The 56,896-nt window shown below is 40.9% G+C and carries 62 protein-coding genes and 1 other annotated feature (1 of these 63 running past the window's edge); of the genes, 50 read left to right on the top strand and 12 right to left on the bottom strand.

Going from position 1 to position 56,896, the window contains the following annotated elements:
- A protein-coding gene (gene recD2 / locus NRIC_RS09445) for an SF1B family DNA helicase RecD2 (protein ID WP_146622455.1) crosses the window boundary here: on the top strand, positions 1–2,215 show its 3' portion. Its footprint begins 185 nt before the window's first position; the window shows 2,215 of its 2,400 coding nt (coding positions 186–2,400); the start codon falls outside the window, past its left edge; it ends in the stop codon at positions 2,213–2,215.
- 75 nt (positions 2,216–2,290) lie between these two features.
- Here the strand turns inward: recD2 and NRIC_RS09440 are convergent, their stop codons facing one another.
- On the bottom strand, positions 2,291–3,259 hold the full coding sequence (locus NRIC_RS09440; protein WP_146622454.1) for a diacylglycerol/lipid kinase family protein: 969 nt from the start codon (positions 3,257–3,259) through the stop codon (positions 2,291–2,293).
- Positions 3,260–3,448: 189 nt separating this feature from the next.
- On the opposite strand from NRIC_RS09440, the gene NRIC_RS09435 reads away from it, so the two are divergent.
- Positions 3,449–3,949 (top strand): QueT transporter family protein, encoded by a 501-nt coding sequence (locus tag NRIC_RS09435; protein ID WP_146622453.1) that lies wholly within the window; start codon positions 3,449–3,451, stop codon positions 3,947–3,949.
- 43 nt (positions 3,950–3,992) lie between these two features.
- Here NRIC_RS09435 and NRIC_RS09430 read toward each other — a convergent pair whose 3' ends face one another.
- Together NRIC_RS09430 and cbpA are read right to left on the bottom strand one after the other, a co-directional pair.
- Positions 3,993–4,493, bottom strand: coding sequence for a GNAT family N-acetyltransferase (locus NRIC_RS09430; protein WP_146622452.1), 501 nt, complete (start codon positions 4,491–4,493; stop codon positions 3,993–3,995).
- A gap of 39 nt (positions 4,494–4,532) precedes the next feature.
- The gene (gene cbpA / locus NRIC_RS09425; RefSeq protein ID WP_146622451.1) at positions 4,533–5,171 is read right to left on the bottom strand and encodes a cyclic di-AMP binding protein CbpA; all 639 of its coding nucleotides are present in this window, start codon (positions 5,169–5,171) and stop codon (positions 4,533–4,535) included.
- A gap of 142 nt (positions 5,172–5,313) precedes the next feature.
- Between cbpA and rpmG the strand changes: the two genes are divergently transcribed.
- The 6 genes from rpmG (at position 5,314) to NRIC_RS09395 (ending at position 8,942) form a co-directional block, all read left to right on the top strand.
- On the top strand, positions 5,314–5,466 hold the full coding sequence (gene rpmG / locus NRIC_RS09420) for a 50S ribosomal protein L33 (protein ID WP_146622450.1): 153 nt from the start codon (positions 5,314–5,316) through the stop codon (positions 5,464–5,466).
- An 11-nt stretch (positions 5,467–5,477) separates the two neighbouring features.
- Positions 5,478–5,648, top strand: a complete 171-nt coding sequence (gene secE / locus NRIC_RS09415) for a preprotein translocase subunit SecE (protein WP_146622449.1) — start codon at positions 5,478–5,480, stop codon at positions 5,646–5,648.
- Positions 5,649–5,739: 91 nt separating this feature from the next.
- On the top strand, positions 5,740–6,282 hold the full coding sequence (nusG, locus tag NRIC_RS09410; RefSeq protein WP_146622448.1) for a transcription termination/antitermination protein NusG: 543 nt from the start codon (positions 5,740–5,742) through the stop codon (positions 6,280–6,282).
- A 48-nt stretch (positions 6,283–6,330) separates the two neighbouring features.
- Positions 6,331–7,185, top strand: a complete 855-nt coding sequence (locus tag NRIC_RS09405) for an alpha/beta fold hydrolase (protein ID WP_444979472.1) — start codon at positions 6,331–6,333, stop codon at positions 7,183–7,185.
- Positions 7,186–7,189: 4 nt separating this feature from the next.
- Complete coding sequence (locus NRIC_RS09400; RefSeq protein WP_146622446.1) at positions 7,190–7,774, top strand: ATP-binding protein; 585 nt, start codon at positions 7,190–7,192, stop codon at positions 7,772–7,774.
- A gap of 70 nt (positions 7,775–7,844) precedes the next feature.
- Positions 7,845–8,942, top strand: a complete 1,098-nt coding sequence (locus NRIC_RS09395; RefSeq protein ID WP_146622445.1) for a lactate oxidase — start codon at positions 7,845–7,847, stop codon at positions 8,940–8,942.
- Between the two features lie 160 nt (positions 8,943–9,102).
- On the opposite strand, the gene sdaAA is transcribed toward NRIC_RS09395, so the two are convergent.
- The gene (gene sdaAA, locus NRIC_RS09390; protein ID WP_146622444.1) at positions 9,103–9,990 is read right to left on the bottom strand and encodes an L-serine ammonia-lyase, iron-sulfur-dependent, subunit alpha; all 888 of its coding nucleotides are present in this window, start codon (positions 9,988–9,990) and stop codon (positions 9,103–9,105) included.
- 12 nt (positions 9,991–10,002) lie between these two features.
- On the bottom strand, positions 10,003–10,674 hold the full coding sequence (gene sdaAB / locus NRIC_RS09385; protein WP_146622443.1) for an L-serine ammonia-lyase, iron-sulfur-dependent subunit beta: 672 nt from the start codon (positions 10,672–10,674) through the stop codon (positions 10,003–10,005).
- Between the two features lie 286 nt (positions 10,675–10,960).
- Here sdaAB and rplK point away from each other — a divergent pair, with 286 nt between their 5' ends.
- The 4 genes from rplK to rplL all read left to right on the top strand — a co-directional run bounded on the left by rplK (position 10,961) and on the right by rplL (position 13,313).
- Positions 10,961–11,383: a 50S ribosomal protein L11 gene (gene rplK / locus NRIC_RS09380; RefSeq protein ID WP_146622442.1), complete on the top strand. Its 423-nt coding sequence runs from the start codon at positions 10,961–10,963 to the stop codon at positions 11,381–11,383.
- Between the two features lie 94 nt (positions 11,384–11,477).
- On the top strand, positions 11,478–12,167 hold the full coding sequence (gene rplA / locus NRIC_RS09375) for a 50S ribosomal protein L1 (protein ID WP_146622441.1): 690 nt from the start codon (positions 11,478–11,480) through the stop codon (positions 12,165–12,167).
- Between the two features lie 56 nt (positions 12,168–12,223).
- Positions 12,224–12,350, top strand: a sequence feature (ribosomal protein L10 leader region).
- 42 nt (positions 12,351–12,392) lie between these two features.
- Entirely contained in the window at positions 12,393–12,893 is a 501-nt protein-coding gene (rplJ, locus tag NRIC_RS09370; RefSeq protein ID WP_146622440.1) for a 50S ribosomal protein L10, read from the top strand.
- Positions 12,894–12,944: 51 nt separating this feature from the next.
- Positions 12,945–13,313 carry a 50S ribosomal protein L7/L12 gene (rplL, locus tag NRIC_RS09365; protein WP_146622439.1) on the top strand — a complete coding sequence of 123 codons (369 nt, stop codon included), beginning with the start codon at positions 12,945–12,947 and terminating at the stop codon, positions 13,311–13,313.
- A 236-nt stretch (positions 13,314–13,549) separates the two neighbouring features.
- On the opposite strand, the gene NRIC_RS09360 is transcribed toward rplL, so the two are convergent.
- Both NRIC_RS09360 and NRIC_RS09355 read right to left on the bottom strand, forming a co-directional pair.
- A complete protein-coding gene (locus NRIC_RS09360) occupies positions 13,550–14,809 on the bottom strand; it encodes a sensor histidine kinase (RefSeq protein ID WP_146622438.1) in 1,260 nt (419 codons plus the stop codon).
- Positions 14,810–14,817: 8 nt separating this feature from the next.
- Positions 14,818–15,546, bottom strand: coding sequence for a LytR/AlgR family response regulator transcription factor (locus NRIC_RS09355; RefSeq protein ID WP_227873779.1), 729 nt, complete (start codon positions 15,544–15,546; stop codon positions 14,818–14,820).
- Between the two features lie 116 nt (positions 15,547–15,662).
- On the opposite strand from NRIC_RS09355, the gene NRIC_RS09350 reads away from it, so the two are divergent.
- Both NRIC_RS09350 and NRIC_RS09345 read left to right on the top strand, forming a co-directional pair.
- On the top strand, positions 15,663–16,424 hold the full coding sequence (locus NRIC_RS09350) for an ABC transporter ATP-binding protein (protein ID WP_146622437.1): 762 nt from the start codon (positions 15,663–15,665) through the stop codon (positions 16,422–16,424).
- Positions 16,405–18,504, top strand: a complete 2,100-nt coding sequence (locus NRIC_RS09345) for an FtsX-like permease family protein (protein ID WP_146622436.1) — start codon at positions 16,405–16,407, stop codon at positions 18,502–18,504. The genes NRIC_RS09350 and NRIC_RS09345 overlap by 20 nt, the downstream gene beginning before the upstream one ends.
- Before the next feature lie 44 nt (positions 18,505–18,548).
- Here the strand turns inward: NRIC_RS09345 and NRIC_RS09340 are convergent, their stop codons facing one another.
- A complete protein-coding gene (locus NRIC_RS09340) occupies positions 18,549–19,727 on the bottom strand; it encodes an iron-containing alcohol dehydrogenase (protein ID WP_146622435.1) in 1,179 nt (392 codons plus the stop codon).
- Between the two features lie 162 nt (positions 19,728–19,889).
- Between NRIC_RS09340 and NRIC_RS09335 the strand changes: the two genes are divergently transcribed.
- Positions 19,890–20,291 (top strand): organic hydroperoxide resistance protein, encoded by a 402-nt coding sequence (locus tag NRIC_RS09335; RefSeq protein ID WP_146622434.1) that lies wholly within the window; start codon positions 19,890–19,892, stop codon positions 20,289–20,291.
- A gap of 680 nt (positions 20,292–20,971) precedes the next feature.
- Here NRIC_RS09335 and NRIC_RS09330 read toward each other — a convergent pair.
- Positions 20,972–22,306 carry an amino acid permease gene (locus tag NRIC_RS09330; RefSeq protein ID WP_146622433.1) on the bottom strand — a complete coding sequence of 445 codons (1,335 nt, stop codon included), beginning with the start codon at positions 22,304–22,306 and terminating at the stop codon, positions 20,972–20,974.
- Positions 22,307–22,570: 264 nt separating this feature from the next.
- Here NRIC_RS09330 and NRIC_RS09325 point away from each other — a divergent pair, with 264 nt between their 5' ends.
- The 18 genes from NRIC_RS09325 to recN all read left to right on the top strand — a co-directional run bounded on the left by NRIC_RS09325 (position 22,571) and on the right by recN (position 36,251).
- Complete coding sequence (locus tag NRIC_RS09325) at positions 22,571–22,819, top strand: GlsB/YeaQ/YmgE family stress response membrane protein (RefSeq protein ID WP_146622432.1); 249 nt, start codon at positions 22,571–22,573, stop codon at positions 22,817–22,819.
- 83 nt (positions 22,820–22,902) lie between these two features.
- Complete coding sequence (locus NRIC_RS09320; RefSeq protein ID WP_146622431.1) at positions 22,903–23,115, top strand: hypothetical protein; 213 nt, start codon at positions 22,903–22,905, stop codon at positions 23,113–23,115.
- A 113-nt stretch (positions 23,116–23,228) separates the two neighbouring features.
- Complete coding sequence (locus NRIC_RS09315; RefSeq protein WP_146622430.1) at positions 23,229–23,927, top strand: LCP family glycopolymer transferase; 699 nt, start codon at positions 23,229–23,231, stop codon at positions 23,925–23,927.
- Positions 23,928–24,145: 218 nt separating this feature from the next.
- A complete protein-coding gene (locus tag NRIC_RS09310) occupies positions 24,146–25,420 on the top strand; it encodes a M20/M25/M40 family metallo-hydrolase (protein WP_146622429.1) in 1,275 nt (424 codons plus the stop codon).
- The gene (locus NRIC_RS09305) at positions 25,417–26,223 is read left to right on the top strand and encodes a DUF3100 domain-containing protein (RefSeq protein WP_146622428.1); all 807 of its coding nucleotides are present in this window, start codon (positions 25,417–25,419) and stop codon (positions 26,221–26,223) included. Before NRIC_RS09310 ends, NRIC_RS09305 begins: the two co-directional genes overlap by 4 nt.
- Positions 26,204–26,692 (top strand): hypothetical protein, encoded by a 489-nt coding sequence (locus NRIC_RS09300; protein WP_146622427.1) that lies wholly within the window; start codon positions 26,204–26,206, stop codon positions 26,690–26,692. The genes NRIC_RS09305 and NRIC_RS09300 overlap by 20 nt, the downstream gene beginning before the upstream one ends.
- A gap of 127 nt (positions 26,693–26,819) precedes the next feature.
- Positions 26,820–27,059 (top strand): GlsB/YeaQ/YmgE family stress response membrane protein, encoded by a 240-nt coding sequence (locus NRIC_RS09295; protein ID WP_146622426.1) that lies wholly within the window; start codon positions 26,820–26,822, stop codon positions 27,057–27,059.
- A gap of 89 nt (positions 27,060–27,148) precedes the next feature.
- Positions 27,149–28,213 (top strand): M24 family metallopeptidase, encoded by a 1,065-nt coding sequence (locus tag NRIC_RS09290; RefSeq protein ID WP_146622425.1) that lies wholly within the window; start codon positions 27,149–27,151, stop codon positions 28,211–28,213.
- Between the two features lie 79 nt (positions 28,214–28,292).
- Positions 28,293–28,850: an elongation factor P gene (gene efp, locus NRIC_RS09285; RefSeq protein WP_146622424.1), complete on the top strand. Its 558-nt coding sequence runs from the start codon at positions 28,293–28,295 to the stop codon at positions 28,848–28,850.
- Positions 28,851–29,006: 156 nt separating this feature from the next.
- Positions 29,007–29,432 carry an Asp23/Gls24 family envelope stress response protein gene (locus tag NRIC_RS09280; protein ID WP_146622423.1) on the top strand — a complete coding sequence of 142 codons (426 nt, stop codon included), beginning with the start codon at positions 29,007–29,009 and terminating at the stop codon, positions 29,430–29,432.
- On the top strand, positions 29,425–29,883 hold the full coding sequence (nusB, locus tag NRIC_RS09275; protein WP_146622422.1) for a transcription antitermination factor NusB: 459 nt from the start codon (positions 29,425–29,427) through the stop codon (positions 29,881–29,883). The genes NRIC_RS09280 and nusB overlap by 8 nt, the downstream gene beginning before the upstream one ends.
- 55 nt (positions 29,884–29,938) lie before the next feature.
- Positions 29,939–30,793 (top strand): bifunctional methylenetetrahydrofolate dehydrogenase/methenyltetrahydrofolate cyclohydrolase, encoded by an 855-nt coding sequence (locus NRIC_RS09270; RefSeq protein ID WP_146622421.1) that lies wholly within the window; start codon positions 29,939–29,941, stop codon positions 30,791–30,793.
- 1 nt (position 30,794) lies between these two features.
- The gene (xseA, locus tag NRIC_RS09265) at positions 30,795–32,147 is read left to right on the top strand and encodes an exodeoxyribonuclease VII large subunit (RefSeq protein WP_146622420.1); all 1,353 of its coding nucleotides are present in this window, start codon (positions 30,795–30,797) and stop codon (positions 32,145–32,147) included.
- Positions 32,148–32,167: 20 nt separating this feature from the next.
- Positions 32,168–32,392 (top strand): exodeoxyribonuclease VII small subunit, encoded by a 225-nt coding sequence (locus NRIC_RS09260; protein WP_146622419.1) that lies wholly within the window; start codon positions 32,168–32,170, stop codon positions 32,390–32,392.
- Position 32,393: 1 nt separating this feature from the next.
- Positions 32,394–33,272, top strand: coding sequence for a polyprenyl synthetase family protein (locus tag NRIC_RS09255; RefSeq protein WP_146622418.1), 879 nt, complete (start codon positions 32,394–32,396; stop codon positions 33,270–33,272).
- Positions 33,273–33,283: 11 nt separating this feature from the next.
- Positions 33,284–34,099 carry a TlyA family RNA methyltransferase gene (locus tag NRIC_RS09250; protein WP_146622417.1) on the top strand — a complete coding sequence of 272 codons (816 nt, stop codon included), beginning with the start codon at positions 33,284–33,286 and terminating at the stop codon, positions 34,097–34,099.
- A gap of 10 nt (positions 34,100–34,109) precedes the next feature.
- On the top strand, positions 34,110–34,568 hold the full coding sequence (locus NRIC_RS09245; protein ID WP_146622416.1) for an arginine repressor: 459 nt from the start codon (positions 34,110–34,112) through the stop codon (positions 34,566–34,568).
- A gap of 12 nt (positions 34,569–34,580) precedes the next feature.
- Complete coding sequence (recN, locus tag NRIC_RS09240; RefSeq protein ID WP_146622415.1) at positions 34,581–36,251, top strand: DNA repair protein RecN; 1,671 nt, start codon at positions 34,581–34,583, stop codon at positions 36,249–36,251.
- Between the two features lie 28 nt (positions 36,252–36,279).
- Here recN and NRIC_RS09235 read toward each other — a convergent pair whose 3' ends face one another.
- Positions 36,280–36,396, bottom strand: a complete 117-nt coding sequence (locus tag NRIC_RS09235; protein ID WP_146622414.1) for a DUF4044 domain-containing protein — start codon at positions 36,394–36,396, stop codon at positions 36,280–36,282.
- Between the two features lie 228 nt (positions 36,397–36,624).
- Here NRIC_RS09235 and NRIC_RS09230 point away from each other — a divergent pair, with 228 nt between their 5' ends.
- The 17 genes from NRIC_RS09230 (at position 36,625) to ileS (ending at position 54,617) form a co-directional block, all read left to right on the top strand.
- The gene (locus NRIC_RS09230; RefSeq protein ID WP_146622413.1) at positions 36,625–37,002 is read left to right on the top strand and encodes a DUF3397 domain-containing protein; all 378 of its coding nucleotides are present in this window, start codon (positions 36,625–36,627) and stop codon (positions 37,000–37,002) included.
- Positions 37,003–37,164: 162 nt separating this feature from the next.
- Positions 37,165–37,596: a division/cell wall cluster transcriptional repressor MraZ gene (mraZ, locus tag NRIC_RS09225; RefSeq protein WP_146622412.1), complete on the top strand. Its 432-nt coding sequence runs from the start codon at positions 37,165–37,167 to the stop codon at positions 37,594–37,596.
- A gap of 11 nt (positions 37,597–37,607) precedes the next feature.
- On the top strand, positions 37,608–38,567 hold the full coding sequence (gene rsmH, locus NRIC_RS09220; RefSeq protein ID WP_146622411.1) for a 16S rRNA (cytosine(1402)-N(4))-methyltransferase RsmH: 960 nt from the start codon (positions 37,608–37,610) through the stop codon (positions 38,565–38,567).
- A gap of 5 nt (positions 38,568–38,572) precedes the next feature.
- The gene (gene ftsL / locus NRIC_RS09215; RefSeq protein ID WP_146622410.1) at positions 38,573–38,953 is read left to right on the top strand and encodes a cell division protein FtsL; all 381 of its coding nucleotides are present in this window, start codon (positions 38,573–38,575) and stop codon (positions 38,951–38,953) included.
- A complete protein-coding gene (locus NRIC_RS09210; protein WP_146622409.1) occupies positions 38,954–41,140 on the top strand; it encodes a penicillin-binding protein in 2,187 nt (728 codons plus the stop codon).
- A 16-nt stretch (positions 41,141–41,156) separates the two neighbouring features.
- Positions 41,157–42,119 (top strand): phospho-N-acetylmuramoyl-pentapeptide-transferase, encoded by a 963-nt coding sequence (gene mraY / locus NRIC_RS09205; RefSeq protein ID WP_146622408.1) that lies wholly within the window; start codon positions 41,157–41,159, stop codon positions 42,117–42,119.
- Between the two features lie 12 nt (positions 42,120–42,131).
- Positions 42,132–43,496 (top strand): UDP-N-acetylmuramoyl-L-alanine--D-glutamate ligase, encoded by a 1,365-nt coding sequence (gene murD / locus NRIC_RS09200; RefSeq protein WP_146622407.1) that lies wholly within the window; start codon positions 42,132–42,134, stop codon positions 43,494–43,496.
- 42 nt (positions 43,497–43,538) lie between these two features.
- Positions 43,539–44,627, top strand: a complete 1,089-nt coding sequence (gene murG, locus NRIC_RS09195) for an undecaprenyldiphospho-muramoylpentapeptide beta-N-acetylglucosaminyltransferase (RefSeq protein ID WP_146622406.1) — start codon at positions 43,539–43,541, stop codon at positions 44,625–44,627.
- Between the two features lie 16 nt (positions 44,628–44,643).
- Complete coding sequence (locus NRIC_RS09190) at positions 44,644–45,732, top strand: cell division protein FtsQ/DivIB (protein WP_227873778.1); 1,089 nt, start codon at positions 44,644–44,646, stop codon at positions 45,730–45,732.
- 162 nt (positions 45,733–45,894) lie between these two features.
- Positions 45,895–47,214, top strand: coding sequence for a cell division protein FtsA (ftsA, locus tag NRIC_RS09185; protein ID WP_146622405.1), 1,320 nt, complete (start codon positions 45,895–45,897; stop codon positions 47,212–47,214).
- Positions 47,215–47,241: 27 nt separating this feature from the next.
- Positions 47,242–48,480, top strand: coding sequence for a cell division protein FtsZ (ftsZ, locus tag NRIC_RS09180; RefSeq protein ID WP_146622404.1), 1,239 nt, complete (start codon positions 47,242–47,244; stop codon positions 48,478–48,480).
- 14 nt (positions 48,481–48,494) lie between these two features.
- Positions 48,495–49,178: a YggS family pyridoxal phosphate-dependent enzyme gene (locus NRIC_RS09175; RefSeq protein WP_146622403.1), complete on the top strand. Its 684-nt coding sequence runs from the start codon at positions 48,495–48,497 to the stop codon at positions 49,176–49,178.
- A 4-nt stretch (positions 49,179–49,182) separates the two neighbouring features.
- Positions 49,183–49,767 carry a cell division protein SepF gene (locus tag NRIC_RS09170; RefSeq protein ID WP_146622402.1) on the top strand — a complete coding sequence of 195 codons (585 nt, stop codon included), beginning with the start codon at positions 49,183–49,185 and terminating at the stop codon, positions 49,765–49,767.
- Between the two features lie 13 nt (positions 49,768–49,780).
- Positions 49,781–50,053, top strand: a complete 273-nt coding sequence (locus NRIC_RS09165; RefSeq protein ID WP_175580049.1) for a YggT family protein — start codon at positions 49,781–49,783, stop codon at positions 50,051–50,053.
- Between the two features lie 18 nt (positions 50,054–50,071).
- Entirely contained in the window at positions 50,072–50,854 is a 783-nt protein-coding gene (locus NRIC_RS09160) for a YlmH family RNA-binding protein (RefSeq protein WP_146622401.1), read from the top strand.
- A gap of 18 nt (positions 50,855–50,872) precedes the next feature.
- Positions 50,873–51,586: a DivIVA domain-containing protein gene (locus NRIC_RS09155; protein WP_146622400.1), complete on the top strand. Its 714-nt coding sequence runs from the start codon at positions 50,873–50,875 to the stop codon at positions 51,584–51,586.
- A gap of 241 nt (positions 51,587–51,827) precedes the next feature.
- A complete protein-coding gene (ileS, locus tag NRIC_RS09150) occupies positions 51,828–54,617 on the top strand; it encodes an isoleucine--tRNA ligase (RefSeq protein WP_146622399.1) in 2,790 nt (929 codons plus the stop codon).
- Between the two features lie 43 nt (positions 54,618–54,660).
- Here the strand turns inward: ileS and zwf are convergent, their stop codons facing one another.
- Complete coding sequence (gene zwf, locus NRIC_RS09145; RefSeq protein ID WP_146622398.1) at positions 54,661–56,175, bottom strand: glucose-6-phosphate dehydrogenase; 1,515 nt, start codon at positions 56,173–56,175, stop codon at positions 54,661–54,663.
- A 15-nt stretch (positions 56,176–56,190) separates the two neighbouring features.
- Positions 56,191–56,838, bottom strand: a complete 648-nt coding sequence (gene efaR, locus NRIC_RS09140) for a transcriptional regulator EfaR (protein ID WP_146622397.1) — start codon at positions 56,836–56,838, stop codon at positions 56,191–56,193.
- Between the last annotated feature and the right edge of the window lie 58 nt (positions 56,839–56,896).

Here is a 56,896-nt window from a genome sequence, read left to right as displayed (position 1 = left end):
GCATTTTGTTGACCATCCACGATACGGGAAACAATTTTTGGTAGAGAGCTATGAGCAGGCTCAGCCGACTTCACTCAATGGCATGATCAGTTATCTGTCTAGTGATAAGTTTCCTGGTATTGGAAAAAAAACAGCAGAACGAATCATTGACCTTTTAGGGGAAGAGGCCATCGACCAGATTATCGACTCACCAGATGTATTAAATCGTGTGCCTGGCTTGAACCAAAAGAAAAAAGAAACGATCGTAGAGACGGTTCGTCAGAATCACGGCATGGAAAAGATAATCATTGGGTTAAGCAAATACGGGTTTGGCAGCCAGCTATCGTTTGCGATTTTTCAAACCTATCGAAATCAAGCTCTGGAGATCATTCAGGAGAATCCTTACCAGTTGGTTGAGGAAATTGAGGGAATCGGCTTTAAAAAGGCCGATAGCTTGGCTGAACAATTAGGGATCGCAGCGGATAGTGACCAACGGATTCGAGCAGCCGTACTGCACCAAATCAATGAAGATGCCAATCAGAGTGGGGATACCTTTGTTGAAGCCCAGAAGCTTTTGGAGGAAACGTTGGAGCTGCTTGAAGGTGCTAGAGCAGTAGAAATCTCACCGGATCAAATAGCAAACGTGATCATCCAGTTGGTTGAAGAAGATAAAATTCAGCAGGAAGAGATTCGCTTGTACGAAAATACACTGTTCTACAGCGAGTGGGGGATCGCCAAAGGAATCGCCCGCCTGCTGCAACGAAAAAAGGAAATCAAGTATCCAAAGAAAAAAATCGAATCAGCGCTCCGAGTGATCGAGAAACGATCAAACATCGTGTATGGGTCTTCGCAGGATCAAGCGATCAAGCAGGCCATTCGCTCACCAATGTTTATTTTAACCGGTGGACCTGGAACGGGAAAGACCACAGTTATTAATGGGATTGTACAATTGTTCGCCGAGTTGAATGAGCTTTCCTTAGATCCTTCCGATTATACTCAGGAGATTTTTCCGATTTTATTAGCTGCGCCAACTGGACGTGCAGCGAAACGAATGAATGAGACAACCGGACTCCCAGCAAGCACGATCCATCGTTTGCTGGGGTTAAATGGCCATGAGAACACACCAGATACTGAAGCAAGAGAATTAGAAGGCGGGTTGCTGATCGTAGATGAGATGTCCATGGTGGATACTTGGTTAGCCAATACGTTGTTAAAGTCTATTCCGACAAATATGCAGGTCATTTTAGTTGGGGATAAAGATCAACTGCCCTCTGTCGGTCCTGGACAGGTGTTTCATGATCTCCTGCAGGTAGAGGCGATTCCCAAAATCGAGTTGACTGAAATCTACCGTCAAGGAGATGGTTCATCGATCATTTCATTGGCTCATGAAATCAAACAAGGCCGGCTACCGAAAGATTTTACGAGAAACCAAAAAGATCGTTCATTTATCGCCTGCAATGCTTTTCAAATGGAACAGGTTGTGGAACAAATCGTTGGGAAAGCAAAACAAAAAGGGTATACAGCTCAAGATGTCCAAGTATTAGCGCCTATGTATCGAGGTCCCGCAGGAATCGATGCGTTGAATAAAATGATGCAGGAGATATTTAATCCAAACGATGGCACCAAAAAAGAAGTTCAGTGGAACGAAACAGTTTATCGTATTGGTGACAAGGTTTTGCAGCTTGTCAATGCGCCTGAATTGAATGTATTTAACGGCGATATGGGGATTATTGTAGGAATTATCCCGGCAAAAGATTCGGAAGATAAGGTAGATGAGCTGGTTATCCGCTTTGACAGCAATGAAGTCTCTTACAAGCGAAATGAATGGAATAAAATCAAATTGTCATATTGCTGTTCCATCCATAAAGCCCAGGGAAGTGAGTTCCAAATGGTCCTGTTGCCGATGGTAAAGCAGTATTCACGAATGCTTCAACGAAATCTACTTTATACAGCGATTACTCGCAGTAAAGAGTTGCTGATCCTCTTAGGGGAAGAAGGTGCCTTTCAGGAAAGTGTGCGAAAGGAGTCAGCAGTTCGAAAAACAACGCTGATTGAGCGCATTCAATCGGCAGCGAACTTGGAAGAAATTCCTAAACCAAAAATGGAAGATCCTTTCGTAGATCAAAAAGCGCAGTCGCCGATCGGACCAGCAATTTTGACTGTTGAGGCAATTGATCGGCAACGTGTTGATCCAATGATCGGCATGGAAGGCATTACTCCAGCTCTGTTTATGTAAAAATTCGATATAGATCAAACCAGAAGAGGTTTCAAGCCCAAGAAATGAGCTTGAAACCTCTTTTTTACATAGGATCTATTCCTTATACCAAATGTATTGTGAGCTCGTTGACAGAAACAAGTCATAGGAACGCTCTCCCATCGTTTCTCCATCGGCCTGACCATGCTGTGGGATAATGGAAACAATGCGAATTTTTGAGCTGGCAAAATGCTGATAATGTTTGTTTTTGGTGTGTTTCTTTTGTGCTAATTGAACCAGCAAATGCAAAATTGCCAGTAAATTTGGTTTTTCGATCATCACAAGATCCAGCATTTCTTTTTTTGGATCCGCCATTGGAGCGATCGGAACACCTCCACCGAAGTACGGAATGTTTGTAGTCACGCACAAAAAGCTGTGTTTAAATTCCAGTGTTTGCCCGTTTACTTCAACTAAGACAGGAAATGTTTTTTGGCTGAATAATGCCTTTAGCAAATAGAACATATAAGATATAGAGCCCAGCTTATATTTGTTTAGCCATTTTTTTGAAGCAGAGGCATTAGTCGTAGCAACGATTAGAGCATCTAAGCCGATGCCCAAATTATTGATAACCAATCCTTGCTCTGCTTTGATTTTTTCTTCGTAGAGCAGGACATTGATTTTTTGTGGTTTGTCGGCTTGAGTGATTTGACGAAACGCCTGCTCAGGATCTCTAGACAATCCGATTCCCCGAGCAAAATCATTCCCTGAACCGGCAGGAATGTAGCTGACCGGCAGATTCAAATCAAGAGTAAAAAATTGATTTACCACTTCGTGAAGCGTGCCGTCTCCGCCGATAACCACCAATAAATGAAAAGGTTCTTCCGTTTCATGATAGTCTATTGACCAAGAGGATAAGAGTTGTGCTAGACGAGTCACGATTTCTTTTTCATCTCCGGCTTGTTCCGTATAATAAGGAGTGTAGGTATAATCGTTTTGGTCTAACATCTGGATCATTTTTTCTGCTGTTTTGCTGGCGTTTCCACTTCCAGCGGCAGGATTGATCAATAAGTGATAATGAACGTTCATAGGTTTCTTTCCTTTCAGAAGCTAATTATAGCAGAGGACTTCCTCAAGCAGAATCATTATGCGCTGATTTTTTTATTTTTTTCGGAATCATTTGACTTATCTAGCAAAAGAAAGTATGATTTACCAGTAATTTTACCGCGGTTCATCAACCATCCCGCGTGAACAAAACTTGGAGAAAGAGGGAAGAATATGTATGTAACACAAAAGAAACGAATGAGTGTCGTTGTGACAAATGGAATCATTATGGCCTTATATTTGGCGTTAACGATCTTAGTTTCACCTGTCGCTTCTGGTGCTATCCAATTTCGAATTTCAGAAAGCTTGAATCACCTGGTCGTATTTAACCGCAAATTTATTTGGGGGATCTTTGGCGGTGTGGTGGTTTACAATGCCTTGTTTGGAATGGGAATGATGGATGTCATATTTGGCGGAGGACAAACCTTGCTGGCGTTAAGCTTGACTGCACTGCTTCAAAATAGGATTCAGAACGTGAAGCTTCGAATCGCTCTAAACGTGGTTTTCTTTAGCCTAAGCATGGTCTTAATCGCAATCATGCTGTATTTAGTAGCAGGTGCCCCTTTTTGGGCAACGTATGCATGGCTTGCTTTGAGTGAAGCCATCGTTATGACGATATCAGCACCTGTAATGTATTTGATAAACAAAAGCATGCACTTTGAACAAAGATTATAAAAACAATGAGGCTGTGACATCACTGTCACAGCCTCTAATTATGCTATTCTTTGATTTTAGCGTACATCTTCATATCGATCACTTGCCCATCTTTGATGGCATTGCTGTGCAAAATGCCTTCTAATTGAAAACCAGCCTTTTCTAAAACACGACAAGAGCCAGTATTGTGACTAAATGGTTCTGCAAAAATTCTCAGGAGATCCGTTGTAGCAAAGAGGTGATCGCAGGTTTGTTGAACCGCTTTTGTTCCGATCCCTTTTCCCCAGAAGTCCTCTGCAATGAAATAACCTAACTCTGCTGTTCTTCGATGAATGTCTGCTTGACGAACAGCACCGATACTGCCGGCAAGTTGTCCATCCGCTAAGATAGCAAAGGATAACTCTTTATTGTTCAATAACACGGTCAGGATAAATTCTTCGGCATCTCTCAATCGATACGGTGAAGGAAAACCATCACGAAGATTATTTTTGATTTTAGGATTATTGGCAATTTTTGCTAATGCAGGTGCATCGGAAAGCTGCCAAGATCTGATTGTACAATTCATAGTGCCACTCCTTTCGAGTCAGTCATGAAGACGTATGTTTTAAGAAAGGCGCAATGACTCGATTTCTTTGACGTTAAAGTGTTTTCGTTCTAAATGATCGATAATCGTGTGAAGTTTTTTCTCGTCCACTCCGGCCGGTAAGGTGATCAGGGTTCTTCGCTCCTCGCCGTCTTTTTCAATATCCAAGGTAATACAGCTTGCAATGCTGGTGTACTTAGATATAATTTTTGTCATTGCGGCAAGATCTCCTCGTTTATCAGGTGAGAGAATCGTCAGAACATAACTGCCAGCCTTTACGCTCCATGATTGAGAAAGCATACTGAGCAAGGTGCTGTGTGTTAGAATGCCGTAAAAATGATTGTTTTCATCTAAAACCGTAATATACGGCAGCTCCTTGATTGAAAAAAAGATCTTAAAAAAAGAAGTATTGATGGAAATAAATTTTGTCGCATTTTTTAACAGGTGAGTGACAGGCAAATCAAGATCACCGCCATTCGCTTTATGACGGTAGATGTGCATTTTATAAATATTTCCGCGGAAAATCTGTTTACTCTCGTCTAGGATAGGTACACAACGAAATCCAGTTTCTTCTAAAATATCTAAAGCCTCTTGCAAGGTGGCAGATTCTGTAATCGTTGTTAACTCCTCTTTAAGATAAACTAGACTTTTCAATAACATGGTGATGCCCCCCAGTAGTAGTGTTTCATTCTTTCATAATATATCATATTATATGCGTTAAAGATAATTAATTTTCGGCAGATTGACAGGACGAAAAAATGATGATAATGTTAGTCTGTTAGTTTTTGTAAGGAGGTACCTGATGGCTACCAAAAAAGCAGCATTGGCATGCACGGTCTGTGGTTCAAGGAATTACAGCAAAGCAGTCAGTGAAAATAAACATGGGTCTCGTTTAGAGATTAATAAATTTTGCAAATATTGCAATAAATATACGTTACATAAAGAAACGAAGTAGGAGGGAATTCCGTGGGGTTTTTACGAAGTGTAAGAGAAGAAATGAAGTTGGTCACTTGGCCTTCCAAAAAGCAATTGCGCCATGACGCACTTGTAGTAATTGAAACATCCATTCTATTTGCAGCGATGTTTTTCATTATGGATACGGCTGTCCAAGCCTTGATCAATTTGATCATCCGTTAGTAGCCAATTCACATAAAGCGTGATATACTAATTTTGAGGAAAAACCTTAGTTTGCTGAGGTTTTTTTATTTTAGAACGAGGAGCCAAGGAAATGGAATCTTTTGAAAAGCAATGGTATGTGCTGCATACCTATTCTGGCTATGAAAACAAGGTAAAGGCGAATATTGAATCTCGAGCACAAAGCATGGGAATGGAGGATTTCATCTTCCGCGTTGTTGTACCAGAAGAAAAAGAAACGGAAATCAAAGGTGGAAAAGAAAAAGAAGTCGTCCACAAAACTTTTCCGGGGTATGTGTTAGTTGAGATGGTGATGACAGATGATTCTTGGTATGTTGTACGGAACACTCCTGGGGTAACAGGATTTGTCGGCTCTCACGGTGCCGGAAGCAAACCAGCTCCACTGATGCAAGAAGAGATTAACCATATTCTTCGTTCGATTGGAATGAGTACTAGAACCCATGACCTTGAAGTTGAAGTCGGGGAAACAGTGAAAATTATTGAAGGTGCGTTCGCTGGACTTGAAGGCGTCATCACGGAAATTGATGAGGAACGAGAAAAGGTAAAAGCCAATATCGATATGTTTGGGCGTGAAACAAGTACCGAGCTTGACTTCGATCAGGTAGACAAAATATAAAATCTGGGCTGGGACAGTTGTCTCGGCCTTTTTTGGCAGGTGAAAAAGGTGAGAATAATAAAAGCTTTCTTAGTGCTGCTAGCTGGTGTGTTGATGCTTTCAGCATGCGGCGATCGCTCCAGTACAAACGAGAAATCAACTTCCTCTCAGAAAACGGAGGAAACGGTCCAAAAAAGTGACATCCCGACTCTTTTTATTCACGGATATGGAGGGACAATTAATTCCTTTGGCGGAATGATCCAGCGAATGGAAAAACAAACTATTACTAAAAAAGAAGCGATCATTACAGTGATGCCAGATGGGAGTCTGCAAACAGAAGGAACACTCACTGATCAAAAAAACAATCCGAGTATTCAGGTTCTGTTTAGTGACAATGTCAATAACGAGTGGAATCAAACAGAATGGATTTATCAGGTTATGAAGTTTTTGAAGGAGCAGGGAATCGAGAAGGTAAACGTTGTCGGCCACTCAATGGGTGGTGTCAGTTCATTAAGGTATTTAACAACGTATGGTCAGCCGGAAGATGCACCTGAAATCGTCAAATTTGTGGCGATTGGTTCTCCCTTCAATGATTTTGTTGATACATCAGCAGAACAGGATTTGAAAAACTTAACAGAGAATGGACCAGCACAAGAGTCGTCTCGGTATACGGACTATCGTGCCGGGATTAACAACTTACCAAAAAAGCTGCCGATTTTGTTGATTGGCGGGAAGTTGTCAGAGGAGGCTGCCGATGACGGAACGGTACCATTGTCCAGCGCTCTTTCGATTCGTTCTTTACTTAAGTCAAATGGAAATCCAGTTTCCCTAGAAATCTTCACTGGCGAAAAAGCACAGCATAGTCAGCTGCATGAAAATACTGACGTTGATAAAAAAGTGGCAAATTTTTTGTGGAAGGAGTAAACAAGTGGGATTGATTATTATTTTTGGGCCACAAGCTGTGGGGAAAATGACTGTGGGTCGTGCTTTAGAAGCGCGGATAGATGGAAGACTGCTTTACAATCATCAAACCTTAGACTTGTTTGCCAGTTATTTAGGCTATCGCAAAGAGGCTTTTCGATTGTCTGATGCGGTCCGAAAATCATTATTTAAGGCCTTCGTAAAAGATCCTGAACAAAACCCGACGAAGCATTTGATCTTCACGGTCGTGCTTGATTTTTCAGATAAACAGGATCGGCGCTTTTTAAAGGATATCGTACGTATTTTTCAAAAAGCGCGGCAGAAAGTGTACCTCGTTGAACTCTTTTGCAGTGTTGAAAAACGGTTGGAAAGAAATCGGGGAGAAGATCGCTTGGCGGCGAAACCTTCGAAGCGAAATGTCCGTGCATCTGAAAAAGAGTTATTGTTGAGCCATCAACATTGTCGCTTGAATTCTGAGCCGGGTGAAATTGAAAGGGATTTTCCGAAAATTCCTTATCTGTTGATTCAGAATGAATCGTTGTCGGTTGATAAAGCAGCAGAACGTATTTTGGAGACTTTTTCCTTCGAGTAAAAATAGTTGCCGGTCTTTTTTGGAAGCAGTATGATGACTTCGTACTTATTTTAGAAGGAAGGTCTTAAAAATGACGTATCATACGAGTAATGAAGAGCATCCTATCGATATCGTGAACATTGCTTCCTTAGAGGAGCTTGTAAAGCAGCGAATGGATAAGGGCGCGTTTGGGTATTTTCGAGGTGGATCGGAAGACGAATGGACAATGAAAGAAAATACATTTGCCTTTACAAAAAAATCGATCATGCCTCGTGTGTTGCGAGGGATCGATCAACCAGATCTTCGGACAACTTTATGGGACATCGATTTAGCCACACCGATTATTCAAGCACCCTCTGCGGCTCAAGGATTGGCGCATGAAAAAGGAGAGGTCGACACTGCAAAGGGAGTAGCTGCTGCTGGTTCGATTTTTTCGATCAGTACCTATGCGAACACAACCATTGAGCATGCGGCGGCGGCTGCACCAGAGGCACCGCAATTTTTCCAATTATACATGAGCAAAGATGATGGATTTAATCGTTTCATTTTGGAAAAGGCAGTCGACGCGGGTGCAAAGGCGATTATTTTAACAGCGGATTCCACTCTGGGTGGTTATCGAGAAGAAGATGTCATCAATCATTTTCAATTTCCGCTGCCTATGCCTAACTTAGCTGCTTACAGTGAACAAAGCAATCAGAGCGATGGTGAAGGCAAAGGAATTGCAGAAATCTACGCGGCAGCTAAACAAGCGCTAGTCCCCGAAGATATCAAAAAAATTAAAGAATTGACCAATTTGCCTGTTTTTGTAAAAGGCATTCAATCACCAGAAGATGCAGAAGTAGCGATTAGTGCAGGAGCCGACGGTATTTGGATCTCCAATCATGGTGGTCGACAATTAGACGGTGGACCAGCTTCTTTCGATGTGCTTCCGTTGGTAGCTGGTGTAGTAAATAAACGTGTACCGATTGTGTTTGACAGTGGTGTCAGACGAGGAGAACATGTTTTTAAAGCACTGGCCAGCGGGGCGGACTTGGTTGCAATTGGACGTCCAGTTATTTATGGCTTAAACCTGGGTGGGGCAGAAGGAGTCAAGTCTGTTTTTGATCACCTGAACAAAGAATTAGCAATCACGATGCAATTAGCTGGAACAAAAACGGTTGAAGAGATTAAAAATACGAATCTTCTTTAACAAAAAAGATTCTTAGGAGCACTTTTCCTAGGAATCTTTTTTTGTCAGTTGAAGTCCAACTTTAGTCAATATGCAGCAGGTAGATGAAACAATCGATTGGTTGATTTTCACTAATTCTTGTTTTCTAAACTGTGTTATCAAATCTGTTATGAGCCTTGTTTTATACTGGCTGTTCCTCTGTCGCCTCACCATAGATTTCTTTGCTGATTCTTAATCCTGTTGGAGTGGTGGCTACGCCGCCTTCCGCTGTTTCTTTGAAGATTGATGGCATAGAACGACCAACTTTATACATAGCTTCAACCACCTCATCGGCTGGGATGACACTTCGAATGCCTGCAAGAGCCATGTCTGCTGAAATAAATGCTTGGGAAGAGCCCATTGCGTTGCGTTTAACACAAGGGACTTCGACTAATCCCGCTACTGGATCACAGATCAACCCCATCACATTTTTTAGTGTGATCGCCACCGCCTCAGCAGCCATTTCAGGTGTTCCTCCGTTCGCGGTCACTAATGCCGCTGCCGCCATCGCACTGGCAGAGCCGACCTCAGCCTGGCAGCCGCCCTCTGCGCCAGAGATAGAGGCATTATTAGCAATGACTAAGCCGAAAGCACCTGCTGTGAAAAGAAAGTCTAATTGTTGCTCATGCGTCAACGCCAATCGATCTTTAGCGGCCATGAGCACTCCAGCTACTACACCCGCACTACCAGCAGTGGGAGTAGCACAGATTAAGCCCATTTTTGCGTTCACTTCGTTTACCGCAATGGCATTGCGGACAGCGCGTAAAATGGTATCACCGCTTAAGAAATTGCCCGATTCGATATATTGGTTCAACCGTTTTGCGTCTCCTCCAGTGATGCCAGTGACAGACTGCACCCCTGCAATTCCTTCATCGATCGATCCAGACATTACTTCGAGATTTCGCTCCATTAGTTCAAGGATCTCGGCGCGAGAACGCCCAGTTAGCTCTTGTTCCGTCGCAATCATCAATTCACCGATCGTTGGATAATCTTGGGCTTGATCTACAAGCTCTTTAATAGAAAGAAACATCCTTTTGCCTCCTTAATCAAAATAGGTCACACTCAACACATGTTCTAACGCTCGAAGTTTTTCTTTTGTGGAATCATCCGTCGGCTTATCGTCAACTTCTAGTACAAGAATGCCGCTATCACCTTTTTTTTGACGTGTCATTGTCACAGTTCCGATATTGATGTCGTCATTTGAAATGACAGAAGACACCTGAGCAAGTAACCCTCGCACATCTTCGTGAACTACGATGAAGGTGGGTGTTCCCATAGATAGAGAAATACTAAATCCATCTAATTCAGAAATTTGGATATTGCCGCCGCCAATCGAAATTCCAGTGACCGACATTTTATAATTGCCTTTTTTTAGATGCATCGTAACGGAGTTGGGGTGTTGTGCTTTTTCCTTTTTAGGGACAAAAAGTACCTCAATCCCTGCCTCGTAAGCAAGTTTCAACGAATCAGCCAATTGTGGATCATCTGGGTTCATTTCTAATAATCCGCCAACAAGGGCGATGTCCGTTCCGTGACCACGGTATGTCTTGGCAAAAGATTCATAAAGATCGATTTCCACCGAATCAGGCTTTTCACCAAAAATCATTCGGCTGACTTTTCCGATTCGGGCAGCTCCTGCAGTGTGTGAGCTGCTTGGGCCTACCATCACTGGTCCAATAATATCAAAGACACTGCGATACTTTAAAAAATCCATTATTTAAAGCCTCCTTATCCATCTGACGAATAATGCTTGTCAATTCGGACATAGTGTAACATAAAGCGGCTGCAAACTTCCTAAAATTAGCATTTTATTTTGTTATTCTCATCGTAACTGAACACATTGTGAAGAAATTCTTTAAGAATATTTCTGATCGAATAATCTTGAAAAGCTATTCGAAATTTGCTATGATACCTTAGTGTGCGTTTTACACACGGTAACAGTGGGAGGAGAAATCTTTATCTCCAATTCACCACATCACGGACTCAAGGAGGTATGTCTCGTGGCAAAAAAAGTAGAAAAAATCGTTAAATTGCAGATTCCTGCAGGGAAAGCAACACCAGCTCCCCCAGTAGGACCAGCACTAGGTCAAGCCGGTATTAACATCATGGGCTTCACAAAAGAATTTAACGCTCGTACCGCTGACCAAGCAGGGTTGATCATTCCAGTAGTGATCTCAGTATACGAAGATCGTTCATTTACCTTCGTAACAAAAACTCCGCCAGCAGCTGTTTTATTGAAAAAAGCAGCAAAAATCGACAAAGGTTCAGGCGAACCAAACAAAAACAAAGTTGCAAAAGTTACTAGCGATCAAGTAAAAGAAATCGCTGAGTTGAAAATGGAAGACCTAAACGCAGCGAATGTTGAAGCAGCGATGCGCATGGTTGAAGGAACTGCACGAAGCATGGGGATCACCGTAGAATAATCCCTGAATTAGAAGCTTCTCAGTTGGCTCTTGATTGAAAGATCAGAACACGTGGGAGGTTCTACCGTTATAACCACATCAAGGAGGAAACAAAATGGCTAAAAAAAGCAAAAAAATGCAAGAAGCATTAAAAAAAGTTGACAGCTCAAAAGCGTATTCTGTTGAAGAAGCAGTAGCTTTAGCTAAAGATACAAACATCGCAAAATTTGATGCAACTGTCGAAGTAGCGTACAAATTAAGTGTTGACCCAAAAAAAGCAGACCAACAAATCCGTGGAGCTGTTGTGCTTCCAAACGGAACTGGTAAAACACAATCTGTTTTGGTTTTCGCTAAAGGTGAAAAAGCAAAAGAAGCAGAGGCAGCGGGTGCTGATTTCGTCGGAGAAGATGACTTAGTTCAAAAAATCCAAGGCGGATGGTTCGATTTTGACGTTGTTGTTGCAACACCAGACATGATGGCTACTGTCGGTAAATTGGGACGTGTATTAGGACCTAAAGGCTTAATGCCAAACCCTAAAACAGGGACTGTTACGATGGATGTTACTAAAGCAGTTGAAGAAGTAAAAGCTGGTAAAGTAACATACCGTGTAGACAAAGCTGGAAACATCCATGTACCGATCGGAAAAGTATCTTTCGATGATGCAAAATTAATCGAAAACTTTAAAACGATCAATGATACATTGCTAAAAGCAAAACCTGCGACAGCAAAAGGTCAATATATCAAAAATATCACAGTGACAACAACATTTGGACCTGGGATCCATGTTGACCAAGCAACAGTTTAAAAAAAATCATAAAATAATTATTGACTCGGCTGCCTCACTTATGGTAAGGTAGTCGAGGTTAATAATTAACTGTACCGAAGACAGTAGGTGACGCAAGTCTTAATTTCCTACCGAGGACGTTTATTGAGAACATTCAATAGTCCCTCTATGTCTGCGGTGGCATAGGGTATTTTTTTGCTCTCGGGCAAAAGTACTCTTCCATCAAAATCAGGAGGTGAAATATAAATGAGTGAAGTAGCAATCGCTAAAAAAGCCGCTATCGTTGATGAAGTCACTGAGAAATTCAGCGCAGCAGCTTCAGCCGTTATCGTTGACTATCGTGGTTTGACAGTAGATGAAGTTACTCGTCTACGGAAACAATTACGCGACGCGAACGTTGAAATGAAAGTCATCAAAAATTCTATTCTTTCTCGTGCCGCTGAAAAAGCTGGATTGGAAGGACTAGGAGAAGTATTTACTGGGCCTACTGCTGTAGCTTTCAGTAACGAAGACGTAGTTGCTCCAGCTAAAATTATCGACGAGTTCGCTAAAGAGGCTAAAGCATTAGAAATCAAAGGCGGGATCATTGAAGGCAAGGTAGCTTCTATCGAAGAAATTACTGCTCTTGCAAAACTTCCAAACCGCGACGGACTTCTATCTATGCTGTTATCTGTACTTCAAGCGCCAGTCCGCAATGTGGCTTACGCTGTCAAGGCAGTTGCAGAAAAAGAAGAAGAAGTAGCCTAATCGCTGCATCATAAATAAATCAAAAAACCTATTATATGGAGGAAATTAAAAATGGCATTGAACATTGAAAACATTGTCGAAGAGCTTAAAGGCGCGACAATCCTAGAATTAAACGACTTAGTAAAAGCTATCGAAGACGAATTTGGCGTAACTGCTGCTGCTCCTGTAGCTGCTGCTGGCGCTGTTGCAGGACCTGCTGCTGAAGAACAAACAGAATTCACTGTTGAATTATCAGCTGTTGGCGATCAAAAAGTTAAAGTAATCAAAGCAGTTCGTGAAGCAACTGGCTTAGGCTTGAAAGAAGCAAAAGCTGTAGTTGACGGCGCTCCTGCACCAGTTAAAGAAGGCGTATCTAAAGAAGAAGCTGAAGAATTAAAAGCTTCTCTAGAAGAAGTTGGCGCTTCAGTAACAGTAAAATAATCATTTCTGATTTTTAAGAGCTAGAATCCTTGTCAGATAAGGGTTCTAGCTCTTTTTTTGACCATATTTTGCAGATTTAATGAGACTATATCAGTTTTTCCATTGTTTCAGAAATACTAGAAACCTTAGTCTAATAAGCAACAGGGCCTATTAGACATCTAAATTACCAACACAGAAAATGATCAGAGACCTTGATTGCTCAAGGTCTCCTTTTTTCTATTATCCTGTTTAGATGATCAAACATTGGAAATGAATACAACAAGAGAGAAATGGTCCCTATCATAGTCGATTTGCAAAGTACCGCCATAGCTTTCAACGATCTGCCTCACTGTTTCCAATCCGATTCCGTGATCTTTTGAGGATTGTTTAGTAGAAATAAACCGCTGTTTTTTTTGCAGGACAGGCTGGTCTTTCGTATTACTGATTTTATAACTGAACGTGCCATTGTAGTAGCGAGCTTTGAGCTCGATTTTTTTTTGTGATGATTGGCGAATTGCTTCGATCGCGTTGTCGATAGTATTTCCAAAAAGCGAACACAGACTGATGTCATCAATGGCCACCATATGATCGATCTCCACTTCGATTGACGAATTGATATTTTCAGCCGCTATTAGCTGATATTTGGCGTTCAGTACAGCATTAACGATGCTATTTTTGCAAAATTGTTTTTGTGTCATTTGATGTTGCTCCGTTAATTTTACTAAGTAGTCAGTCATCTTTTTTTCTTCTTTTTCATTTATAAGATTCAATAAAACGCTGAAATGATTATTCATATCATGATGCAGTTTTCTCAACTGTCTTTGGTTATTTTCCAATTCTAAGTAATACTCTTTTTGCAATCGCAAATTTTGGTTTTCCAACTCGTAGTTGAAGCTTTTCGCAATGTAGCCCGTCATATACATCGTAGACAAGCTGGTTAAAACACATGCGAAAGAGGCAGGGTAAATGAATAACGTGTCTGATGGTGTAAGTAAAATCAAGCTGATCATTGTAAATAAAGGCGTCAAACAAATGCAATCGATCAACAGCCAAAGTTTCAGAGACAACTGCGTTTTTCTATAGGGAATGGAAGAGCAAAACATGCGATAAATTGCAAACCAAATACCACATCGGATTCCGTAAGTCACAACATGTACACTGAGGTCCATCCAAGCGGTTTGCCCTCCTGCGATCCATAATCGAAGCCCGATATCTTCGATTAAAAAATTCAATGCAGCTAGTAAAGGATGTAAAATAAACACTAGCGAAATTTTATGGATCATTGGTCCTTCCAGTGACCAAAGAGAAGCGATCAAGAAAAAGAGGAAGGGACCAATAATATTGACGCTGTCATTCGGATAAACCGGTAAAAAACCGATAATAAATATTGATGAGAAAGCGACAAACCGCAAAAATTGATTTTGTTTAATTGAGACGAAATGATTGACTAAGTGGAACAAAAAGAAGGAACCTCCTAAGTTCAAAAGCTGAGACAAGATTTGATTCAATATAGCCATACGTTCACCTAATTCAATATATTTTTTGCAAAAGTTATGTCAAGCTCGTGTTTGTATTTGCGACTGACAGGAAGTTTATCCTCCCCGCAAAAGACCCATGAGGACTCCACGACGGTGATGAAATTTAAATTAACTAAAAAACGGTTGTGGATTCGAATGAAAAAGTTCGGCAATTGGTCTTCGAGTTCGTTTAATTTTCCATAAAATGTAAGTTTATCATTAGAAAGATAAGTATGGATCACTCGTCGGTCACTTGAAAAATAACGCACTTTTTTTAAGTCTATTTTTGTACTGCCCGATTTTTGTTCAATCATAAAGTAAAAGTTGTTTTCAAGCTCGAGCTCTTCCAAAGCTTGGTGCAGAATTCTTTTTATTTGAGCATCTGTATACGGCTTTAGGATATAGTTCATTGCTTTCACTTCGTATCCGTGAAAAACAAAGTCAGCATAGGCAGTGATAAAGATGATCACCGCTCGTTGATTCCTTTTGCGGATTTCTCTTGCGGTTTCAATTCCGTTTAAGGTTTGCATTTCAATATCTAAGAAAAAAATGTCTGCTTCTTTTATATCCTCACTGTTTAGAAGCGCCTCTCCTGAGCAGTATTCATTGATTTCGTATGCATTCCCACGAAGCTGGAGTTCTGGTTCGATGATTTTCCGCAATGATTTTCGCATGATTCGTTCATCATCACAGCAAATAATTTGGATCATAAAGCTCTCCTTTAATCTTTTTCTCATTATACCACGTCCTTTTGACCAAAAATGACTGAAAAAGGGTCAACGATTACATTTTTCCGGATAGGTGAGACTGAGTGGTTTTAATAAACTGATAGTAAAGAAATGGAGGAATGAACATGTTAAGGGTGGATCATTTGTTTAAAAGTTATCAAACAGGGGATGTTCAATACGATGTATTAAAGGATGTGTCATTCAAAATCGATCAAAGTGAGTTTGTAGCGGTTATGGGACCTTCAGGAAGTGGAAAAACGACTTTGTTAAATTGTATTTCTTGTTTTATTCCCTACGAAAAAGGCGAAATTCGATTAGACGATGTTTTGCTAGAACGGCTTGATGAGGAAGCGATGGCCGGAGTTCGGAATAAAAAGCTGGGGTTTGTATTTCAAGATTTCATGTTATTAGACGGCTTGACTATTTTTGAAAATGTTTGCGTACCTAAAATTATTACTAAAGCACCTTACCGTCCAATGGTACAAAAGGTTGATAAACTATTGAAGTTATTTGGAATCAGCGAGATTGCTGATAAGTATCCCGTAGAAATCTCTGGTGGTCAAAAACAGCGAACGGCGGTAGCAAGGGCGTTGATGAATGATCCATTGATATTGTTAGCAGACGAGCCAACTGGAAATTTAGACAGCAAATCTCGAGATACAGTAATCGAGGCATTTATAGAAGCCAAAAATACGTTAGGAGCAACGATTTTCATGGTCACTCATGACACCTTTTCCGCCAGTTATTGCGACCGCGTATTGGTCATGAAGGATGGAAAGATCTTCACAGAACTGGTACGTACGGGGTCTCATCATGACTTTTTTGATGAACTGCTTCAGGCTTTAAAGGAACTGGAGGAGAGTACCTATGAAGCTAACCATGCCTAGTCTTTTAAAAAAGCTTAGAAAATACAATTTTCGCCAGTATGCGCAGTTTCTTTTTTGTGTCACTTTTTCGGTACTGTTAGTTACCTCTTATGCGGTGATGCTGTACAGCACGCTCGTCCAAAGAACGTTCCCAGAGGGTGGGGACAGCCGAAAACAAATCTGGATGATTTTCGCAGTCGCTTTGCTGGGGTGTTTGATCTTCATCATGTATTCAACGAGTCTTTTTCTAAAATACAAAAGTAGAGAGACTGGTGTATTTCTAGCATTGGGCGCTAAGAAAAGCTATTTGGCCAAACAATTAACCAATGAAATACTTCGGCTGATGGGTTCTTGTATTTTAATGGGAATCATAGGCGGAATAGGTATAGCTTTATTGATCTGGCAGCTTTGCAAACTGTTTCTAAAGGATCTGGAGAGCATGGTATTCGGCTTTACCTTGAACGGGGTATTCATCGGGATAGCCTTTGGAATGAGTGCGTTAGTTCTGGTATTGATCCAAGTGATTCTTTTTGCAAAACGAACAGATGTCATGGAGATTTTGTATCATCATCAAAAAAATGAGCCTTTGAAAATGGTGAATAAAAGAAATGGTGTGTTCGGTGTTCTCATGCTTTTTTCTGGGTTGTTTTTGGGATTTGTCGTTCCCATGATTGCGGGGACTGTTTTTAATCGAAATTTATCCGGGATATGGAGTGTGACTTATCTTCTGTCACTGGTAGGGATCTATCGAATCATGACCTATATGATTATGAAAAACAAGCCTGGAAAAAATCCTCAACACTATTATAATCGACTGATTTCATCAAGCATGATGAAATTCCAAGGACGACAAATGGTTCGCAATATGTCTATTACCGTATTATTGTTGGCAGCAGCGATGTTTAGCAGCTTTTATGCACCACAATTGTCTACAGCAAATCAACCAGTTTTGAAAAGTCCCGTTGATTATGGGCTGCACTATCCAGCAACGGAAGATGAAATAGATAAAAAAGATTTAAACCATCTGGCCAAGGAGTATGGTGTTACGATAAGCGACTATAGAGAAATAGTTTTTTCTGAGCTTTTAGCCAGTGGGGTCGAACGCGATTGGACAGATGATGGAAAATTGATTGAGACTCACGTTGAGGATTATCAGTTAGCTGATTTTATCGATAGTACGACGTTTAATAAGCAAACGAATAACCAGGTATCACTGAATCAAGGACAATACTATAAGGTGAACTTTACCGAACAGGCGGAGAGTTTTTATGAAAAAAATGATGACCTGGATCAAGTCACTAATCCTTTAACAAAGCAAAAATTGAAATTACGGTTTAAGGGCACGATCGAGTGTCAGGAATTAACGAATAACGGGAATCAACGATACATTCTAAATGATTCAGATTATCAAATGATTCGTGCAGGATTATCCAAAGAATATCAGAACCAACAAATTCTGTTCAATGTGTCTGATTTAGAAGCTTCTTATCCCTTCGCCAAGGCAGTATATAAACAATTTGTTGATCAGGCTTCAAAGAAAATGGCCGTTTCTAAAGAGTATGATAGATATCAGCATGCCAAAGCTCTTGCTGAAAATCGGCAAGCAAATGGCCTATCTTCCATGAATCTTTCTGAAGAAAGTAGAGATTTGATGGAATATTGGAAGTATTATCCGACTATCAAGATCATCTATCAGAAAGAATTTGTTCGCAACACCTTTGTATTTTTCCTGGTTTTCATTTATGTAGCGGTGATTTGTTTAGCAGCGGTAGGTGTTATCCTTTATACGCGGAGCGCAACGATGGGCATAATGAATAAGCAGCTTTTTGATGATTTAAAACGCTTAGGAGCAAACAATCAATACATCAAGCAATGTATCACTCGACAACTAAACATGATTTTTATTGTTCCTGCAGTCGTGGCAACCGTATTAATCAGTGTTTTTACAGGTTTGATGTTTTGGATGAATGACAATCAACTCAGTAGTAGCGAAATCAGTGCTGCAAAAATGGATGTCGCAATTGTTTTAATGATAGCCGCTTTCCTAGGAATCATTTACTATGCTTCGATGCGTAAAATAAAACAAATTCTAGACATTTAAAAAATCAACAGCCTGATGAGGGCTGTTGATTTTTTAAATAGGGTCTAGTTTTCTAACTCTTTGGCGACTTCATACGTGCGATCGATGATCCATTTTGCTCCTGCATCATCTAGCTTACGGGCTGACGTTTCGGTGGAAGGGTCCTCCTGAGCCAGCTGGATGATTTGATACATTTTTTCTGGCTCTGCTTCTGCATCGGTAATGCTGCTCAAGCCCATTTCTTTTGCTAATTGCCAAATAACTCTTCCTGTTTTGCGTGCAATTTCTTTAGCATCATCCTTTGAAGAATAATCAACTTCAAACAGATCAGCGATCCATCGGATTTCTTCGGATTTTTCTTCGCTAACAAACTCCAACACAGCAGGCATGAAGATTGCACAGCTGTTTCCGTGGGGAACATGGTAAACTGCGCCTAACGAATGAGCGAAAGAATGAATCAAGGATACGCTGGCACCAGTGATGATCAATCCACCGATGGCTGAGGCAGCCATCATGTCGGTTCGTGCCTCGATATTATCGCCATTATAAACTACTTCTTTAATACTCTTTCTAAACAAGCTTACTCCATAAGCGCTTTGGTACTTGGTAAACGCATTTGCTTTGATTGAGATAAAGCCATCTAGTGCATGTGATAAAGCATCAAATCCAGTTGCGGCAGTGACTTCAGGAGGGACACCCAAGGTCAGCTCCGGGTCGATCAATGCAATATCGACTTCCAAGCCATCGCCTTCAAGAGCAATTTTGGTGTCTTCTTCAGTTAGAGTGACCACGGCTCCGCGAGTAGATTCACTACCGGTTCCAGCAGTAGTTGGAATAGCGATCAAAAAGATTCCAGGTTTTTGTTTTCCTCCGCGGTCTAAATAATCATTGATTTTCCCGCCATTTGTTAACAGTAAGCTCACACCTTTAGCTGTATCGATGGCGCTCCCGCCGCCTAGAGCAACAATGCTGTCTACGTTTTGCTCAGCGGCAAATTTGGCCAATTCATTGATCGTGCGGTCTGGCGGATCTTCCTGAATTTGATTATTCTCCACGACTTCAATTCCAGCGTCTTTTATATATTCGGCAATTTCTTGGCTGATTCCTGCTTCTTCGATTCCTTCATCAAAAAGTAAAAGTGTTTTTTTCTTTTCTGCATCCGCTAATTTGTTTCCTACTTCTTTGGCTATTCCTCGGTCAAAATTAATCGGGGCAGTCGTTCGGTAGGGCATATGGGCAGTCATTAAATCTTCTCCTTTTTTCTTGGCTACAGTGACAGTTTCTATAGTCACTATAGAGAAAAATGAAATGAGGTAAAAGAAATATGCCTAAGGTTCGAGCAAGTTCTTTGTCAAATGTTAGAAAGAACCTTACACTAAAAGAAGAAAATGAAGGGAGAAACGGCTATGAAAAAGCAATATGAAACAACAATGATCAATCGTGGTGGACGTCAAGGTGAAGTCGAAGCACCTAATGGAAAAATGCATATGAAGGTGGAACCGCCTTCAATCCACGCCGAGGGAACGAATCCTGAACAACTTTTTGCAGCAGGATATGCTTCTTGTTTCAATGGTGCTGTTCAACATATGTTAAAAGAACATCAATTAGAATCTGATTCTGAAGTCAAAGCGAGAGTATCATTGTACAAATCAGATGAAGGCGGTTATGAGATCGGTGTTGTTTTAGAAACATCACTTCCAGGAATCGAAAAATCAGAGGCAGAAAAAATCGTTGAAGAAGCTCATGAATTTTGTCCGTATTCCAAGGCAACACGAGGAAACATCGAAGTCGATGTCGAATTAGTTTAATCAATGACGATCAAACAGATCCTTTCGAGGGTCTGTTTTTTTATTTGTATGTATCTAATGAACTAGGTAAAAAAAATTTTTGAATCTAAAGAGTTATTCTTAATTGAACGTAACGAAGATCAGGTAGTGCTTTACAAAATGATAACTGGTATATATTCCTACAAATGGAATTATTATCACTTTTGAAGGGAGAGACAACATGAGAGAATAGTTTGTGGCGCTCGTTGGGACTTTCATGTTAGTGTTTTTAGGAACTGCACTGTGGCAATTGCTTAAGGAGATACACACTAACTATCGGATTTGCTTTTGGTTTAACGATACCCAGTATGGCTTATTCACTAGGAGGCATCACAGAAGGAAAGTTCAATTCTGGTAGATCGATCGCTATGGTGATCACAATAAGCGTTTAGCCATCAAAGGCGGCATCTGTAGTTATAAGCGTAATATTAGGCCTTTTTGATGATCGTTGCGCTGAATCTGACCGCAGGCTCCTTAAATGATGCGCAGCCTAGAACCAGCGGTAGTTGCTGGAGAGATAGCCCTATCCCATTAGTGGGGCATCTAATCGCGCCAATCGCTGCGCCTGCTGCGAAATGGATGGGGCAGTAAAAATAGAAAAGCATTCGTATGACTGCTCTAAACGCCGATTCTAGCTTTTGAGACAGCATACGAATGCTTATTTATTTGGCCTTATAAACAAAAGAGTGGTGCTTTCTTTGATAGCTTAAAAGAATCAATACGTACATAGCTGCCGTCAAAAGGGTTACACTGATTGGATTATTGATCAAAATTCCTGCAAAAATCAGAAGTAAAGTCACGATCGCCGCACCGCTGAAGATTTTTTCCATCCATCTGCCTTTCTTTAAAGCAAGCAGGAAAGCAGCAACACTGATCAGCAACCAGGTTAATAAAACTGAATAAGAGAGTGATCCTACTAAATAATTGAACAATTTATTTCCTAAAAAATAGGATAACACGACCCCAAAATACAAAGTACCTGTACAAAATAATACTGCTCTTTGCGGAATCTGATGCTTATTTAATGTAGCCAATTTGCCTACAACTCCTGAGTTTTCTTTCAACCGGAAATACAATGTTCTAGATGAAGCATAAACGCCCGAATTGATAGATGAAAACAACGCTAATACGATCACAAAATTAATGATATCTGTTGCAAAAGGCAGATGCATCTTTTCGAAAACCAAGACGAAAGGACTGGCTTGCAAATGTGCCAGGGTATTCCAAGGATAAATAATTAACAATAAAAACATGGGAATGATATAAAACGAAACGATTCTTCCCATCACTCCCTTGATTGCTTTTGGGATAGCTGTTTTGGGATCTTCGGTCTCGCTCACTGTAATAGCAATCAGTTCTGATCCGCCATAGGAATAGATAACTACTAACAATGAATTGACAAGCCCTTTCACTCCATGTGGGGCAAAACCTCCGTGACTATTCATGTGCTGAAAGGTTGATACGATTCCAATATCAAAGACTTCTTTTCCTACTAAAAAAATACCTAAGATGATCAATAGGATGATTACTGTAATTTTGGCAAAAGCCAGCCAATACTCTGTTTCAGCAAACAATCGTACGGAATACAAATTAATTGCCGTCGTTAACAGAGCTAAAATCAGCACAAATAACCAAGCTGGAACATGTGGGAACCATAATTGCAAAAAGCTTGAGGCAGCTACCGCTTCGGCAATGATGTTGACCATCCACAGCGACCAGTACAGCCAATCAATGAAGTCGGCAGATCGCTCCCCTAATACAGGTTGAACGATACCGGATAGACCATGGACATTTTCACTCTCTAAAATCAATCGGCCCAAGCCGCTCATTACGATAAATAATACAAGTCCACCTAAAAAGAAGGCCAATAATACGGAAGGCCCTGCGATTCCGATTGCTTCACCACTTCCCTTAAATAAGCCGGCACCGATTGCACCGCCTAAAGCTAACATTGTGATATGGCGAGAAGTCATTTGCTTCTGCAATTTTTTTTCCATTGTGCATCCTCTTTTCAATCCTATCAAATCGTCAATAGATTTGAAATATTCTGAAATTTTCAACAATAATATCAGAGATCTTGGAATGCTTTTTCCTTATGAGTGTTTTTTTATGTAAGTTTTATGTCATTTTCAAATTTACGATCATTTTTTTTATATATAACCAAAAAAATCGGTAAGACTGAGCATATTTTTGGAAGTATGTTTAGGAACGGAGTAACATAATAGGTGTAATCAGACTTTATAAAAAGGAGGTAGAGAACTATGGGTTGGTTATGGACCATTCTTATAGGTGCATTGATCGGTGTGATCGCAGGAGCTATCACAAATCGCGGAGGTTCTATGGGCTGGATCGCTAATATTTTAGCTGGTTTGATTGGGTCTTCTATCGGACAAGCACTGCTAGGTTCTTGGGGACCTCAATTGGCAGGGATGGCACTTATTCCATCAATTATTGGAGCAGTGATCGTTGTTGCGGTGGTTTCCTTTTTTGTAGGAAGAAGCAAAGCGTAACTGTGTATGTATCAATCGATCAAAACTGTCGGCATCTAGTCAATTAATATTGGACGATGTCGACTTTTTTTAGGAGGAAGACGATGTTTACAGAACAATGGGAAGAAGATTTGGAGCGCAGAAAAGCAAAAGAGGCCGAGTTGGAAAAGCGGACCCTGGCATTTCGTGAAAGTTATGAAAATGGCGATATGACTGAAGAGGAATATCAACAGACGATAAATCAAGCTTTTGATTTTGCGGAACCTCAAGATACATGGGTTCCCATTGAAGAAGAGGGTCCAGAAGAGCCTTTATAAATAACGGAGTGAGGGGAACAAGAAGTGAAGCTTGTTTCCCTCTTTCTTCAGTCTAATGACGGATATTCTTAAAAGAAAGCATTTGGTATACTATGGGACAAGGAGGAGATAGGATGCGTGTGCTGTTTATTTTTGAGGACGGGGAGCGTTCTAGTTTTTTTGTGTACAAGCTTCATGGGAGAGACAATGCATTAATTCGCGTATCTCCTGAGGTTCCATTAAAAGGAATAACGTTAGGAATGCTTTATACAAAGGTAGATATCAAGAAGTTTTTATATTATTTTTCAACGGCTTTCGCAATTGAGGTGACCAAGTATTTGATTTTAAAAAAGTCAGACAGCTTACTGGCCATTGCAGAAGCAGGTTTGGAGAATGACAGAAAGATGTCTGTCTATAGTCCAAAAAGTTTTGTTTCTGAAAAGACGGGTACAGCGTTCGTCGCGGGAGAACAACGATTGACTTTAAAAGAGATCGAAGCGTATATCGAGTATCAAGTTGATCGAGATGGAAAAATGGACGTTTTTGAACGGCAGGAAGACATTATTCGATTGATGAAGCGTAAAACCGTACGACCGTCACTGTCTTCAGTCACAAAGCATTATGGTACAGTCAAAGAGTTTTCAGGAAGCAATTTGAATTTGAAAGACATGTTGAAAATGGGTACAGGTTATTTGGCGAAGGGAAGTGCTCATATGAAAAAGGAAATGATCCCTGCAGAAGGAAGCTATCAATTGTCTAAGGATTTTCCATATCGAGTAATCCGTATCGATTGGGAAAAGAACCCGTATGCTTTAAAAAAGGAATTTAGATGATTTTAGGAAAGGGACGCTGATTTTTGAGTGCAAATTGTTTTTAGTTTCTAAGTGGAGAGAGAAGAGCAGGACCGTTGAAAGGTCCTTTTTTTTGTGTGTCAGAAATTGGATCCTTTTGCTTTTTGAGTCAAAAATGTTCGGAATTATGAAAAGAGTCATTGCTTATAGAATTTGTAAAGGGTACTATTTAAGTATATTTATTATGAAAGGAAATAGCTATGACAATTTTTACTGACTATCATCAGCGGTTATTGGACATTACGACTGATTTGTTTTTTCATCCAGAACTAGGATATAAAGAAACAAGAACAAGGGCAAAAATCATGGAAGAGCTGCGAACGATCAATCCGGCGATTGATTTTTCAGAATTTTCTGAAACAGGATTCAAAACATATTTATCGACAGATAAGAAAACAACGATGGCCTTTATTGCTGAGTTGGATGCGGTTTATGCCCCCACGCATTTTCAGGCAGATCCGGCAACGGGAGCAGCACATAATTGTGGTCATTTTACACAAGTCGCTATCGCACTGGCTTTATATCAGTACTATATGAAGACTAGAGCTTACGAACAATTAGACTTTAATCTTTGTTTCGTGTTCGTTCCTGCAGAAGAATATTTGGATCTAGATTATCGCAAAGAGTTGAGAGATAAAGGAACGATCCAATTTTTGGGTGGAAAACCAGAAGCCATGGCACTAGGTGTATTTGATGATATCGACTTTGGTGTCTGCGTTCATGCGATCGGGGAGTATTTTGAACGGCCAACGATCGAAGTGAACTGTGATTTAGCGGGATTTATGTATAAAAAATACCATTTTAGCGGAAAAGCGGCGCATGCCGGCTTTGATCCGTTCTCTGGAATCAATGCGTACAGCATCTCTACCTTGTTCAATACGGCCATCGGGTTAAGTCGACAGCAGTTTAAGGACACAGAATCAATTCGTATCAATCCGATTGTGATGAACAGTGACATGTCTACGAATGTCGTTCCGAATAAAATAACGGTTGGAACTGATTTGCGTTGCAAAACCCTTGAATATATGCCTGAGGTCGCAAGAAAACTCGATTTAGCAGCGAAGGGCAGTGCATCTGCTTTAGAAGGCGAGGTTGCGATCGAGACGGAGATGGGGTACCTTCCTTTTATTCAAGATCGTTATTTAAATCATTTTGTTGAAAAAGCTTTTGAAAAATTTGATGCAATTCCAGATATTATTGATGATCGTGGAGGAATTGCAGCAGCAGGAGATATTGGCGACTTGGCCTTTATGATTCCTTGCATTCAAATAAGCTATGGAGGATTTGAAGGGACGATCCATGGAGATGATTTTAAACTGATTGATTCTGAGTTTGTACTTGCGACCTTTCCTGAGTTTTTAACGACTGTTTTTGAAGAGATGTCAGGAAATTTAGATGAATCAAGACTTTATCGCCGTTCCTTTGAAGAGTACCAAGGATTGATTCATACGATAAATGATGGAGGAGTTTCATGAAAAAAGAACTAGGGTTGTTAATTGGATTTGTCTTACTCGTCGTCGCGATGGCAGAACTGATCGGAATGCAATTTATCACGTTGGGGAATACGACGATCACCGTATTACCATTGGTTTTTTCTGTTTTGGCTGCAATGCTTTTAGGCTTGCCGATGGTCAGAAAAGGGATATTGGCTACCATCTATTCGAAAGGAAACATTCAATTTTCTGCAAAATATTTGTTGTATATCATGCTGCCTCTAATGGCACGTTACGGAGCAGATGTTGCTCCTCGGCTAAGAGAAATTTTAACGGTCGGCTGGGTATTTTTGTTTCAAGAGCTGGGCAATGTGGGAACAGTGCTGTTAGGACTTCCAGTAGCGATCATGCTAGGGCTGCGCAGAGAAGCGATTGGCGCTACACTAGGACTTGGCCGTGAAGGAGAGCTGGCCTATATCTCGGAGAAATATACCTTGGATTCTCCAGAAGGACGTGGTGTACTTTCTTTGTATTTGATCGGAACGTTGTTTGGATCGATCTTCTTCAGTATCTTTGCTCCGATAATGGCCGGGTTCGGTCTGGACTATCGAGCACTCGCTATGAGCTCAGGTGTCGGATCGGCCAGTATGATGACGGCCGCTTCGTCATCCTTGATTGCTTTAATGCCTGAGAATGAAACGACGATTGCTGCCTATGCAGCAGCGAGTCAGCTTTTAACGAGCTTTATTGGTACGTACACCATGGTTTTTGTTGCTGTGCCGTTGCAGCGTTTTATGTACAATTTACTAACAGGAGGATCACGCCGTGGAAAAGAAGCAGCCTAATGAATACATCAAAATCTCTTTCGTTTTGTTATTGAGTGTTTGTCTGATTTTATTTACACAAACGATTAAATTAGTTAGAAATCCAGCGTCGACCCCTATTACTTTTCAAACGATTCAAGGCTTGGTTGTTTTGTGGAGTTTTTCGATGATCGGGGTGTTTGTATCATCACTGGTCAAAAAAACGCGAATCAAAGTACTGGCTGACTTTCCTATTTTGGGCTGGGTATCGCTGGTTTCCTTGTTTTTTTGCTTATTGTCGGATTTTTTTGTACAAGCAATCGCTGGAGTGGATTTTTTGTCTATCACTACACCGATTTTAGCTTTTGCCGGATTATCAGTGGCAGATAGCTTAATGGATCTAAGAAAAACCTCATGGAAGGTCGCTATCGTAGCTGTTTTCGTTTTTATTGGAACTTATTTAGGTAGTGCAATGATCGCACAAATCGGCTTGCTTCTTTCAGGCAAATAAATCTATTCATCAAACTTATCTTAGAGCACCCTCAAAAGTGATGTTTACTCTAAAGAGTTAACAGAGGAGTAATCGATTCATTTGTGCTACACTTTTTGTATAAAAGAAAAGTGTAGGAGGAAATACGATGAGTTGGTTATGGACATTAATCGTCGGTGCCGTTATAGGAATGATTGGCGGATCACTGGCTGGTGGAAAAAAGAATGGGTGCGTGTTCAACGTGATTGCCGGCCTAGTCGGTTCTTCAGTGGGCCAAGCGTTGTTTGGTTATTGGGGACCGCAAGTTGCAGGAATGGCCTTGATTCCTTCCATATTAGGAGCAGTGATAGTTGTTGCAGTCGTATCGTTTTTCTTTAATAAGTCTTAAGCTGGAGCAATAGTTGTTCCAGTTTTTTCATTCTTTTTGGGCATTTTTCAAGGTTTTGATATAATAAAAAAGGAAATGAGGGAAACTGTATGATTGATCGAATAAACAGAGTAAGAAAAGCGATGCAAAAAGATGTCTTAGATGGATATTTAGTCAGCAGTCCGGCCAACCTTAGATATTTGACGAATTTCACCGGTACGGCTGGAATAGCGCTGATAACACCGGATGACGCCTTTTTTATCACAGATTTTCGTTATATGGAGCAGGCCGCTGAACAAACAAGCGGGTTAAAGATCCTTCAGCATCAAGGGGATATTATTGGAGAGATCTCTTCTTTGATTGATCAAAAGCAGCTCTCTTCAATGGGATTTGAAGATCAGTTTGTGTCGTTTGCCGAATATTCTCTCTATGAGGAATTTTTTGATGTAGAACTGGCACCAGCAAGTGGATTGATCGAACGGTTAAGAGAAAAAAAGGAACAGTCTGAAATTGAAACAATATCAAAGGCTTGTCAGATCGCCGATGCAGCCTATGAGCATGTGCTAAAAATGATTCGTCCAGGTATGACGGAGATAGAAGTTGCGAATCAATTAGACTTTTTCATGCGTTCGTTGGGAGCTTCCGGCACCTCTTTTGAAACCATCGTTGCTTCTGGGGTTCGCTCTGCATTGCCGCATGGTGTCGCTAGTAACAAAGTCATCGCAGAAGGAGAAATGATTACTCTTGACTTCGGTTGTTACTACCAAGGGTATGTTTCAGATATTACTCGAACCTTCGCGATCGGTGATCCCGGAGAAAAACTAAAGGAGATCTATCATATTGTCCTAACGGCACAAAATATGGTTTTAACCGAAGCAAAAGCAGGTATTACAGGGAACCAATTGGATCAAGTTGCACGAACATATATTTCTGAGCAGGGCTATGGTGAAGCGTTTGGTCATTCGACGGGGCATGGGATAGGGCTGGAAATTCATGAAGGGCCAACCATCAGTCGAATGAATGAGTTTTCTTTAGAAATTGGAAATGTGATTACAGATGAGCCTGGAATTTATATCCCTGATTTAGGCGGTGTACGTATTGAGGATGACTTAGTGGTTTTGGAGAACGGAAATCACGCATTGACCCATGCGCCTAAGGAACTGATCATTCTGTAGTAGATGTAGCATAAGTGTACGAGAAATGATAAACTAGAACCAAATCTGTTAAGGCATCAGGAGTGAAGGGGGAAGATACATGATCTCAGTAAATGATTTTAAAACGGGACTAACGATAGAAGTCGATGGCGATATTTGGCGGGTCGTGGAGTTCCAGCATGTGAAGCCTGGAAAAGGAGCGGCTTTTGTACGCTCAAAATTGAAAAATCTTCGCACTGGAGGCGTTCAGGAAAAAACATTTCGTGCGGGAGAAAAAGTGGCCAAAGCACAGATCGATAATCGCAAAATGCAGTATTTATATGATGATGGCGGAAATTATGTGTTCATGGATATGGAAAACTATGAACAAATCGAAATTCCTCAAGATCGAATCGAAGATGAGATGCGTTATGTATTGGTCAATACTGAAATCAACATCATTATGTATGGTAGTGAAATTTTAGGTATTGATTTGCCCAATACAGTCACTCTTGAAGTAGCAGAAACTGAACCGAATATAAAAGGAGACACCTCCTCTGGCGGTTCAAAGCCAGCGATCATGGAAACCGGACTCACGGTAAATGTTCCGTTTTTTGTGAATCAGGGAGATAAATTGATCGTCAATACTCAGGACGGAAGTTATGTTTCACGGGCATAGTTCAAATAGTTTCAACTTTTCGTAGCATGAAAAGAAATTTTTATATATAATCAAACATGCCAAAATGAAGTACCAACGAACATCGGTTATTCAAACATGAGATGAATAAAGGCGTGAACTAGAAACACCTTAGTATGAATTAAGGAGAGAGTCAGCATGGCAGATGAAAAAAAATTAGTATTAGGCGAAAGCCAAGAACTTGGAGAAATTATTATTGCCCCCGAGGTTATCGAAGTCATTATCGGAATTGCGGCATCAAAGGTTGATGGTGTGTATGGCATGCGCGGTTCTCTTGCCAGTAATGTGACCGAATTATTGGGGAAATCGGCGCACGGAAAAGGCGTTTATTTAACGAATGATGAAGAAGGTCTTAAAGTAGACATTTATACCTACTTAGAATACGGTATCTCTGTACCAAAAGTGGCTATGGATATGCAGGAGAGAGTAAAACAGCAAGTCTTGTTTATGACAGATGTATCTTTAAGTGAAGTCAACATCCACGTGGTCGGAGTTGTTGCAGAGAAAATGGAACAACCGACCCTTGAAGAATTATTCAATGATGAAGAGGAAAATAATGAGTAAAGAATTGTCACGTCACGAAATCCGCGAAAAGGCGCTGCAAGCCTTGTTTCCGTTGGATTTTAATCAAGAGCTAACTAAGAAGGACGCCATTAATCATGCGCTGAGTTTGGATCAAGCAGATTGGGTAAGCGAAGAAGAAGATGCGTTTGTACCTGCTTATTTGGATGAATTAGTGGGTGGAGTCGTTTCAAAGACAACCGAGCTTGATCAAATTATTCAGTCGCATTTGCGTTCTAACTGGTCGATTCAACGGATATCAAAAATGGATTTGATTATTCTACGTTTAGGAATCTACGAGATGATGTACAACGAAAAGGTTCCCAATAAAGTTGTTTTGAACGAGGCAATCGAACTTGCGAAAACGTTTAGCGACGATCAGTCTAGAAAATTTGTCAACGGCATTTTATCCAATGTCATGAAAGAAATCGATGAAGCTGGGAAAAATAGCTGATGCTGCTATTTTTTCCAGCTTTCTTTCCAATTACATCGTTAGAGGAGTGTTGTTCATGAGTACATTGATCAATGGAAAAGAATTAGCAGAAACGTTACAATCGAAAACGGCTGAACAAGTAGCCAGCCTGCAAAAAAAAGGATTACAACCAGGGTTAGTCGTTCTATTAGTAGGCGATAATGGGGCTAGTCAAATATATGTACGAAATAAAGAAAAGGCCGCTTCTCGGATCGGTATCCATTCAAAGGTCATGCGCTATCCAGAAACGATCTCTGAAGCAGAATTATTAGATGAAATAGCTTCTTTTAATCAGTCTGAAGAATACCACGGAATCTTGGTCCAGCTGCCTTTACCCAAACACATAGATGAAGAAAAAGTTTTACTGGCCATCGATCCGTCGAAGGATGTGGATGGGTTCCATCCAATGAATTTAGGCCGATTATTTGTGGGCATACCTGAAGCGATACCGTGTACACCTTATGGAATTATGAAGATGTTTGAAGCCTATGGAATTGATTTGGTCGGGAAACGCGCATTAATCATCGGCAGAAGCAACATTGTTGGCAAACCGATGGCCCATTTGTTGTTAGGGGCAAACGCGACTGTCACGATTGCACATTCCAAGACGGAACAGCTTCCTGAATTAGCCAAGGAAGCCGATATTTTAGTGGCAGCGATTGGACAAGGCCACTTCGTCACAAAAGAATTCATCAAACCCGGCGCTGTCGTTATCGATGTCGGGATGAACCGTGATGAGAATGGGAAGCTGATCGGAGATGTCAACTTTGATGAAGTGGAGCCTTTAACCAGCTACATTACCCCAGTCCCGGGTGGGGTCGGACCGATGACCATCACCATGTTGATGCAGCAAACGGTTGAAGCCTGCATTCGGCAGAATTCAGGTGAGTAAAGTGGCCCAAGAATATTTAACTGTTCGTGCGTTAACTAAATATATTCGGCGCAAATTTGATGCAGACCCGTATTTAGAGCGTGTTTATTTGACTGGCGAAATATCCAATTTTCGTCTTAGACCGAACAATCATCAGTATTTCAGCTTGAAAGATGAGCAGGCCAAAATAAACGCGATTATGTTCAAGGGAGCGTTTAATCAATTACGCTTTACACCTAAGGAAGGGATGAAGGTATTGGTTGTTGGCCGAGTGGCTCTATATGAAGCCAGCGGCATGTATCAAATTTATATCGACCACATGGAGCCTGATGGTGTGGGGGCTCTGTATCAAGCATTAGCTGAGTTACGTGAAAAATTGAATAAGGAGGGCTTGTTTTCACTGCCGAAGAAGCCATTGCCGCGTTTTCCAAAGCGAATCGCGGTCTTAACAAGTCCGAGTGGAGCAGTCATTCGAGATATCATTACAACCGTAAAACGTCGGTATCCGATCGCCCAATTGGTTTTATACCCAACGATTGTACAAGGAGATAAGGCAGCTGAGAGCATCGTAAAAAATATTCAGCGAGCAGGACAAGAAGATTTCGATACAATGATTATTGGACGAGGTGGTGGATCAATCGAGGATTTATGGCCCTTCAACGAGGAACGTGTAGCCAGAGCCATTGCTGCTGCCCCTATTCCAATTATCTCTTCAGTAGGCCATGAGACAGATACAACAATCGCAGACCTCGTTGCAGATGTGAGAGCTGCAACCCCGACTGCGGCAGCTGAACTGGCTGTTCCTGTGTTAAGCGAAGAATTGTTACGGATCAAGGAGCGGAAAAATCGTTTAGAACAAGCCTATTTGAATCAAATCGAACGTAAAAAGGAACGGTATCAACGTGCCATACATTCGTATATTTTTCGTCAGCCAATGCGTCTGTATGAGGCACAAAGCATTCAAGTAGACCGTTTGAATCAACGATTGCAGCAAAATATGCTGATGTTGGTCAATCAAAGAGACAGAGAACTGACTCAACTTGCAAACCGACTGGGGAAAGCTACTCCAATCAATCAAGTTTTGCAAAATCAACAACAGATTGCTTATCTGGCCAGCCGTTTGACGCAACAGATGGACATATACATGAAAGAAAAGGAACAAAAGCTGCAACACGCAATCGGCTCTCTTGATCTGCTCAGTCCACTGAAAATTATGGGACGAGGCTATGCCTATACGACCAAGGGAGACCAGGTCATTCGCTTAGTGAATCAGTTATCGTCCAATGACAAGGTGACCATTCATTTTTCAGATGGTGCAGCGGAAGCGACAATCGACCAATTAAAAAAATCAGAACCATCTTCTGATACGAATTAAGGATAGTAAGGAGAGAAACGATGGAAAATGCAACCTTTGAAGAATCACTGACTGAATTAGAAGCTATTGTTACTCAACTGGAGCGTGGTGATGTACCTTTAGAAGAGGCTCTAGAAGCTTTTCAAAAAGGAATGGTGCTAAGTAAACAGTGTCAGGATACTTTGACTAAGGCAGAAAAAACACTGACAAAAATGATGACTGAAGAAAATGAAGAGGTACCGTTCACAGGTGAGGAGGAAGCTTGAGATGTTGAAAGAATTTGCGTCTAAAGAGCTTCCAAAAGTTGAAAAAGAAATGTGTGATTTCATAAATGCGCATACGACGAACAAAGATTTGAAAGAAGCGATGCTTTACTCGTTACAGGCTGGCGGAAAAAGAATTCGCCCTCTGATCGTATTGTCAACGGCGTATTCGTTTTGTGGTCAATTGGGAGTGAATGCTTATCAAACAGCTGCTGCCTTGGAGATGATCCATACCTATTCGTTGATCCACGACGACCTGCCGGCCATGGACGACGACGATCTTCGACGGGGAAAACCGACGAATCACAAGGTGTTTGGTGAGGCTTTGGCGATTCTTGCCGGAGATGGGCTTTTTACCAGCGCATTTCAATCTATGACTCAAATGATCATGGAGCCAGAAGAGAAATTATTACTCATTCAACTGTTAACAAAAGCCGCAGGAACGGAAGGTATGGTGGCCGGGCAGGCTGGCGATATGGCTGCAGAAAAAACACAAGTTTCATTAGAAGTGCTAAAGCGAATTCATCGTGAAAAAACAGGAGCCTTGCTGACGTATGCATTTGTAGCTGGAGGAATTTTGGCACAGCAAACCGAATATGTGCTTGACCAACTTCAACAGCTCGGTGCTCATATGGGATTGGCTTTCCAGATTCGTGATGATCTTTTAGATGTGGTAGGCACAACTGAGGATCTCGGGAAAAAAGTTGGACAAGATGCAAGACAAGAAAAGAGTACTTATCCAAGACTTCTAGGCGTAGAAGGAGCAAAGCAAGCGCTGGTAAAAGAATTAAGCGCTGCGAAAAAGATTATTAATCAACTCATGGAGGTTGATGATTTTGATGCTGCTTTACTGGAAGATTTAGTAAGGATGTTTACACTGTAGGGGAGACAGACATGAAAAAAGAACGTGTCGATGTTTTGGCCTTTAATCAAGGCTTATTTGAAACCAGAGAAAAGGCTAGACGAGGTGTCATGGCCGGCTTGGTGTATGATCAGAAGAATGAACGATTGGACAAACCCGGAGAAAAAATTGCTGGTGACAGTCAGCTGCACGTAAAAGGACAGACATTGGCGTATGTTTCTCGCGGGGGGCTCAAATTAGAAAAAGCGTTGCGCGATTTTAATGTAGAGATCAATGGAAAAATAATGTTGGATATCGGGTCCTCTACTGGCGGTTTTACAGATGCAGCATTGCAAAATGGTGCAAAATTAAGTTATGCACTGGACGTAGGCTACAATCAATTAGCGTGGAAATTACGCCAAGATGAACGAGTTGTCGTGATGGAAAGAACGAACTTTCGTTATTCTACATTGAATGATTTTGACAAAGGCCAGCCAGAATTTGCAACGATTGATGTTTCATTCATTTCATTAAAATTGATTTTGCCTCCGCTAAAAAAAATTATTGTTGATGGAGGAGATGTCATAGCTTTGATCAAACCTCAATTTGAGGCTGGCAAAGAATTCGTTGGAAAAAAAGGAATTGTTCGCGACCCTAAAACGCATCTAAAGGTGTTGAGTGAAATTACTGATTTTGCTGTGACCCAAGGATTCAATGTTGAGGAATTAACCTATTCACCAATTACTGGTGGGGAAGGCAATATTGAATTTTTAGTCCATCTGAAATCTGCCGGGGAAACTGGAACAATCAATCCAGCGATTGATTTAAGTCAAGTTGTTGATTCAGCGCACAAGTATTTAGAGAAATAAGGGGGTTCCTATGCGAAAAAAGGATCGTCATCGATTAATCACTCGCTTATTAAGTGATTATGATATCAAACGTCAAGAGGATTTTGTGTCCATACTAACCAAAGAAGGGGTCGAAGTCACTCAGGCAACCATTTCAAGAGATATCAAGGAAATGAAACTGATTAAAGTTCCTGCTGCAAATGGCGGGTATCGGTACAGTATGCCTCACAAAAATGAAGAAAATCTATCGAATCGCTTAACGGAGTTGTTAAAGGAAGCTTTTTTGTCTGTTGACCAAATGGAAAAGTTCATTGTTTTGAAGACACTTCCGGGCAATGCCTCGGCAGCAGCCAATCTGATCGAAGGTCATTTCAACCGAGCATTATTTTCAATTCTTAATGATGACGACAGTGTGTTGATGATTGCTCGAACAGAAGAGGATGCGAAAAAAATTCTTCAAGATCTTCGCGAACGAAGCCAGAAAAGATAGGAGTAAGTTCTTATGTTACAGGAATTATCGATCAAGAATTTTGCGATTATTTCTTCTTTGCATCTAACCTTTGCGGATAAAATGACTGCACTCACTGGGGAAACCGGTGCAGGGAAATCGATCATTATCGACGCAGTAAGTTTGTTGGCCGGGGCCCGTTCCTCCGTAGAATATATTCGACAAGGCAGTGAACACTGTGTGTTGGAAGGGTTATTTGATTTGCCCATACACAAGGATTTTCAAAAACTAGCGAATGAATTGGGGATTGAAACAGAAGAAGGTATATTGGTCGTTCAGAGAGATATGAATGTTTCAGGAAAAAATATCTGCCGCGTCAATGGACGAATCGTAACATTATCGAATTTACGACGTATTGGCCATTATATTGTTGATATTCAAGGACAAAACGATCATCAAGAATTGATGAATCCTGATGCACATTTGCGTTTGCTTGACAGCTTTGGTTCAGAAGATTTTCAAGCGGAAAAGCGCAGATATCGTCATGCGTATCACGAGTATCTGGAGTTGGCTCAACGAGTTAGAAAATACAAACAGAATGAGCAAACGTTTGTTCAACGTATGGATATGTTAACTTTTCAACAGGAGGAGATTGGAAGTGCCGAACTGGAAGTTGGCGAAGAAGAACGGCTAATCGAAGAACGAGATAAGCTTGTGAATTTTCAGAAAATCGTAGATACATTGTCATACAGCTACCAAGCGTTGACCAATGATGAAGCAAGTGCATTGGACGGTATTGGTCTAGCTAGTCAGGAGTTGCAGAGTATTGCACCTTTAGATGATGCTTATCAAACCATTTCCGATAATGTTCACAGTGCCTATTATCTGTTACAAGATGCTGCAACTGAAATCAGTCGGCAATTGGATCTGCTCGAACTAGATGAGGAGCGGTTGGATACTGTCAATGAACGACTTGAACTCATTCATCAGCTGAAGCGAAAGTATGGGGATTCAATTGAAAGTATTCTTGCGTATTATCAAACAATCAGTCAAGAATTGATTGAGTCTGATTTCTCAGAAGGAAAGCTGGAACTTCTGGAAAAAGAACTTGAAGAAAAGAAAACCGATTTAACGGAAGACGCGTTGCAGCTTCATGCGAAACGCCAGAAAATCTCTAAACGTATTGAAGAAGCTATTCAACAAGAATTAAAACAATTGTATATGGAGAATGCTTGCTTTCACGTACATTTCAGCGAAACAACTATTACAGAGCATGGAATTGATGAGATTGAATTTTATATTACGACCAATCCTGGAGAGCCTCTGAAACCACTTGTCAAAGTTGCTTCGGGCGGAGAAATCTCTCGTGTTATGCTGGCTTTAAAAACTATTTTTTCTCGAAAACAAGGATTAACGAGTATCGTTTTTGATGAAGTGGATACAGGTGTAAGCGGTCGGGTGGCTCAGGCGATTGCAGATAAAATTTATCAAATCGGTGAAAATTCTCAGGTATTATGTATCACCCATCTTCCGCAGGTTGCTGCAAAAGCGGATCATCAATTGTTTATCCGTAAAGAGGTGGTAGAGAATCGGACGATCACCATCGTTGAGGAATTGTCACCTTCTGAAAGAATCGATGAGATCGCAAGGATGCTTGCGGGAACAGAAATTACCGAGTTGACCATTCAGCACGCCAGAGAACTGCTCGAGTTGGCAAAAAAATAGATCGAAGCGAAAGAGCTTCGATCTATTTTTACATTACGCTGATCAGACTGCTGATTACAAGTGAACCTACAATCAAAAGCAGCATTGCCCAGATAACGACTTTTGTGACTTTAGAGAAGGTGCTCGTCGATTTTTTTTCTTTCATAGATTGTCACGTCCTTGTTAAGATTCAGTATCATGATACTGCATTTCTGCAAGGACTGCAAATGAATCAGAACGGTTTATGCGGGTTTAAACATTTTTTCAACTGTGTGAAGAAAAATTGTTTTTTATTAAGAGTTGCTAAATCTATTAGATTTTAAATTAAATGAAACAAAAATGTAATGATAATGAAGTATAGTGACGGTAGTAGTTAATAAAGGAAGGAATGGGTTTGTTGGGGTCTTTTTCTCTAGTTTTGTTATTGTGGTATATTTTTCCAGTAATTGTCTTTTTGGCATCAGATTATATCGTAAATACGTTTAAATTGAAGCAGAAATTCAATATCAAAGTACCGGATATTTCAGTGCCTTTTTTAATCGTAGGAATGCATGAAATTTCAAAATATATCAGTACATTTTCAATACTGCCATATTTTTTATTGACGATTTTCTTCTTAGGAATCGGTATCGTAGCTTTTCAAGCTTATCGGTTTCGGGAAATCATGTACGGACGCTTTTTTAAGATGTTTTGGCGTTCCACTTTTTTGATGTCGATTTTACTGTATTTTATTCTGATTATCGTCAGCTTTATTCGATTGATATTTCAGTAAAAGACTTTAAAAAAACTGGTTATATCCACTTGAATCCTTGACAAAATAATATGGTTAGTAAAGGTCAGACAACTCTCGAAACAGTTTCCTAGAAAATGTGGTAGATTGTGGGGGATTGTGGTAGACTTAACTCATGTAGTGGGAGACAGGGGTGAGTCTAATATGTTCATGGGAGAATTTCAGCACAATATCGATGCAAAAGGACGATTGATCGTTCCATCGAAATTGCGTGAACAATTAGGCGAAAAATTTGTCGTTACCCGCGGGATGGATGGCTGCTTATTTGGCTATCCCTTAGATGAGTGGTCTAGCTTAGAGACTAAGCTAAATGAGATGCCGTTGTCAAAAAAAGATGCACGTACATTTGTGCGCTTCTTTTATTCTGCAGCAACAGAATGCGAGATTGACAAACAAGGGCGGATCAACATTCCAGCAGCGTTAAGAAATCATGCGACTCTTGAGAAGGAGTGTGTGATTATCGGTGTTGCAAATCGAATTGAGATTTGGAATGAGGCTCGATGGCGTGAATTTACAGAAATAACAGAAGCAAGTTTTGACGACATTGCTGAAACAATGGTCGATTTTGGATTTTAGGAAGAGGATTAATGATGGCGGCAGACTTTCAACATACAACCGTTTTACTGCATGAAACAGTAGATGGTTTGACTATCAAACCGGAAGGGATTTATGTTGATTGTACGCTAGGTGGGGCTGGACATAGTGAGTACTTACTAGAACAGTTGGGTCCAAACGGTCATCTTTACGCGTTCGACCAAGATCAGACAGCGATCGATCATGCAGCAGTACGTCTTGAAAAATATGTGAATCAAGGTCAGGTTACATTCATCAAAGCAAATTTCCGCGAAATCACCTCCCAATTAGAGCGACTTGGAGTTTCTGAAGTGCACGGAGTTTTATACGATTTAGGTGTATCTTCTCCGCAGCTGGATGAAGCTGAACGTGGGTTTAGCTACCACCAAGATGCTCCCTTAGACATGCGCATGGATAGAGACGCTTCTTTGAGTGCCTACCAAGTGATCAATGACTTTTCCTATAATGAGCTGGTAAGAATTTTCTTCCGATATGGAGAAGAAAAATTTTCAAAACAAATCGCTCGACTAATTGAAAAAAGACGCTCAACCGCACCGATCAAAACTACTGGTGAGCTGGTTGAAATCATAAAAGAGGCAATACCTGCTCCAGCACGCCGCAAGGGGGGACACCCTGCAAAACGGATTTTCCAAGCCGTTCGAATTGCTGTTAACGATGAGCTGGGAGCAATTGAAACCTCATTGGAACAGGCGATCCATTTGCTGGCACCAGAAGGAAGGATCAGTGTGATCACCTTTCATTCTTTAGAGGATCGAATCGTTAAAGCGATGTTTCGAGAATTTAGTGAGCCGAAAGATTTGCCTCCTGGGTTACCAGTCGTACCCGAAGAATATCAACCAATTTTAAAAACAATCACAAGAAAACCGATCATTCCGCAAGCGGATGAATTAGAAACAAACAATCGCGCACGAAGCGCAAAATTAAGGATTGCAGAAAAAACGAAGAGAGGATAGGAATTATGGCTGAATTGAAAAATGATCAACAACGACCATTTGATTATGCACGACCAGAACAAACAACTCAAATGCCAGATTCCTTTGATGTCTTTGTCTCTCCTGCAGAACGATTAAAAAAGGTTTCTCGAATTGAAAAGATCGCTGTGGTTGGCTTATTGCTTATGTTGATTGCTACAGCTGTTTTGATGGTGAATATGCGTAATGATGTCAGCAAGACCCAAAATGAGATCAGCAATATTCAATCTCAAATCGATGAAAAGGAAAAAACAGCTACACAACTTCAACAAGAAAAAAATGAGCTGTCTCGTTCAGACCGTTTGAAAGAGATTGCCGAAAAAGCTGAACTTAAGATCAATGACGAGAATTTAAGGAAAGTGAAGTAAATGAGCTTTAAAAGGATTAAACGAAAAATCCGCAAAAAAAATCTAACTCCGATGAACAATCGCAAAAAAGTAGGTATTCTTTTATTTGCTACGAGTATTGGATTGTTCTTTTTGTTTGCCGTTCGAATGATTTATGTCGTGGCGGGTGGACATGTAGCAGGAACCTCTTTGAAAGAAAAAACTGAAGAGCTCTACCGTGGCGAGGAAGTCGTCAAGGCGAAACGTGGCACAATCTATGATCGTAACGGTGTTGCGATTGCAGAGGATGCCACTTCTTATTCTATTTATGCTATTTTGTCAGAAAGCTTTACTTCGGGTGAAGAGAAACTCTACGCTCAAAAAAAAGATTTCTCTAAACTGGCAACGATCATTCATGACAACTTAGGTATCAAAAAGAAAGCTGCTCTTAGTCGTTTGGAAAGTGGTCTAAATAGCGAAGGAAGAGCTAAATTTTATCAAGTCGAATTTGGTTCAAAAGGAAAAAATATTTCAGAAGAGAAGAAACAAAAGATTCAGAAAGATATGGAAGATGCAGGTGTCAAAGGCCTGTATTTCGCCGAACATACAGATCGAATGTATCCTAACGGAGCATTTGCTTCCCATTTTATCGGGTATGCCACCCCTAATGAAGATGAAAATCTGGAAGGGAAAATGGGATTAGAAGCAGCATACGACGATGTGCTGAAAGGAAAAGACGGGAAAATCGTCTATCAAAAAGACAATACTCAAAAGCCGCTGCCAGGAACAGTAGCAGAGCAGAAAGCTGCAGAAGATGGCGAGGACATTTATACGACTCTAGATTCAGGCCTTCAAAGTTACTTAGAAACGCTGATGGATGAAGTCGATGAAAAAGCTAAAGCAACAGAGATGACTGCTATGCTGATGCAAGCCAAAACAGGAGATATTTTGGCTATGTCGCAACGTCCTACCTTCAATCCAGAGACAAAAGAAGGCTTGGACGAAGAAAATGTTTGGCGGAATTTCTTAGTTGAAGATAATTTTGAACCGGGTTCGACGATGAAAGTATTTACCACCGCTGCAGCGGTAAATGAAGGAATTTTCGATGAAAATGAATCGTATGTGTCTGGTAAAATCAAAGTTGCGGATGCTACGATTAATGACCATGATCTTGGTGAAAAAGGTGTTTTGACTATGCGCCAAGCATTGTCTTGGTCAAGTAATGTGGGTATGGTAATGCTTCAAGAGCGGCTGGGAAATAAATGGCCAGAATATATGAAACAGTTCGGCTTCGGTCAAAGTACTTATTCAGCGCTGCCCAATGAGAGCAAAGGGACATTGCCATCCAGTAATATTGTTGACCAGGCTATGAGTGCTTACGGCCAAGCGATTGGGGTAACGAATTTTCAAATGATGCGCGGCTATACAGCAATTGCAAATGATGGGAAAATGCTGCAACCTCACTATATCAATAAAATCGTGAATCCAAATGATGGAAAAGAGATTGTTACAAAGCCAGAAGTAGTAGGTGAACCGATTACGGCTGAAACAGCGCAAACCATTCGTGAGTATATGCGGGATGTAGTTGAGAGTCAAAATTATGGATCTGCATATGACCAATACAATGTACCTGGCTACCATATTTCAGCCAAAACGGGAACAGCACAGATTTCTGAAAATGGAAGATATTTAACGGGTGCCACCAATTATATTTATTCGATCGCTTTGATGCTGCCTTCTGAAGATCCTGAGTATATTTTGTATTTAACATTGAAACAACCGGAGCATTACCCTGCAGGAATTTTAGGTGAAATCGCTAATCCTTTGTTAAATCGTGCAATGGAATTCCAAGGGAACGAAACTGATTCCAGTAGTACAGAGGATGAGCAAGTGACGGTCGAAGATTATCGGAATCTAAAAACAGAAACCGCTGCATCAGATGCGAATAAACGTGGAATGACAGCAGTTGTGATCGGCGATGGCAAAAAAATCGTTCAGCAATCTGCAAAGCCAGGTGAAAAAATGATGGCGAATGAACGATTGATCCTATTGACTGACGGAAAAAAGGAAATACCAGATATCAGAGGCTGGTCCAAGGCAGATATACTGAAGCTTGCTTCACTGCTGGATATTGAGGTCAGCTTTAAAGGGGAGGGGTACTGTACAAAACAAAGTATCGAACCCTATAGTGAACTATCCAATAAGAAATTGAAAATTACCCTGGGTTAAGACTGGAGAGAAAAGAATGGAACCGGCACAATTATTTATTGCCTTTGTCAGTAGCTTTGCGATGACTGTCGCTTGGATGCCGTTTTTGATTGGCTATTTTAGAATGAAGAAGCAAGGACAAGAAATCAGAGAGGAAGGGCCGAAGTGGCACAATTCAAAAGCTGGAACTCCGACAATGGGCGGAGCCGGGTTTTTGAGTGCAGCAGCAGTCACGATTATTTGGTTTAGTATTTGGCAAAACCAGTTTACGACATCTCTCGTCATACTCTTGTTTGTTCTTTTATTTTATGGCTTGATTGGTTTTTTAGATGACTTTTTAAAGTTAGCAAAGAAACAAAACGAGGGGCTGACATCCAGGCAAAAGTTCGTAGCACAAGTAATTGTAGCGGTCGTATTTTATCTCGTTTATCGGATGGAAGGTTACCCAAATAGCTTAAATCTATTTGGGTTAGATCTATCTTTAGGAGTCTTATATGGTGTATTTGTTGTTATTTGGTTAGTAGGTTTTTCAAATGCAGTCAACCTGACGGACGGTATCGATGGACTAGTGTCAGGTTTAGGCACGATTTCTTTTGCAACTTATGCTATCATTGCATGGAATCAACAGCAGTATGAGGTATTAATCGTTTGTTTAAGTGTGGTCGGGGGATTGATGGGCTTTTTCCCGTATAACAAAAAACCGGCAAAAATTTTTATGGGCGATGTAGGATCATTGGCGCTCGGGGGATTATTAGCGGCCGTCTCAATCATGCTTCATCAAGAATGGACATTGCTATTGATTGGGTTAGTGTACGTATGTGAAACTGCAAGTGTCATGATTCAAGTAACTTCATTCAAATTAACTGGAAAACGTGTTTTCAAAATGTCTCCCTTACACCACCATTTCGAGATGTCTGGGTGGTCAGAATGGAAGATAGATATCATTTTTTGGTTGGTTGGATTAGTGTCTGCGCTAGTTGTTCTATTGACTGTATTGTAGGAGATGACTGAAATGAAAGAAGTAAAACAATATCAAAATGAAAAAGTTCTGGTCTTAGGTCTGGCTAAGAGCGGGTTTAGTGCGGCCAAGTTGCTACATCGCTTGGGCGCGCTTGTTACTGTAAACGATGGAAAGCCCTTTGATGAAAATCCAGCGGCTCAGGATTTGCTGGAGGATGGCATTCGAGTGATTACTGGAAGCCATCCTATTGAATTATTGGATGAAGATTTTTCCTTAATGGTAAAAAATCCAGGGATTCCTTACAGTAATCCGTTGGTCAGAAAAGCTGAGCAATTACATATTCCTATTTTAACAGAGGTCGAGCTCGCTTATTTGGTAGCTGAATGTGCGATGATTGGTATTACTGGTACGAATGGGAAAACAACCACTACGACCATGATCGGATTACTTTTAAATCAAGAACGCGAAAGTGGGAAGGCCTATCTTGCGGGTAATATTGGTTATCCAGCGAGCGAAGTTGCCCAAAAAGTGACAAATTTAGATGACATGGTGATTGAATTGTCCAGCTTTCAACTAATGGGAATTGAAAAATTCAAGCCGCACATTGCGGTCATCACGAATATTTACGAGGCTCATTTAGATTATCATGGTACGCGAGAAAATTATGTTGCTGCTAAATGGGCAATTCAGGAGAATATGCAGTCAGAAGATTTTTTGATTATTAACTGGGATTCTAAAGAATTGCAGGATTTATCTAAAGTTTCAAAAGCCTCGATAGTGCCGTTTTCTGCGAAACAAATTTTGGAGAACGGGGCTTATCAAAAAGAGAATGAACTTTATTTTAGAAATGAGCGAATCATGAAATCCGATGAACTGGGCGTACCAGGGATTCACAACATTGAGAACGCATTGGCTGCAATTGCAGCAGCAAAATTGAAAGGTGTGTCGAATTCGGCAATTCGCACAGCACTAAGTCATTTCAATGGCGTTGCTCACCGGACACAGTTTGTGACAGCGATTAATGATCGAAAGTTCTACAACGATTCAAAGGCGACCAATAGTCTAGCTACTGAAATGGCGTTAAGCGGCTTTGAAAACTCTCAAGTCATTTTGCTGGCAGGTGGTTTAGACCGCGGAAATGATTTTGATGAATTGATTCCCTCGTTGGAAGGCTTAAAGGCCGTCATTTTGTTTGGGGAAACCAAAGAGAAAATGGCAGACGCAGCAAAACAAGCTGGGATAGAAACGATCCTGATGACCGAAAATGTTGAAACAGCTGTTCCAATGGCATACGAACTGAGTCAGCCTGGAGACAACATCTTGCTTTCACCAGCTAACGCAAGCTGGGACCAGTACTCCAGCTTCGAAATACGTGGCGATAAGTTTATGCAAGCAGTTGAGAGTTTAGAGGCCTAACAACCAGTAATTACTTTTGATGGATTAAATGAAGGAGACAAAATGAAAATACTTGTAACTGGTGGAGGAACTGGAGGACATATTTATCCGGCTTTAGCCTTTATACGTTATGTGAAGGAAATCCAACCCGAAACGGAATTTTTATATGTAGGGACACATCGTGGCTTGGAGAACAAGATCGTTCCAGAAACAGGTATTCCTTTCACGACAATTAAGATCCAGGGATTCAAACGAAAGCTATCTTGGGAAAACCTTCAGACAATAAAACTCTTTGTGGCTAGCGTGAACCGCTCAAAAGGAATCTTGCGTGAGTTTAAACCGGATATTGTCATTGGGACTGGAGGGTATGTTTCAGGAGCGGTCGTATTTGCAGCTGCACGAATGAAAATTCCTACGATCGTCCATGAGCAAAACAGTGTGCCAGGGATGACGAATAAATTTCTGAGCCGCTTTGTTGATCGCGTGGCGATAAGCTTTCCGGATGCGCGGGAGTATTTTCCCGATAACAAAACGATACTTGTTGGAAATCCACGTGGTCAAGAAGTGGCTTATATGAAAGCTTCAGATGTTTTAAAAGAGTATGGGTTAGATCCCAACCAACCAACTGTTCTCGTTTTTGGAGGGAGTCAAGGCGCCTTAAAGATCAATCAAGCCATGGTCGAAGCTATTCCTCAGCTCTCCAAAAAAAATTATCAGGTTTTATATGCTTCTGGTGAACGCTATTTTGAAGAATTAAGTGCGCAATTTCCTGATCGTAAACGATGGAAAAATATTTCCCTGCAGCCTTATATCAAAAATATGACTGAAGTCATGACCAGTGTTGAGCTACTGATCGGTCGGGCAGGAGCAACTTCTATTTCTGAGTTTACTGCTTTAGGGCTGCCAGCTATTTTGATTCCCAGTCCTTACGTGACAAATGATCACCAAACTAAAAATGCGCAAAGTTTGGTGAAGGCTGGAGCGGTTGAGATGATCAAGGATACAGATCTAGATGGGAACCGATTGATCGAAGCGATTGATCAAATCATGGAAGATCCAGTACTACGGACTAAAATGGCAAATGCATCAAAAAAGGAAGGAATTCCAAACGCAGCTGAACGGTTATGGAAATTGGTAAACGAAACCATATGATCAAGGAGGTGAACGTGTGAGCAATGATAAGGATAAGCCCAAAAAACAACCTAATGACTTAAATGATATGACACCTTGGCAACAGGCAAATCTAGAATATTTGAAAAAGCTTGACGAAGAGAAGCAAAAGAGCTTGGATGATGAAAAGACAACTTCGGAAAACGAAAAACCAACTGAGGAATCAGAGCCAGCAGGCACAGATAGTCCCAACGATCATGAATCGTTGGAGCCAATAGAAAATGAAGAAGACTTTGAAGACCTAGAAATGTTCGAGGATCATTCAGGTGGTCCTGCAAATGGCTCCTTTTTAGATCGTTTGCCGAATATCAGACATGAGCGGTATCGACGGCTCTATCGTCGTTCTACGTTCTTGGTCCTATTGTTTGCGTTGCCTTCTATTTTTCTTTTATACTATATTTCTCCTTTAAGCAAACTAGCTGATGTTACTATCACTGGAAATGAACAGGTTTCAGCACAAGAAATCAAAAAGGACTTAGACTTTTCGATTGGTGAAAATCTTTGGCAGCAATATTTCCAAAGAAATGAATACATTGCTCAACTAAAAAAACAGGAGCTGCGTATCAAAGATGCTACGATCCGGTTTAACGGAGCAAACAAGTTTGAGGTTGATGTGAAGGAATACCACGAGGTTGCCTATTTAGAACATGATGATAAGTATTCTCCTGTTTTGCCAAATGGAAAGATCATCCCTCTTAATATGGATCAAGCCAAAGGTGGACTGCCTATCTTGGAAGGTTTCACTGGTCCAGGGCGTATTTTGAGTGTATTAAAGCAGTACGACCAGCTGTCTGAAGAAGTGAGACAAGGTGTTTCGCAAATCAAATATGCGCCATCGGAAGAAAATGAAGAGTTGCTGCAAATTTTCATGAATGATGGAAATCAAGTGCTGGTGAGTATTCCGGAAATGAGCAAAAAAATGTATTATTATCCACAAATCGTTAAAGAAATGGATGCGGCAGATTTTAAGGGAGTTGTTGATATGGAAGCGGGAATTTACAGCTATCCATACCCCGAAGAAACGTCTGATTCTGGCTCTATACAAGAATCAACGGAAGAAACGGTGCCATCTACTGAAAATGATTAAAAATATCCGAAGAAAATGCGGATTCTCCTTTTTAATTCTAGAGAAAATGTGGTAAAATTGTTGGCAGTGAGTATATTTACAAGAAATATATGACGTGCTTGAAAAAGCAAAGAGATTTTCAATTGACATAATGACGAAATATAAGTAGGAGGAATCCCGTTCATGGCAAAAACAGGAATGTATGTGGGCCTTGATATCGGAACGACATCAGTGAAAGTAGTCGTTGCCGAGTACATCGATAGCCAAATGAATATAATTGGTGTTGGAAACGCAAAATCAGAAGGAATCAATCGTGGAATTATCGTGGATATCGATAAAACGGTTCACGCGATTCAACGAGCAGTAAAGCAGGCCGAGGAAAAAGCTGGGATTCAAATCAAAAGCGTGAGCGTTGGTTTACCAGCAAACTTATTAGAAGTTGAGCCATGTCAAGGGATGATTGCCGTAAACAATGAATCGAAAGAAATTACAGATGAGGATGTCCGCAATGTAGCTTCAGCTGCAATGGTTCGCTCTGTTCCTCCTGAAAGACAAATTGTTTCTCTATTGCCTCAAGAGTTCACAGTAGATGGTTTCGAGGGAATCAAGGATCCGCGTGGCATGATCGGTGTTCGTTTAGAAATGTTCGGACTAGTTTTCACTGGTCCAAAAACGATTATTCATAACATACACCGCTGTGTTGAAAAGGCTGGACTAACTGTTGCTGAGACAATCATTACACCTTTGGCGCTGACAGAATCCATATTGTCGGATGGTGAAAAAGATTTTGGCACGATCGTCATTGACATGGGCGGGGGCCAAACAACTACCTCGGTGATGCATGATAAACAGTTGAAGTTTACGCATGTCGATCAAGAAGGTGGCGAGTATGTCACTAAAGATATCTCTATCGTTCTAAATACATCGTTCAACAATGCTGAAGCGTTAAAAATCAATTATGGGGATGCTTACCCATCAAGAACATCAAAAGAAGAAGATTTTCCAGTTGATGTGATTGGGAAGACGGATCCGATTAAGGTTGATGAGCGCTATTTGGCAGAGATCATCGAAGCGAGATTGGAACAAATTTTCAGCAAAGCAAAAGAAGCTTTAGATGAGATTGAAGCATTGGATCTTCCTGGAGGAGTGGTTCTTTCTGGAGGTGCTGCCAGTCTACCGGGTGTAGTTGATTTAGCTGAGGATATTTTTGGCACGAATGTCAAACTTCATGTTCCTAATCAAATGGGTCTGCGCAATCCAGTATTCACAAACGTAATCAGTATTGTTAATTATTCTGCAGAGCTAAATGATGTTTATCACCTAGCAAAAACAGCAGTAACTGGTGAAAAAGCAGTTCTAGCTCCTCAGGCATCGGCAGTGTCTACCACACCTGTCTATGACGATTATGATGCAGTAGAAGAATATGAAGAAGAAACAAAACCAAAAAGCGATGAAAAAGTGACAGGGAAGATCAAGGATTTCTTCTCAAATATTTTTGATTAGTTCATAAGGACATAGGAGGAACAGAACATGGAATTTTCATTGGATAATAACATCAACGAAGGGGCTGTCATTAAAGTCATCGGTGTTGGTGGCGGTGGCGGAAACGCAATAAACCGAATGATTGAAGAAAACGTTAAGGGCGTTGAATTTATTGCAGCAAATACGGATGTCCAAGCTCTTAGAAACTCAAAAGCAGAAACAGTGATTCAATTAGGGCCAAAGTATACACGCGGTTTAGGAGCAGGTTCTCAACCAGAAGTTGGAAAGAAATCTGCTGAAGAAAGTGAACAAGCAATTCAGGATTCTCTTGAAGGTGCGGATATGATCTTCATTACTGCTGGAATGGGTGGGGGCACCGGAACAGGTGCAGCACCAGTCGTTGCGAAAATCGCTAAAGAATTAGGCGCGTTAACAGTAGGCGTTGTGACTCGACCATTCAGCTTTGAAGGACCAAAGCGCGGCCGTTTTGCTGCAGAAGGCATCTCATTATTAAAAGAAAATGTAGATACCTTGTTAGTTATTTCCAATAACCGTTTATTGGAAGTAGTGGATAAAAAGACACCGATGCTCGAAGCATTCCGTGAAGCAGATAATGTTTTACGTCAAGGGGTTCAGGGGATCTCTGATCTGATTACCGCTCCTGGCTATGTCAACTTGGACTTCGCAGATGTTAAAACTGTGATGGCTAATCAAGGAACAGCATTGATGGGAATCGGTGTTGCCAGCGGTGAAGACCGTGTGATTGAAGCGACTAAAAAAGCAATTTCTTCACCATTGCTTGAAACATCAATTGATGGTGCAGAGCAAGTGCTGCTGAACATTACTGGTGGTTTGGATATGACGTTGTTTGAAGCTCAAGATGCTTCAGATATCGTTGCAAATGCTGCAACCGGTGATGTAAATATTATTTTAGGTACATCAATCAATGAAGATATGGGCGATGAAATCCGTGTAACGGTTATCGCAACGGGGATTGATCCTGCAAAAAAGGAGCGTAAGGCTAGCCGTCCCAATCAACGGGCTAGTCAAATCCAATCTGTTCCACAAAAACCACAATTAGAGATAGAAGCAACAAGAAATGCTGAACCGCAATCAGCTTTCGGAGAATGGGATATTCGTAAGGAAGACAATATCCGACAAAAGGTTGAAGATCCACAATTTGACAATATCGAGAAAAAAGAATTCGATACCTTCCGTCGGGAAGAAGTTAAAACTGATAATGACGAAGAACTAGATACACCACCATTCTTTCGCCGTAGAAAATAAAAGGGGGAGAGCACATGATCGCTGACAACTTGCATATTATCAGGCAAGAGATTCAGGAGTCGTGTGCTCTCGTTTCTCGTAACTCGGAAGAAGTAACACTCGTAGCAGTAACTAAAAGTGTTGGCACTCCAGAAGCAGAGGAACTAATCCAACATGGCGTTGTTGATATAGCGGAAAACCGTGTCGATCTGATGTTGGAAAAGCAATCTCAGCTTGCAAAGTACACAGATGTTCGCTGGCATTTGATTGGAAATCTTCAACGTCGAAAGGTAAAGAATATCATTAATCAAATTGACTATTTCCATGCACTGGATAGTCTACGATTGGCTGAAGAAATTCAGAAGCGCGCTGAGAAGCGAATCAATTGTTTTATAGAAGTAAATGTTTCTGGGGAAGAAACAAAGCATGGCATCCAGCCCGATGAATTGGATCAATTTATTCTAAGTTTGCAAGAGTTGACCAATGTCTACATTGTCGGATTGATGACCATGGCACCCTTGGATGCCACTGAGAATGAGATTCGACAGATTTTTAAAGCGTTGAAGCAATTGCAAGAAAGCATAAAGAAACTGGAGTATGCACACGCTCCTTGTACAGAGCTCAGCATGGGAATGAGTCAAGATTTTACAATCGCAGTCGAAGAGGGAGCAACGTTTGTTCGGGTAGGCACCGCATTATTTAAGGAAGGTAGGGATTGAATCGATGGGAATTAGTCTTGCAAAAATAAGTGATTTTTTTGGATTGGCGGAAGGTGACATAGTGGAAGAGACTGTGCCAGCTGTTTCAAAACAGCCAGTCACAAGACGACCAAAGCGTGAAAAAAGAACAGCTCCAGAACCTAGATACAATCAGCCGAAAAAGCGCGAACAAGTTGTTCGATCAACAGAGTCTGCACCTCAACGACCTGCTGCACAAAAAGCGGTTCGTAAAACGGAAAAGATTGTTTCTATGCCAAAATCTGAAAGCGTACAGCAACGGATGGCACCACAAATGGCAGAATCAAAAAGTGGAAGAATTTCTGTAATTGAACCGCGTGCTTACAATGAGGCCGTAGTGATCGCCAAGCGTGTAGCTAATGGAGAGACGGTATTGATTAATTTTCAGTCTTTGGATGAGGCGAGGGCTCGACGAGTCGTTGACTTTTTGACCGGAGCTGTTTATATGGTAGATGGAGATATCAAACGTGTTGGAAACGAAATGTTCTTATGTACGCCAACGAATATTGAGATTGACAATTCAACGTTGCAATCGATGGCAGATCAGGATATTTTTGGATTAGAAATGTAAAGGAGCTTTTTATTTGTTACTTTTTACTTTACTGAATGCATTTAATCGATTCGTTAATTTGTATACAGTTTTATTGATTGTTTACGCATTGCTATCTTGGTTTCCCGGTGCTTATCAATCGGGGTTAGGAAAATTATTAAGTCGTATCTGTGAGCCATTTTTAAACTTATTTAGAAGATTACCCTTGCAGTTTGGCGGAATTGATTTTTCCGTAATGGCAGCAGTACTGGCCTTAGGATTGATTACTAGAATCATCAATCAAATAGTCTTTGGTATTGTCTATTAATCAAAGGGGGTGAGAGGCATGAATGAGAATGTGTATCAGCATTTTCGGACAGAGGAACGGCCCTTTATCGATCAAGTCGGCAATTGGTTGGAACAAGTTGAAAGTCAATATGCCCCTTATTTGACCAATTTTTTAGATCCGCGTCAAGCATATATCTTAGAGACACTGACGCGAGAAAATAGTGAACTAAGTTTTATGTTTTTTGGCGGATATGAACAAGCGGAACGCTGCCGATGTATGATATATCCTGAATATTATCAACCAGCGTTTGATGATTTTGAAATCGTTACAGTAGAAATTAAGTACCCACAAAAATTCACGCAATTATCTCACGGGAAAATCTTGGGAACGTTGATGAATACTGGAATGAAGCGAGAATTTTTCGGAGATATCATTTCTGATGGTGAGCGATGGCAAGTATTTTTAACGAACGAAACGGCAAATTATGTGGAGACACAAGTTACAAAAATTGGACGTGTCACCGTTCATTTAGAAGAGCAACCTTATACTGAGATCATTCTTCCGAAAGATACATGGTCAGAAGAGAGTATGACGGCCTCCTCTTTGAGGCTCGATTCAATTATTTCTACTGTTTATAATATTTCGAGACAACGTTCGAAACAGTTGGTGGAAGCTGGAAAAGTAAAAGTCAACTGGAGCACGAACGAGCGTCCGGATTATATGTTGGATTTATTAGATATTATTTCGATTCGTGGATTCGGACGAATTCAAATCCAAGGCATCGAAGGGAAAACCAAAAAAGAGAAATTCCGTTTGCGCTTAGGCGTTTTACGAAAATAATTATACGAGGTGACATAAATGGCATTAACTCCATTGGATATTCAGAACAAAAACTTCTCCACAAAGATGCGGGGATACAACCAAGACGAAGTCGATGATTTTCTAGATATGGTTGTTCGCGATTATGAAGAAAGCATCGCGAAAAATCGTGAATTGGAAAAATCATTGAAGCATGCAGAAGAAAAACTGGAATACTTCAACGAATTGAAAGAAGCTTTGAATCAATCTATCGTTGTGGCACAGGATACTGCGGATAAAGTTAAATCCTCAGCAAGCAAAGAGTCCGAAGTAATCGTGACCTCTGCTCAAAACCGTGCCGACGAAATGATTACAAATGCTGAGAAAAAGGCGCATTTGTTGACAACAACAGCCGAAGAAAAGGCAAAAGAGATCTTGACTGATGCTACAAGCCAAGCTCGTCAATTAGCCAGCGAAACCAACGACTTGAAGAAAAAGACCCGTGTCTTCCACCAACAATTATTATTGTTATTGGAAACACAACTTGAACAAGCAAAAAGTGGTGATTGGGATGAAGTCCTGAAACCAATGGCATCATACGTTGACGATAGTCATGAGATCATTCGCAACGTTCTCGCTGATGAACTTGACAATAGTACGGAGTTTGCAGTAAACTCAGAAGAGTCAATTTTTGACAATGCTCCCGAACCAACTGAAGATATGGGATTGACGATCGATATCCCTGATTTGATTAATACAGATTCAAAAGACTAGACCAGAAAAGCTGATTAGATTCTTGAAGCGAGCCGTTGATGGTGTGAGAACGGCAGACCCTCTAATGAGAAAGATCCTCTAGCTGATTTTGATGATGAACAACAGTAATCATCAACGATTCATCTCGTTATCGATGGTGAGGAAATCAATGGATTTCAAATTTTGGGTGGTACCACGACAAGCTCGTCCCTTTGCGGATGCGCTTGTTTTTTTTATTTTAGAAAAGGAGAGTCGATGCGTAGTGAAGATGAAAGAAACACTACTATTAGGTAAAACCGCATTTCCCATGCGAGGTAATCTGCCGAATCGCGAAGGACAGTGGGAAAAAGAGTGGGATGAAAACGATGTTTATGGAAAACGTCAAAAATTAAATGAAGGCAAGCCAACGTTTGTATTGCATGATGGACCTCCTTATGCGAATGGCAATATTCACATTGGACATGCCTTAAATAAAATCAGTAAAGATATTATCGTCCGTTCTAAATCAATGTCCGGTTTTCGTTCTCCATATGTCCCTGGATGGGATACGCATGGGCTGCCAATCGAACAAGTATTGACGAACAAAGGAATTAAACGCAAAGAAATGACCATGGCTGAATATCGCCAAAAATGTTATGACTATGCATTAACTCAGGTAGACACACAGCGTGAGGATTTCAAACGTTTGGGCGTAGCAGGGGACTGGAAAAACCCTTATATTACGTTGACCCCAGACTATGAAGCAGCGGAGATTCGTGTGTTTGGTAAAATGGCTGAAAAAGGCTATATCTATAAAGGGTTAAAACCAATTTATTGGTCACCTTCTAGTGAATCTTCTTTAGCTGAAGCTGAAATTGAATACAAAGACGTAAAATCTGCTTCAATCTATGTAGCTTTTAAAGTCAAAGATGGCAAGGGGGTGCTTGATACTGATACAAGCTTGGTCATTTGGACAACAACGCCTTGGACATTGCCTGCAAACCAAGGGGTCGCAGTGAATCCAACGTATTTGTATGCAGTGATCGAAGCTGACGGTCGCAAATTTGTTGTAGCGAAGGACCTATTAGAAACAGTCCAAAAAGAAATTGGCTGGGACACTGTCGAAGTTTTAAAAGAATTGAAGGGTTCTGAGTTAGAGTCCATTGTTGCCAAACATCCATTTTATGATCGTGATTCACTGGTGATCTTGGGAGATCATGTAACGTTGGATGCAGGTACTGGACTTGTCCATACTGCTCCTGGCCACGGGGAAGATGACTATTTTGCTGGGAAGAAATACGGGTTGAAAGTTTTATCACCAGTAGACGACCGAGGTGTGTTCACAGCAGAAGCGCCTGGTTTTGAGGGAGTTTTCTATGACAAAGCCAATCCAATGATCACAGAACTGCTGGAGGAAAAGGGAGCGCTATTGAAACTAGATTTCTTTACGCATAGCTATCCTCATGATTGGAGAACGAAAAAACCAGTCATTTATCGAGCAACACCACAGTGGTTTGCATCAATCGATAAGTTTAGAGAAAATATTTTAGATGAGATTGAAAAAGTCGATTGGATCATTCCTTGGGGCAAAACCCGATTGTACAACATGATCCGTGACCGGGGAGACTGGGTTATTTCCCGTCAACGTGCCTGGGGAGTCCCTTTGCCGATCTTCTATGCGGAGAACGGGGAAGCGATCATCACACCGGAAACAATCGATCATGTTGCAAATTTGTTTGCTGAACATGGTTCGAATGTTTGGTTTGAAAGAACTGCGAAAGAATTGCTGCCAGAAGGCTTCACACACACAGGTTCTCCAAATGGGGAATTTACCAAGGAAAATGACATCATGGATGTATGGTTCGATTCTGGCTCTTCTCATGAAGCAGTCTTGCGCCAACGTCCTGAATTGACTTTTCCAGCTGACATGTACTTGGAAGGTTCTGATCAATACCGCGGATGGTTCAACTCAAGTATCACCACAAGCGTTGCTATCAATGGTGTAGCTCCTTACAAATCGGTGTTATCACAAGGCTTTACCTTAGATGGTGAAGGCCGGAAAATGTCTAAATCACTTGGAAATACGATTGCGCCAGAAAAAGTCATCAAGCAGATGGGCGCAGATATCCTGCGTTTGTGGGTCAGCAGCGTTGATTACGAATCGGATGTTCGTGTGTCAATGGATATTTTAAACCAAGTCGCTGAAATTTATCGAAAAATCCGCAATACCATGCGTTTTCTACTTGCCAATACGGCGGATTATGATCCAAAAGAGAACCATATTGCGTACAATAACTTACGGTCGGTCGATAAATACATGCTTGTTCGTTTAAATCAAGTTATTCAAAGCGTTCGAGAAGAAGGATATGACAAGTATAATTTTGTTCATATTCATAAGACAATTGTGAATTTCTTGACGACAGATTTGTCTTCTTTCTATTTAGATTTTGCTAAAGATGTCGTTTACATCCAATCGGAAGATAGTTATGAACGCCGTTGTATGCAGACCGTATTTTATCAAACGGCAGTGGCTTTGACGAAGCTGTTGACACCAATCTTGCCTCACACATCAGAAGAAATCTGGTCTTATCTGAAGGAAGAGGAAGAATATGTTCAACTAGCTGAATTTCCTGAGTACCAAGAATATGAGAATCAAGAAGAGCTGATCGATATGTGGCGTGCTTTTATGGACTTCCGAGACAAGGTTCTAAAAGCTTTGGAAGAGGCGCGAAACGAAAAAATCATTGGTCGTTCTCTTGAGGCCAAGCTTACCGTGTATCCTAATGAACAAGTACGTACTTTATTAAAAGCGATTGATGCTGATTTACCTCAATTGTTGATCGTTTCTCCAGATTCATTCAGTATTTCAACCGAAGAAGCACCTGACAAGGCGATGGCATTTGAAGATGTTGCATTGTTGGTTGAAAAAGCAGAAGGAGAAGTCTGTGACCGTTGTCGTCAGGTTCGTACGACGGTAGGTGCAGATTCTGAATTACCAACTCTATGTGCGCCCTGTGCAGAGATCGTTCATGAACATTTTCCCGAAGCAGTAGCAGAGGGATTCGAGAAATAATAAAAAAATTCCGGAATTCTTTTTAATGAATTCCGGAATTTTTTTATTTAAGTTTGCCACGTTCTCGATACCAATTATCTGGTTGCCAGATCCAGTAATGCTCGTTCTCGGAGAGGAGATCAAATGCTGCTTGTGGTCCCATCGTCCCAGCAGTATAGTTGGGAAAATCAGGAGTCTCTTGATCCCAGGTTTGTCGAATACGATCCACGATCTCCCAAGAGTTTGCCACTTCATCCCAATGAGAAAAATTCGTTCCGTCTCCATTGAGCGCATCTAGCAGCAGTTTTTCATAAGCCTCAGGGCTATTACCGGTTACTTCACAGCTGTGGCGGAAGTCCAATTTAACCGGATCTGTCTCAAAACCTTGTCCGATTTCTTTACCATTTAGGATCAGAGAAAATCCTTCGGTCGGCTGGATATAGATCGTCAAGACATTTTGCTGAAGTTCAGGCTGTGCAGATTCTTCATTGTCAAAATGAAAGACATTAACAGGGACTTGCTTGAAGACGATGTTGATACGGGTTCCCTTTTCAGTCATGCGTTTGCCTGTGCGGACGTAAAATGGCACGCCCGACCAGCGGAAATTATCAATTAGAAACTTGCCTGCAACAAATGTTTCAGTGGATGAATCCTCAGCAACATTTTCTTCCTGACGATAGGGTAGGAAATCGTGCCCATCTAACTTGCCTGTGTCATATTGGCCGCGAACAAAATTGTTCTTCACTTCTTCAGGACTATATCTCCGAATCGCTTCTAACACCTTGACTTTTTCTAAACGAATTGCTTGATCAGAAAAAGAGGTGGGGACTTCCATGGCTAGAAGTGACACGACTTGTAAGATGTGATTTTGAACCATATCTTTTAATGCGCCGCTTTCTTCATAATACCCTCCACGTTCCTCGACACCTAACGCTTCAGAAAAAGTGATTTGAACATTGTCGATATATCGATTATTCCACAAAGATTCAAAGATATTATTGGCAAAGCGAATCACTGCAATATTCTGGATCATTTCTTTCCCTAAATAATGATCAATTCGGAAAATATTTTGCTCAGGGAAAACTTTGCGGATCTCCTGATTGAGCTGATTGGCTGAATCATAATCGAATCCAAACGGTTTTTCAATGACCAACCGATTGAAGCCTTGTTCTGTCAAAATCTTTTGTGAAGACAAATGTTGAACGATGGTCCCAAAAAATTGTGGTGCCATTGCCAAATAGTAAATCCGGTTTTCTTGCAGCTGGTATTGCTCATCGAGTTTGACACTCAGTTCACGTAATTCATCGTAATGATTTGTATCATTCACATTGTGAGATAGATAGTAGAAATGACTGGCAAATGCGTCAGCTTCAGCGTCAGTAGGATCGAAGGACTGAATGGTTTCCTTCACGATGTCGCGATAGTAATCATCACTCCAAGGACGGCGGGCTGTTCCGATGACAGCGAAATGTTCGTTTAAGTTGCCTTTTCTAAATAAACGAAACAAAGAAGGGTACAGTTTTCTTTTAGCAAGATCACCAGTACCACCAAATATGGTAAATAATGCGGGTTGTTCCATTAGTAGTTCCACTCCTTATACTTTATCCACAAAAATTGTACTCGCTGCTTTGTAGCTTATTGCGGCCTTTTTTTGATCGTTTTTTAAAGTGATCGGACCTTCGTAAGCAGCAATATCGGTGATTGTAAATTCTTCATGGATCGTTATGCCTAGATCGACCAGATAATCTAGAAGCTCTTTTTCATCCAAGACACGAGCAATTGATACGGTCGTTCCAACAGGATAATCAATCAATGTTTTACGATCTTTCTCGTGGACATTTTTGCCTTGAGAAGGGATCATTCCTCCATGAGGACAAAATTTTGGTTTTTGCAAATAGTTATCTAATCTTTTTTCTAATTGTTCAGAGGTGACGTGTTCTAACACTTCTGCGTCATCATGAACCTCGTTCCACGAATAACCTAAATGATCGACAAGGAATACTTCCCAAAGTCGGTGTTTTCTGACCAATGTGCTGGCTTTCTCCAAGCCTAGCTTAGTTAGCTGAACGCCTTGATAAGGAGAGTGATTCACTAGACCTTCCTTAACCAATTTACTGATCATTTCACTTACTGAGGCGCCTGAAATCGTCAACCCTTCAACGATTTGTTTGTTGCTGACTTTTCGTTCATCGCCTCCCAGCTCTAAAATTAATTTTAAATAATCCTCACGATTTGGTGTCATTGTCTCCATCCTTTCAAGACTGGGCATACGTGAATAAGTTTATCAGATAATGCTATCT

The organism is Enterococcus florum (assembly GCF_004309355.1).
GTDB lineage: Bacteria > Bacillota > Bacilli > Lactobacillales > Enterococcaceae > Enterococcus_A > Enterococcus_A florum.
The sequence above is the reverse complement of the archived record's forward strand: the minus strand, read 5'-3'. Positions and strand labels throughout refer to the sequence as shown.

Excerpts from the sequence above, each read along its gene's own strand:
- NRIC_RS09325 (WP_146622432.1), top strand. The coding sequence starts at position 22,571 with ATGGGTTGGTTATGGACCATTCTTATAGGTGCATTGATCGGTGTGATC.
- ftsA (WP_146622405.1), top strand. The coding sequence starts at position 45,895 with ATGGCAAAAACAGGAATGTATGTGGGCCTTGATATCGGAACGACATCA.
- NRIC_RS09430 (WP_146622452.1), bottom strand. The coding sequence starts at position 4,493 with ATGAATTGTACAATCAGATCTTGGCAGCTTTCCGATGCACCTGCATTA.
- NRIC_RS09210 (WP_146622409.1), top strand. The coding sequence starts at position 38,954 with ATGAGCTTTAAAAGGATTAAACGAAAAATCCGCAAAAAAAATCTAACT.
- NRIC_RS09280 (WP_146622423.1), top strand. The coding sequence starts at position 29,007 with ATGGCAGATGAAAAAAAATTAGTATTAGGCGAAAGCCAAGAACTTGGA.
- efaR (WP_146622397.1), bottom strand. The coding sequence starts at position 56,838 with ATGACACCAAATCGTGAGGATTATTTAAAATTAATTTTAGAGCTGGGA.
- NRIC_RS09335 (WP_146622434.1), top strand. The coding sequence starts at position 19,890 with ATGAAAAAGCAATATGAAACAACAATGATCAATCGTGGTGGACGTCAA.
- NRIC_RS09350 (WP_146622437.1), top strand. The coding sequence starts at position 15,663 with ATGTTAAGGGTGGATCATTTGTTTAAAAGTTATCAAACAGGGGATGTT.
- NRIC_RS09170 (WP_146622402.1), top strand. The coding sequence starts at position 49,183 with ATGGGAATTAGTCTTGCAAAAATAAGTGATTTTTTTGGATTGGCGGAA.
- NRIC_RS09235 (WP_146622414.1), bottom strand. The coding sequence starts at position 36,396 with ATGAAAGAAAAAAAATCGACGAGCACCTTCTCTAAAGTCACAAAAGTC.
- NRIC_RS09245 (WP_146622416.1), top strand. The coding sequence starts at position 34,110 with ATGCGAAAAAAGGATCGTCATCGATTAATCACTCGCTTATTAAGTGAT.
- mraY (WP_146622408.1), top strand. The coding sequence starts at position 41,157 with ATGGAACCGGCACAATTATTTATTGCCTTTGTCAGTAGCTTTGCGATG.
- zwf (WP_146622398.1), bottom strand. The coding sequence starts at position 56,175 with ATGGAACAACCCGCATTATTTACCATATTTGGTGGTACTGGTGATCTT.
- NRIC_RS09395 (WP_146622445.1), top strand. The coding sequence starts at position 7,845 with ATGACGTATCATACGAGTAATGAAGAGCATCCTATCGATATCGTGAAC.
- recN (WP_146622415.1), top strand. The coding sequence starts at position 34,581 with ATGTTACAGGAATTATCGATCAAGAATTTTGCGATTATTTCTTCTTTG.
- NRIC_RS09320 (WP_146622431.1), top strand. The coding sequence starts at position 22,903 with ATGTTTACAGAACAATGGGAAGAAGATTTGGAGCGCAGAAAAGCAAAA.
- NRIC_RS09360 (WP_146622438.1), bottom strand. The coding sequence starts at position 14,809 with ATGGCTATATTGAATCAAATCTTGTCTCAGCTTTTGAACTTAGGAGGT.
- rplL (WP_146622439.1), top strand. The coding sequence starts at position 12,945 with ATGGCATTGAACATTGAAAACATTGTCGAAGAGCTTAAAGGCGCGACA.
- NRIC_RS09435 (WP_146622453.1), top strand. The coding sequence starts at position 3,449 with ATGTATGTAACACAAAAGAAACGAATGAGTGTCGTTGTGACAAATGGA.
- rplJ (WP_146622440.1), top strand. The coding sequence starts at position 12,393 with ATGAGTGAAGTAGCAATCGCTAAAAAAGCCGCTATCGTTGATGAAGTC.
- NRIC_RS09305 (WP_146622428.1), top strand. The coding sequence starts at position 25,417 with ATGAAAAAAGAACTAGGGTTGTTAATTGGATTTGTCTTACTCGTCGTC.
- NRIC_RS09260 (WP_146622419.1), top strand. The coding sequence starts at position 32,168 with ATGGAAAATGCAACCTTTGAAGAATCACTGACTGAATTAGAAGCTATT.
- NRIC_RS09255 (WP_146622418.1), top strand. The coding sequence starts at position 32,394 with ATGTTGAAAGAATTTGCGTCTAAAGAGCTTCCAAAAGTTGAAAAAGAA.
- murD (WP_146622407.1), top strand. The coding sequence starts at position 42,132 with ATGAAAGAAGTAAAACAATATCAAAATGAAAAAGTTCTGGTCTTAGGT.
- NRIC_RS09345 (WP_146622436.1), top strand. The coding sequence starts at position 16,405 with ATGAAGCTAACCATGCCTAGTCTTTTAAAAAAGCTTAGAAAATACAAT.
- ftsL (WP_146622410.1), top strand. The coding sequence starts at position 38,573 with ATGGCTGAATTGAAAAATGATCAACAACGACCATTTGATTATGCACGA.
- NRIC_RS09250 (WP_146622417.1), top strand. The coding sequence starts at position 33,284 with ATGAAAAAAGAACGTGTCGATGTTTTGGCCTTTAATCAAGGCTTATTT.
- mraZ (WP_146622412.1), top strand. The coding sequence starts at position 37,165 with ATGTTCATGGGAGAATTTCAGCACAATATCGATGCAAAAGGACGATTG.
- nusG (WP_146622448.1), top strand. The coding sequence starts at position 5,740 with ATGGAATCTTTTGAAAAGCAATGGTATGTGCTGCATACCTATTCTGGC.
- NRIC_RS09270 (WP_146622421.1), top strand. The coding sequence starts at position 29,939 with ATGAGTACATTGATCAATGGAAAAGAATTAGCAGAAACGTTACAATCG.
- NRIC_RS09440 (WP_146622454.1), bottom strand. The coding sequence starts at position 3,259 with ATGAACGTTCATTATCACTTATTGATCAATCCTGCCGCTGGAAGTGGA.
- NRIC_RS09330 (WP_146622433.1), bottom strand. The coding sequence starts at position 22,306 with ATGGAAAAAAAATTGCAGAAGCAAATGACTTCTCGCCATATCACAATG.
- rsmH (WP_146622411.1), top strand. The coding sequence starts at position 37,608 with ATGATGGCGGCAGACTTTCAACATACAACCGTTTTACTGCATGAAACA.
- NRIC_RS09355 (WP_227873779.1), bottom strand. The coding sequence starts at position 15,546 with ATGAGAAAAAGATTAAAGGAGAGCTTTATGATCCAAATTATTTGCTGT.
- NRIC_RS09340 (WP_146622435.1), bottom strand. The coding sequence starts at position 19,727 with ATGACTGCCCATATGCCCTACCGAACGACTGCCCCGATTAATTTTGAC.
- NRIC_RS09160 (WP_146622401.1), top strand. The coding sequence starts at position 50,072 with ATGAATGAGAATGTGTATCAGCATTTTCGGACAGAGGAACGGCCCTTT.
- NRIC_RS09295 (WP_146622426.1), top strand. The coding sequence starts at position 26,820 with ATGAGTTGGTTATGGACATTAATCGTCGGTGCCGTTATAGGAATGATT.
- NRIC_RS09315 (WP_146622430.1), top strand. The coding sequence starts at position 23,229 with ATGCGTGTGCTGTTTATTTTTGAGGACGGGGAGCGTTCTAGTTTTTTT.
- efp (WP_146622424.1), top strand. The coding sequence starts at position 28,293 with ATGATCTCAGTAAATGATTTTAAAACGGGACTAACGATAGAAGTCGAT.
- rplA (WP_146622441.1), top strand. The coding sequence starts at position 11,478 with ATGGCTAAAAAAAGCAAAAAAATGCAAGAAGCATTAAAAAAAGTTGAC.
- NRIC_RS09155 (WP_146622400.1), top strand. The coding sequence starts at position 50,873 with ATGGCATTAACTCCATTGGATATTCAGAACAAAAACTTCTCCACAAAG.
- sdaAB (WP_146622443.1), bottom strand. The coding sequence starts at position 10,674 with ATGGATTTTTTAAAGTATCGCAGTGTCTTTGATATTATTGGACCAGTG.
- NRIC_RS09175 (WP_146622403.1), top strand. The coding sequence starts at position 48,495 with ATGATCGCTGACAACTTGCATATTATCAGGCAAGAGATTCAGGAGTCG.
- sdaAA (WP_146622444.1), bottom strand. The coding sequence starts at position 9,990 with ATGTTTCTTTCTATTAAAGAGCTTGTAGATCAAGCCCAAGATTATCCA.
- NRIC_RS09290 (WP_146622425.1), top strand. The coding sequence starts at position 27,149 with ATGATTGATCGAATAAACAGAGTAAGAAAAGCGATGCAAAAAGATGTC.
- rpmG (WP_146622450.1), top strand. The coding sequence starts at position 5,314 with ATGGCTACCAAAAAAGCAGCATTGGCATGCACGGTCTGTGGTTCAAGG.
- murG (WP_146622406.1), top strand. The coding sequence starts at position 43,539 with ATGAAAATACTTGTAACTGGTGGAGGAACTGGAGGACATATTTATCCG.
- ftsZ (WP_146622404.1), top strand. The coding sequence starts at position 47,242 with ATGGAATTTTCATTGGATAATAACATCAACGAAGGGGCTGTCATTAAA.
- nusB (WP_146622422.1), top strand. The coding sequence starts at position 29,425 with ATGAGTAAAGAATTGTCACGTCACGAAATCCGCGAAAAGGCGCTGCAA.
- cbpA (WP_146622451.1), bottom strand. The coding sequence starts at position 5,171 with ATGTTATTGAAAAGTCTAGTTTATCTTAAAGAGGAGTTAACAACGATT.
- NRIC_RS09310 (WP_146622429.1), top strand. The coding sequence starts at position 24,146 with ATGACAATTTTTACTGACTATCATCAGCGGTTATTGGACATTACGACT.